Source organism: Pseudomonas sp. P135, assembly GCF_020312125.1.
GTDB classification, from domain to species: domain Bacteria; phylum Pseudomonadota; class Gammaproteobacteria; order Pseudomonadales; family Pseudomonadaceae; genus Aquipseudomonas; species Aquipseudomonas fragariae.
The window spans coordinates 115,094-164,878 of sequence record NZ_JAGPYR010000012.1; the positions used below are offsets into that span (position 1 = coordinate 115,094).

30 protein-coding genes are annotated in these 49,785 nt (G+C 59.4%); 21 read left to right on the forward strand and 9 right to left on the reverse strand.

All coding sequences use genetic code 11. The features are described 5' to 3' along the window. Positions 1-20 precede the first annotated feature (20 nt). The 7 genes from KBY08_RS18145 to KBY08_RS18175 all read left to right on the forward strand — a co-directional run bounded on the left by KBY08_RS18145 (position 21) and on the right by KBY08_RS18175 (position 5,308). Complete coding sequence (locus tag KBY08_RS18145; RefSeq protein ID WP_003343544.1) at positions 21-365, forward strand: DUF4389 domain-containing protein; 345 nt, start codon at positions 21-23, stop codon at positions 363-365. Beyond that, on the forward strand, positions 362-757 hold the full coding sequence (gene sixA / locus KBY08_RS18150) for a phosphohistidine phosphatase SixA (protein ID WP_111522752.1): 396 nt from the start codon (positions 362-364) through the stop codon (positions 755-757). The genes KBY08_RS18145 and sixA overlap by 4 nt, the downstream gene beginning before the upstream one ends. Positions 758-879: 122 nt before the next feature. Further along, entirely contained in the window at positions 880-1,323 is a 444-nt protein-coding gene (locus KBY08_RS18155) for a hotdog fold thioesterase (RefSeq protein ID WP_003406128.1), read from the forward strand. Positions 1,324-1,573: 250 nt separating this feature from the next. After that, a complete protein-coding gene (locus KBY08_RS18160; RefSeq protein WP_011267383.1) occupies positions 1,574-2,383 on the forward strand; it encodes an alpha/beta fold hydrolase in 810 nt (269 codons plus the stop codon). After that, positions 2,380-3,234 (forward strand): alpha/beta hydrolase, encoded by an 855-nt coding sequence (locus tag KBY08_RS18165; protein WP_003406126.1) that lies wholly within the window; start codon positions 2,380-2,382, stop codon positions 3,232-3,234. Before KBY08_RS18160 ends, KBY08_RS18165 begins: the two co-directional genes overlap by 4 nt. A 139-nt stretch (positions 3,235-3,373) precedes the next feature. Beyond that, on the forward strand, positions 3,374-4,192 hold the full coding sequence (locus KBY08_RS18170) for a DUF4892 domain-containing protein (protein WP_024660658.1): 819 nt from the start codon (positions 3,374-3,376) through the stop codon (positions 4,190-4,192). A 69-nt stretch (positions 4,193-4,261) separates the two neighbouring features. Then, positions 4,262-5,308, forward strand: coding sequence for an AI-2E family transporter (locus tag KBY08_RS18175; protein ID WP_003406124.1), 1,047 nt, complete (start codon positions 4,262-4,264; stop codon positions 5,306-5,308). A 45-nt stretch (positions 5,309-5,353) separates the two neighbouring features. On the opposite strand, the gene xopAW is transcribed toward KBY08_RS18175, so the two are convergent. The 3 genes from xopAW to KBY08_RS18190 all read right to left on the reverse strand — a co-directional run bounded on the left by xopAW (position 5,354) and on the right by KBY08_RS18190 (position 8,008). Then, positions 5,354-6,112 (reverse strand): XopAW family type III secretion system calcium-binding effector, encoded by a 759-nt coding sequence (xopAW, locus tag KBY08_RS18180; protein WP_024641345.1) that lies wholly within the window; start codon positions 6,110-6,112, stop codon positions 5,354-5,356. Positions 6,113-6,227: 115 nt separating this feature from the next. Then, entirely contained in the window at positions 6,228-7,262 is a 1,035-nt protein-coding gene (locus KBY08_RS18185; RefSeq protein WP_011267386.1) for a sensor histidine kinase, read from the reverse strand. Then, a complete protein-coding gene (locus KBY08_RS18190) occupies positions 7,259-8,008 on the reverse strand; it encodes a response regulator (RefSeq protein WP_024660656.1) in 750 nt (249 codons plus the stop codon). The genes KBY08_RS18185 and KBY08_RS18190 overlap by 4 nt, the downstream gene beginning before the upstream one ends. A gap of 409 nt (positions 8,009-8,417) precedes the next feature. Here KBY08_RS18190 and KBY08_RS18195 point away from each other — a divergent pair, with 409 nt between their 5' ends. The 3 genes from KBY08_RS18195 to KBY08_RS18205 all read left to right on the forward strand — a co-directional run bounded on the left by KBY08_RS18195 (position 8,418) and on the right by KBY08_RS18205 (position 14,633). Further along, positions 8,418-10,496 (forward strand): hypothetical protein, encoded by a 2,079-nt coding sequence (locus KBY08_RS18195; protein WP_011267388.1) that lies wholly within the window; start codon positions 8,418-8,420, stop codon positions 10,494-10,496. Between the two features lie 296 nt (positions 10,497-10,792). After that, positions 10,793-12,991, forward strand: a complete 2,199-nt coding sequence (locus KBY08_RS18200; RefSeq protein WP_032654015.1) for an autotransporter outer membrane beta-barrel domain-containing protein — start codon at positions 10,793-10,795, stop codon at positions 12,989-12,991. A gap of 103 nt (positions 12,992-13,094) precedes the next feature. Further along, positions 13,095-14,633: a hypothetical protein gene (locus KBY08_RS18205; protein WP_050586808.1), complete on the forward strand. Its 1,539-nt coding sequence runs from the start codon at positions 13,095-13,097 to the stop codon at positions 14,631-14,633. A 41-nt stretch (positions 14,634-14,674) separates the two neighbouring features. Here the strand turns inward: KBY08_RS18205 and KBY08_RS18210 are convergent, their stop codons facing one another. From KBY08_RS18210 to KBY08_RS18230, 5 genes are all read right to left on the reverse strand, one after another. Continuing rightward, positions 14,675-15,790, reverse strand: coding sequence for a fimbrial protein (locus KBY08_RS18210; protein WP_003406113.1), 1,116 nt, complete (start codon positions 15,788-15,790; stop codon positions 14,675-14,677). Between the two features lie 46 nt (positions 15,791-15,836). Continuing rightward, complete coding sequence (locus KBY08_RS18215) at positions 15,837-18,350, reverse strand: fimbria/pilus outer membrane usher protein (RefSeq protein ID WP_225651227.1); 2,514 nt, start codon at positions 18,348-18,350, stop codon at positions 15,837-15,839. Positions 18,351-18,387: 37 nt separating this feature from the next. Beyond that, the gene (locus KBY08_RS18220; protein WP_054092929.1) at positions 18,388-19,134 is read right to left on the reverse strand and encodes a molecular chaperone; all 747 of its coding nucleotides are present in this window, start codon (positions 19,132-19,134) and stop codon (positions 18,388-18,390) included. Between the two features lie 107 nt (positions 19,135-19,241). Continuing rightward, complete coding sequence (locus tag KBY08_RS18225) at positions 19,242-19,802, reverse strand: fimbrial protein (RefSeq protein WP_024640726.1); 561 nt, start codon at positions 19,800-19,802, stop codon at positions 19,242-19,244. A gap of 352 nt (positions 19,803-20,154) precedes the next feature. Further along, the gene (locus KBY08_RS18230) at positions 20,155-25,203 is read right to left on the reverse strand and encodes an RHS repeat-associated core domain-containing protein (RefSeq protein WP_225651228.1); all 5,049 of its coding nucleotides are present in this window, start codon (positions 25,201-25,203) and stop codon (positions 20,155-20,157) included. 282 nt (positions 25,204-25,485) lie between these two features. On the opposite strand from KBY08_RS18230, the gene KBY08_RS18235 reads away from it, so the two are divergent. The 4 genes from KBY08_RS18235 to KBY08_RS18250 all read left to right on the forward strand — a co-directional run bounded on the left by KBY08_RS18235 (position 25,486) and on the right by KBY08_RS18250 (position 40,397). Then, positions 25,486-29,778: a hypothetical protein gene (locus tag KBY08_RS18235; protein WP_080395986.1), complete on the forward strand. Its 4,293-nt coding sequence runs from the start codon at positions 25,486-25,488 to the stop codon at positions 29,776-29,778. 50 nt (positions 29,779-29,828) lie between these two features. Further along, positions 29,829-35,018, forward strand: a complete 5,190-nt coding sequence (locus KBY08_RS18240; RefSeq protein ID WP_225651229.1) for an imidazole glycerol phosphate synthase — start codon at positions 29,829-29,831, stop codon at positions 35,016-35,018. Positions 35,019-35,054: 36 nt separating this feature from the next. Continuing rightward, positions 35,055-35,540 carry a hypothetical protein gene (locus KBY08_RS18245; protein WP_024651635.1) on the forward strand — a complete coding sequence of 162 codons (486 nt, stop codon included), beginning with the start codon at positions 35,055-35,057 and terminating at the stop codon, positions 35,538-35,540. Between the two features lie 93 nt (positions 35,541-35,633). Then, on the forward strand, positions 35,634-40,397 hold the full coding sequence (locus KBY08_RS18250; protein ID WP_225651230.1) for an RHS repeat domain-containing protein: 4,764 nt from the start codon (positions 35,634-35,636) through the stop codon (positions 40,395-40,397). 74 nt (positions 40,398-40,471) lie between these two features. On the opposite strand, the gene KBY08_RS18255 is transcribed toward KBY08_RS18250, so the two are convergent. Then, complete coding sequence (locus tag KBY08_RS18255) at positions 40,472-40,735, reverse strand: LuxR family transcriptional regulator (protein WP_003406091.1); 264 nt, start codon at positions 40,733-40,735, stop codon at positions 40,472-40,474. Positions 40,736-40,977: 242 nt separating this feature from the next. Here KBY08_RS18255 and kdpF point away from each other — a divergent pair, with 242 nt between their 5' ends. From kdpF to KBY08_RS18290, 7 genes are all read left to right on the forward strand, one after another. Continuing rightward, complete coding sequence (gene kdpF, locus KBY08_RS18260; RefSeq protein ID WP_003406089.1) at positions 40,978-41,073, forward strand: K(+)-transporting ATPase subunit F; 96 nt, start codon at positions 40,978-40,980, stop codon at positions 41,071-41,073. 2 nt (positions 41,074-41,075) lie between these two features. After that, positions 41,076-42,770, forward strand: coding sequence for a potassium-transporting ATPase subunit KdpA (kdpA, locus tag KBY08_RS18265; RefSeq protein WP_024660645.1), 1,695 nt, complete (start codon positions 41,076-41,078; stop codon positions 42,768-42,770). Between the two features lie 10 nt (positions 42,771-42,780). Then, positions 42,781-44,859, forward strand: coding sequence for a potassium-transporting ATPase subunit KdpB (gene kdpB, locus KBY08_RS18270; protein WP_024641357.1), 2,079 nt, complete (start codon positions 42,781-42,783; stop codon positions 44,857-44,859). Positions 44,860-44,913: 54 nt separating this feature from the next. Next, complete coding sequence (kdpC, locus tag KBY08_RS18275; RefSeq protein ID WP_225651231.1) at positions 44,914-45,486, forward strand: potassium-transporting ATPase subunit KdpC; 573 nt, start codon at positions 44,914-44,916, stop codon at positions 45,484-45,486. Between the two features lie 67 nt (positions 45,487-45,553). Then, positions 45,554-48,217, forward strand: a complete 2,664-nt coding sequence (locus KBY08_RS18280; RefSeq protein ID WP_225651232.1) for a sensor histidine kinase — start codon at positions 45,554-45,556, stop codon at positions 48,215-48,217. Further along, the gene (locus tag KBY08_RS18285; protein WP_003406067.1) at positions 48,214-48,906 is read left to right on the forward strand and encodes a response regulator; all 693 of its coding nucleotides are present in this window, start codon (positions 48,214-48,216) and stop codon (positions 48,904-48,906) included. Before KBY08_RS18280 ends, KBY08_RS18285 begins: the two co-directional genes overlap by 4 nt. Positions 48,907-49,002: 96 nt before the next feature. Then, a complete protein-coding gene (locus KBY08_RS18290) occupies positions 49,003-49,281 on the forward strand; it encodes a lipoprotein (protein ID WP_003316607.1) in 279 nt (92 codons plus the stop codon). The last annotated feature ends 504 nt before the right edge of the window (positions 49,282-49,785 follow it).

Below are 49,785 nucleotides of genomic sequence, written 5' to 3' on the forward strand. Positions count from 1 at the left end.
AGTCTGATCAGGAGAAGGTCTTGAACGAGTCGAAAATCCAGCACAACGAATCGATCCTGCTGCGCATTCTGTGGATGCTGCTGTTTCTGGGGGTATGGCACGTCGCCCAGATCATCCTGGCGGGCGTGGTGCTGGTGCAATTGGTCTATCGCCTGATTTACGGCGCGCCGAATGGCGGCCTGATGAACTTCGGCGACAGCATCAGCCAGTACCTGGCGCAGATCGGTCGTTTCGGGACGTTTCACAGCGACCACAAACCCTGGCCTTTCGGCGACTGGCCAGCGCCGCGTGCGCCCGAAGGCGAGGTGGCCCATCATGTCCCGCCAGCGGCACAGCCGGTGCGCAATGAGGCGCCAAAGCCATGAAGGTCTGGGTATTGCGTCATGGCGAAGCGCAGTCGCGGGCGCGCAGTGATGCCGAGCGCGAGTTGACTGCACATGGGCGTGAGGAAGTGCTGAAAAGTGCGCTGCACCTGACAGACAAGCCCGTGCAACGGATCATCGCCAGCCCCTACGTGCGTGCACAACAGACTGCCGAGCTGGTGCGTCAGTCGTTGGCATTCGATGGCTCGATCGTCACCGCGCCCTGGCTTACCCCCGACAGCAGCCCGCGTGAGGTGCTGGCGCAACTGGACAAGCTGGGTGTCGATGAAGTACTGCTGGTCAGCCATCAGCCTTTGGTGGGCGAACTGATCGGGGTACTGGCGCATGGCAGTCCGCAACAGGCCGAGCCGATGAGCACGGCCAGTCTTGCCTAACTGGAAGGCGAGTTCGTAGTGGCAGGCGGCATGCGCCTCAACAGCGTCAGGCACGTCTGAACAGCCTGTACGCGCAATCAATGACCGCCGCGAATGCGGCTCTCCCGGGAAAAGGATTCAGCATGAGCATATGGCGTCAGGCTCCCGATATCGAAGCCCTTATGGCGGCTCAAAAAAACACCATCGGCGAAGTGCTGGATATTCGCTTCGAAGCATTCACCGATGATTCTCTGACGGCCAGCATGGTGGTCGATCAACGAACCCATCAGCCTTTCGGGCTGCTGCACGGCGGTGCCTCCGTGGTCCTGGCCGAGTCGCTGGGCTCGATGGCCAGTTACCTGATCGTCGACCCGAGCAAGTATTTCTGCGTCGGGCTGGAGGTCAACGCCAACCATTTGCGTGGTGTGCGTAGCGGGCGTGTCACCGGTGTGGTCAGGCCTGTGCACATAGGCCGGACCACTCATGTATGGGACATCCGCATCAGCAACGACGAAGGCAAGCCAAGCTGCATTTCGCGCCTGACGGTTGCCGTCGTAGCGCACGGCAAAGAGCCTCCAGTCAATTGAGTGTTCTCAGCTATTAATCCCTCTGCTTAAGCCAAGGCTCTCTTCAGGCAGTCTTTTGGTTTTCAGGTCGCCTATATAAAGGCTTGCCTGGACCGGTTCACCCAGGCTTTATAGGCCTTCATGCCGCTCCGACCGCCGTATCGGGTCATCCTGATGGCCGGAGTGACACCTGCGATGGCGGTTCCAGTCATTGCCGATCTGCGAAGCAACTTGGCACAATCGTGACTCGCCCGCTCATGGAAGTATCGGCATGTCGCAACCGGTGTTTTTTGCTCACGCCAATGGCTTCCCTTCGGCGACGTACAGCAAGCTGTTTTGCGCGCTGGCACCGGAGTATTCGGTGACTCATCTTGAGCAGCATGCCCATGACCCGCGTTTTCCGGTGGATGACAATTGGCTGAGTCTGGTCGATGAGCTGATCCACCATCTGCGTGAGCAGCCGGGCCCGGTGTGGGGGGTAGGGCACTCGCTCGGTGGCGTGTTGCACCTGCATGCCGCATTGCGCTGCCCGGAACTCTACCGGGGCGTGGTGATGCTCGATTCGCCGGTGCTGGGGCTGGCTGACCAGTTGTTCATACGCGCCGCCAAGCGGCTGGGCTTTATCGACCGCATCACGCCAGCGGGTCGCACCCTGGGCCGACGTGAGGCGTTTGACGATCTGCCGTCGGCACGCGCCTACTTCGCGGGCAAGACCCTGTTCAGCCGCTTCGATCCCGACTGTCTGACCGCTTACCTGCAACACGGTCTGCGCGAGGAGGGCGGGCAGTGGCGTCTGCGCTTCGACCCGGCGACCGAGATCAGCATCTACCGCAGCATCCCGCACACCAGCCCGGTGCCGTCACGGCAACTCAAGGTGCCGCTGGCCATGGTGCGCGGCAAACACAGCCGGGTGATCATGCCTCATCATGGTTATCTGGCCCGACGCATGCGCGAAGGCGAATACCTGTCCATGCCCGGAGGGCACATGTTTCCCCTTGAACGACCGGATGAAACCGCATGGCTGCTCAAAACGCTGCTGGCTCGCTGGGACGCGCGTAGCGCCTCAAGGTTGACGGCGTGACGTTTAGCGTGGAGGAAGTGCGTTTCAATCTGGGGCATATCGAACTGGCTGCCCATCTTTACGGCCCCGAGGACGGCCGGCCGGTGATTGCCGTGCACGGCTGGCTCGACAATGCCAACAGCTTTGCCCGCCTGGCGCCGCAACTGGATGGCCTGCGCATCGTGGCGCTCGATCTGGCCGGGCATGGTCATTCAGCGCATAGGCCTGCCGGGGCGTCCTATGCGCTGGCCGACTACGTGTTCGACGTGCTGCAGGTCGCCGAGCAATTGGGCTGGCAGCGCTTTGCCCTGATGGGCCATTCACTGGGCGCGATCATTTCGGTATTGCTGGCCGGGTCGTTGCCGGAGCGTGTCACGCGGCTGGCACTGATCGACGGTTTGATTCCCTTGACCGGCGACCCCGAATCCGCCGCCGAGCGGATGGGCTCCGCGCTGCAGGCGCAGCTCAGGCTGTCGGGCAAGAAAAAGCCGGTTTACGAGGATCAGCAACGCGCTGTTCAGGCGCGTATGAAAGGCGTCGTCCCGGTCAGTCGCGAGGCTGCCGAATTACTCGCGCAACGCGGCCTGATGCCGGTACCCGGCGGCTATACCTGGCGCAGCGACAGCCGCCTGACGCTGCCATCTGCGATACGTCTTACACATCAGCAGGCGATGTCTTTCGTCAACGCTATCCGTTGCCCGACGCAACTGCTGGTCGCTACAGGCGGCATGCTGACGAAAAATCAGCTCATGCTGTCCGGGCTGCCTTTCGACGTCGTGCAGCTTGAAGGCGGTCATCATCTGCACCTGGACGACGAGCAGGGCGCGAGCGCTGTTGCACACTGTATCAATCGCTTCTTCGCTGCTTCTTGACTTGAGCCCGGCAACTGCCGACGCTGGGCGGGTTGAAACAGGAGTCAACCGTGATGGATCAATCCGCAGCCTCTGGTGACCGCCTCGCTGGCGATCTTTTATATTTTCGTTCCCTGCTTGCCTGCCAATGAGAGCACTCATGCGTTTATCAAGTGTTCCCGTTGTCGCCTTGTGCCTGTCGATGTTCAGCGCTGTGCTGTGCGCCGCCGATGTAACAGGCAGCCGCGATCTGCAGATTCTGCCGCGTCTGGCCGACACGGAAATCGTCGATTATCGTCCGGCTGCCGAGCTCGAGCGGGTCTACCCGATGGGCTCGATCCGCAAGATCAGCGGCCAGTTGCGTTTCGACGGGCAGGTCAGTGCGCGCGGCAATCTGACGTCTGTCACCTATCAATTACCTGCCGAGCGCACTGCCGACGACGCTTTTACTGCGGCGCGCGAAGCCTTGCAGCAGCAGGGTGCCGAGCTGCTGTTCTGGTGTCAGGCGCGCGACTGCGGAGAGAGCAGCCTGTGGGCCAACGAAGTATTCGGCAACGCCAAGCTGTACGGCGCGGATGACCGCCAGGCTTACCTGTTGCTGCGTCTGGCAGAACCGCGCAATGACACGCTGGTAGCGCTCTACAGCATCACCCGTGGCAACCGCCGTGCCTACCTGCACGTCGAGCAGTTTGAATCCGCTGCGCCACTGGGCGAACTGCTGCCGACCTCGGCCACCTTGCTGCGCCAATTGCGAAGCACCGGCACGCTGGAACTTCCGCGCCTGGGCGGCGAGCCACAGGATGCCTGGGTTACTCTGGTTTCCCGCGCCCTTAACCAGGACAGTGGCCTGCGCGCCACGGTGTCCGGACCCAGTGCCGGCGCCTGGCTTGACGCCCTGATCACCAAAGGCGTTCGCGCTGCCCGGCTCGAGGCTGGCGTCACTGAAGGCAAGGGGCTCAAGATCGAGGTTATCCGCTAGAACAGCGATGGCGGACTGGCAGGTTCGCCATTATGCTCGCTCTCTCCGATCCTTCTTAGTGAATAGCGCATGTTCAACAATGACCGTCTGTTGGTGCAGATTCTGCTGCTGGCGCTGTTTGGTGCCTGCCTCTGGGTGATGGCGCCGTTCTGGTCGGCGCTGGTCTGGGGCGCGGTGCTGGCCTTCGCCAGCTGGCCGCTGATGCGTTTGCTGACCCGCTGGTTCAAGGGCCGCGAGTCGTTGGCCGCGTTGGTGATGTGCTTGTGCTGGATGCTGCTGGTTGCGGCACCGCTGGTGTGGCTGGGCTTCAATCTCGCCGACCATGTGCGTGACGCCACGGGCCTGATCAAGGACATTCAGGTCGACGGCTTGCCCGACCCACCGCAATGGCTGGCGGGTATTCCGCTGGTGGGCGAAAGACTGGTAGCGCTGTGGACCACCATCGATCAGCAAGGCGCGGCATTCATGGCGACGCTCAAGCCGCATCTGGGTCAGGTCGGTAACTGGATTCTGGCACGCAGTGCGCAGATCGGCAGCGGGATTCTGGAGCTGACCCTGAGCATCGTCTTCGCCTTCTTCTTCTACAGGGACGGTCCGCGGCTGGCCGCCTTCGTGCTCAGCCTGCTGGAACGCCTGATCGGGGAGCGCGCCCAGTATTATCTGGATCTGGTCGCCGGCACGGTGCAACGCGTAGTCAACGGGGTCATCGGTACGGCAGCGGCCCAGGCGGTGCTGGCGCTGATCGGCTTCCTGATCGCGGGCATTCCCGGTGCACTGGTGCTGGGGATTCTGACCTTTCTGTTCAGTCTGATTCCGATGGGCCCGCCCTTGGTCTGGCTGCCTGCCACTGCCTGGCTGGTCTGGCAGGGCGAGTACGGCATGGCGATATTTCTGGGCATCTGGGGGATGTTCATCATCAGTGGCGTGGACAACGTGCTCAAGCCATACCTGATCAGCAGGGGCGGCAATCTACCGCTGGTGATTGTCTTGCTGGGTGTGTTCGGAGGCTTACTGGCCTTTGGCTTCATCGGCCTGTTCATCGGCCCGACGCTGCTGGCAGTCGCTTACAGCCTGTTGACCGACTGGGTCGGCAGCGAGCGTGCCCGCAGCCGCTGACGGCGAAAGTTTCCGCCGCGCCCTGACGCGCGGCGGAGCCTCGCCTTACGCAGCGGTGTCCAGGTACTTGCCGACTGGCTTGCTGCTCTGGGTGTCATATTTTTCGCTGAGTGCGGCGATCATCTTGTTCAAGGCCTGAGTGGCGATCTGGTTGGTATTGCCCTGATCAATGGTGCTGTCACTCTGCTTCAATGCGGCAGACAACTCGGAAGCGCTGATACTGTCGTCGCTATTGCTGTCCAGCGTACTGAACAGGCTGGTGCTTTCAGTGGCACTGGAAGTGCTCACCTGCGCAGACGACATACCGGCAGAAGGCTGTTGCGGCTGCATGCCGGCGACCAGCTCTTCAAGGCTGACTGTGCCGTCTTCGTCAGTGTCCAGTGCATCGAACACCTGGTTGCTGTTTGCCGTGCTGCCCGTATTGCTCAGCCCCGTGGTCAGCTCGTCGCTGCTGATTGCGCCGTCGCCATCGCTGTCCAGCGCGCCGAGCAGGTCTTCTGCCTGCTCGTCGACCGACTGCATGGGCGGCGGCGGAGGTGGTGTCATGGCGGCCAGCTCGTCGGCATCCAGGCTGTCATCGTCATTGCTGTCCAGGTCGCTGAACGCCTTGCTCAGGCTCACCGTGACACCATCCTTGCTGTTCGACGACAGGGCCGAGCTCAGCTCGTTCTTGGCAATGCTGCCGTCGCCATCGGTATCCAGCTTGGCCAACAGCTCTTCCTGAAACTTCTTGTTGCTGGTGCTGGAGGTTGCACTGGTCGAACTGGTGTAGCTGGAGAAACTGCTGCTTATTCCACTGATCATTGGTCTCACTCCCCTGAGATGAATGTGCCCGATAACGGTGTACCGGCTTTTGCAGCCTCGGGGCGTCAGTTGTCGAGGGAATGTAAGCTTTGTACGTGGCGTGATACAGAATATGTCAGAGGCGTGGCAGGACCAGTATTGCCGTCAGGCCGCCGCCCGGGGTCTGCGCAAGCGACAGCTCGCCGCCGATACGCCGCGCCGCTTCCCGGGCGATACTCATGCCCATGCCGATTCCGCCGGAGTTGCGATTGCGCGAGCTTTCCAGGCGAAAGAATGGTTCGAATACCGTCTCGTGAAACTCGGGCGCAATCCCTGGTCCGTGATCAACGACGGATATGCGCACGTGATCGGCGCTGTCCTCAATCACAATGCGCGCGCTGCCGGCATAACGCAGAGCGTTGTCGACCAGATTCTGCAGGCACGAGCGCAGTGCCATCGGCTGCGTCTTGAGCGGCTTGCACTGGCCTTCGTATTGCACGTCGTCGCCATTGTCCTGGGCATTCTCGGCCTGCGACTCGATCAGCGCCTGCAGGTCGAACTGCTGCAGGCCTTCGCTGCGCCGGTGCTCATTGAGGTAGGCAAGCGTGGCGTCGAGCATGCTGATCATGTCATTGAGGTCCTGAGTCATCTGGCCGTGCAGCCTGGGCTCCTCGATCTGTTCGACACGCAGCTTGAGCCGCGAAAGGGGCGTGCGCAGATCATGGGAGACCGCAGCCAGCATGCGCCCGCGCTGCTGCATCTGTTCGCGGATCTTGCGCTGCATCAGATTGAACGTCTGCGCAGCCTGTCGGGCTTCCTGCGGGCCGCTGATTTCCAGTGGCGGGCTGTCGAGGTCTTCACTCAGGCGTTCGGCGGCTTCGCTCAGGCTCCGCACGGGACGGCTGAGGGCCTTGGCGCCATACCACGCGGCAATGATCAGGGTGATGAACTGGAAGAACAGCAATATGAGCGGGCCACCGAGGATCGGCGGTCTGTGCATGGGCCGCTGATCGAATTGCCCATGCTCGGCGTTGAACTCGTTGGGCGTTGGCGGCGGGGGGCGCATGCCGTACTGGGTGAACCAGATGAAAGCCAGCAGGTGCGCCAGCAGGATAGCCAACAGAGCGCCACCAAACAGTCGCGCGAACAGCGTATCGAATCTGCGGATCAACCCAGCTCCCTGGCATCGAACAGATAGCCTTCACCGCGCACGGTCTTGATCAGTTGCGGATTCTTCGGGTCATCGCCGAGCTTCTGGCGCAGACGCGAGACCAGCAAATCGATACTGCGGTCAAACGCCTCGATCGAGCGGCCTCGGGCTGCATCGAGCAACTGTTCACGGCTCAGCACCCGGTGTGGCCGTTCGAGAAACACGCGTAACAAACGAAACTCGGCGTTGGACAGCGGCACCACCAGACCATCGGCCGCGGTCAACTGACGCAGGACGCTGTTCAGGCGCCAGGCGTCAAAACGAATGGTGGTGCGCTGATCGCTGCGCTCGTCACGGACCCGGCGCAGAATAGTCTGGATGCGCGCGACCAGTTCGCGCGGCTCGAACGGTTTGGCCATGTAATCGTCGGCACCCAGTTCCAGGCCGATGATCCGGTCAGTCGGTTCGCAGCGGGCGGTCAGCATCAGGATCGGGATGTCCGACGTACTGCGCAGCCAGCGGCACAGTGACAGGCCGTCTTCACCGGGCAGCATCAGGTCCAGCACCACCACGTCGAAGGTTTCGTCGGTCAGTGCCTGACGCATCTGCGTGCCGTCGGTGACGCCACGGGCGTTGATATTGAAGCGCGTCAGGTAGTCGCAGAGCAGTTCGCGAATGGCCACATCGTCATCGACGATCAGCGCACGAACGCTCCAGCGCTGATCGGTCGATGCGGCATCCAGGGTAGTGTCGGGAAGTGCTTGCATAATGCGTCTGTCGCCTGCTTGTGCCGCCATGGACTGGCTGCTGTTGAAGATCAACGCTGCCCCTCATGCTACTTCGCCGGGAGGCTCGGCGGTAGGGTGGCGCGACCGAATGTCGGGGGCATGTCATAAATGTATCTAGATTGATACGAGACGCCTGTCGAGCGTGCCCTGCGAAGCGCGCCCCTGGTAGTTCTGACAGTATCCAGTGTCACGCAACTACCGTTTAATCGAACGGGCTACTGGCCTGGACGGCTGGTTCTGGCAGACAAACTTTTGTCGAGAAGGCCAGGGTCTGTTGCCGTTTCATCGCGGCTCGGGATGAAATGGCAGCAGGCCCTGGGCGCATTATCAATCCGCCCGCACGTTTTCTACATAAACAGGGCGGCAATCGGATAGCAAGGGAGTGCTGATGATGGTCGATTCAAAAACAACAGCAACGTTGGATGACAAAAAAAAAGCGCGTATCGCCTACCGGCTGGCGCGCACTCAACGCGGTTCAGGGATCGACGCAGACCTTGCCCTGGCACAGGTGGCGGGTATTGTGGACCCTGCCGATGGAACGCTGAACAAGGATGTCCTGCTCGGCGAGTTTCTTGAGGTTACCCTGCCCGAGTGGGCAGGACTGGTCACTGACCAGGGCGACTCCGATACTTTTTTCATCGAGTGGGCCATCGGCGCGGCGGCGGACAACGACGCGTTTAAAGAGGTGTTTAGCGGTATCGTTACCGCACCGGTGGCCCCTGGTACCTTTCCCAAGAAGATCGAGATTCCGTTGAGCAGTTTTCTGCCCGGCTTCGACAAGCCTGCAGACGGTGCTTACAGTCTGCGCTACCGGATCAGACAGCCGAATGATCAAGAGACCGTCAGCCCGTCGATCAACCTGATCGTCGATACCACGCCGCCGGGCGAGCATCTTGAGCCTGAGCAGATGAGTCTGGAAACAGATCAGTTGACCCAGGCGTTTCTGGACGTACATCCCGAAGGTCTGGTCGGCACGCTGCCAGACTATGACGACTGGAAACCCGGCGACAAGGTAGCCTTCTATTGGGTTGGCACGCCGTTGCCCGACAATGCCGCAGACCTGCCAGCTCCGGTGGATTTCGTTGAAGTGGAACGCCCGACGAATAATACGGTGACATTCCCCGTTTCGGCCATAGACGCGTCCCGGGACGAGCCCTACTACGCCGTTTACATTCTGGTCGACAAAGCCACCAATCGCAGTCCGCTTTCCAGCCCAAAACGCATCGACGTGGCGCTGGGGCTGTTGGCCGACAACTTGAAAGACCCCGTCGTGCCATTGGCAGAGCCTCCAGAAAAGTTGATCAACCTGCCTGATGCGAGACTCGGGGTCGAAGTGTTGATCGAGTCGTTCGATAACTGGAAGCCGGCCGACCGTATCGAAGTCACCTGGGGCACTGAACCGCTACGATCCGAGGAAGTCGGCAGCTCTCCAGATTTTCCGATTTCGATCAAGATTCCTGATCCGGTTCTGCGTGCTCAATACAATCAAGTGACTGGCGGCGTCCAGGCCACCGATGTGAGTTATCGAATCCTGCGTGGCGTCGTTCCGTCCGAAGTGAAAAGCACCAGCGTCAATGTCAATTTCGCCACTATCGGACCCGACCCGATCACCGATCCTGAGTGGCCGGATCCGGTCAACGACGCATTACTGCCGGTCGAAGTCCGTGGCCAGACGTCCAATTTAGTGAACGTCCTGACAGCAGCGGACAACAACCAGGCTGCCAAGGTCACTTTCAAACTGTATGAAAAGCTTCAACCGGGAGAAATTATCGATTTCTACTGGGGCACGAGCCATGTAGCAGAGGCGCAATACACCGTGGCTGTTTCTGACACGGCAGGCTCCGAGCGTGAGGTTGAAATACCCTGGAGTTATATCGATTATGAAGGCAATCGCGCTGACTTGCCGGTTCATTACCGCATCCATGCGCCCGATTCAGAAAACACGACACACTCGCCGGACACGCTGGTCAACGTAAGTGCCATTGTCATCACCCCGGACGCACCGCTCTTTGAGGGCACCAGTTCAAACGGCTGGTTGAACTGCGACTCACTCTTTGCCGATGGCATCGGGAATCCTGGCCCGGATGAACCGGGTATACGGGTTCGCGTTCCAGATCTTTCGAAATATCTGTCGGACGGTGAAACTGTCACTTTGCACTGGTATGGCTCCGGGGGACCTACAGGCGACGCTCCTATTGCCGGTACCGAAAAAGACGAGGTTATCCAGCTGGGAGTCAGCCGTCCTGTCACCGGTTTCATCTGGCTGGTCACCCCCTACGATAAACACATTCTGCCCATCTACGATCCTTCAGGCAGCAGCCCGAACGGGAGCGCGAGGATCAAGTACTCCTTCAGCATGGGAGGCGAAACCATTACCTCGCTGGAAACCACCGCCCGGGTAGGGATGTACGACGCAACCGGGCCTTGTCCTATCGTGCTCAAAACAGGTCAACCAACGAAAAACTAAGGAGGGTCACCGGCAGAGGGTGCCTGCGGCCTGCCGCAGTCACCCTGCCGGGTATAAGCAGACTCAGGTTGCTCCCAAACGGTTTAGGAATGTCAGTGCTTACCAGGTCATGTCACCTACGCTTATCGGTATTTCCCTGGGCGATCATCTTCTGTCAGAACCTCCCTACGTTTGCCTAGGAAAGGTCCTACAGAGCATTCAGCTGGATCCCCGTAGTCTTTCGGCCTTCCTCCCTAGGCCGCTTTCGGGCTGTCGTCACGGGGTTCAATCTGATCACCTTAAGGTAATGCATCGTCATGAATGCTCCATTCGTGCTGCGTCCGCTTTCATGGACATTGAAAACCGTTATTTTTCTCTCTCCCTTGCTGCCTGGCAGTCATGCCTTTGCGCAAATACTTGTCAATGCGCCGCAGACCATCGATGCAACAGGCCCGCTGGACAGTTATCGGGTTGTCAGCACCGGAAATCTGACAGCCAACGGCGCGACTACCCTGCAAATATCCACGATCACCGGCGCGAAGCTGACGCTCACTGGCAGTCAGGTCAGTGCGGGCACCAGCTCTTCAGCCGTATCGTTGACAGGGGCAGATGCGTTGATTGTCGGTAGCGTGCTGACAGGTGGCGCGGATGGCCTGGGGATGGGCAATGAAAGTGCACGACTGGTCGGTTCCACGGCCACCGTCATCGGCAGCACGATCACGGCCACGAATCGCGGGATAAACGCCGGCTCGCTCAGCAACCTGACCCTGGAAGGTACTTCAGTAACGGCCACTGGCGCCAATGGCAGAGGCATGGAGATGTGGGACTCCACGGTGAAGGCGTCCGGCAGCACCATTACCGGGCAGCAATATGGCGTGCGCTTGCGCGCTGACCCGGCAGTACCCTCAAGCAATCTGTTGGTCCTGGACGGAACCCGGGTCGAAGGCATCACGGGGTCGGCGCTGACCGTCGGAACGCCCACCGGCGCGCCCGCGACTGCCGATATCCGGGTCAACAATGGTTCTACGCTGACCGGCGGCAATGGCAAGATACTGGAGTTGATCAACGGTTCAACGGCGCACATGACCGTGGACAACAGCCATCTGCTGGGCGATGTATCGGCGGATGCGGGCAGTACCGCCAGCCTGTCACTGCAAAATAACGCGACCCTGACCGGGCGCCTGGAAAACGTCTCCAGCCTGTCGCTCAGTAGTCAGGGCCAGTGGGTGATGGTCGAGAACGGTCAGGTGAATGCATTGGCCATGGACGGTGGGTCGGTCAGGTTTGGCGACGCGGCCTCGTTTTACACGTTGTCACTCGCAAGCCTGTCAGGGAGCGGTACGTTCATGATGGACGTGGATTTCGCTGGCAAGGCCAATGACTTTCTTGACATCACGGGCAGCGCGACCGGCAGTCATACCTTGCTTGTCGGTAGCACGGGTGTCGATCCGCTCAGCGATACCAGCCTGCACATCGTGCATGCGGCAGCCGGCGATGCCAGCTTCTCGCTCGCAGGCGGCGCAGTGGATCTGGGCGCCTGGTCCTATGACCTGATCAAGCAGGGCGACAATGACTGGTATCTGGATACCGCCACCCGAACCATCAGCCCCGGCGCACAGACTGTCATGGCGTTGTTCAACACTGCGCCGACTGTCTGGTATGGGGAGTTGAGTACGTTACGTTCGCGCATGGGCGAGTTGCGCATGGATGAGGCCCGTTCTGGCGGCTGGATACGTACCTACGGCAACAAATTCAATGTGGCCGACGCCTCAGGCTTCGGATATCAGCAGGTTCAGAGTGGTGTCGCGCTCGGCGCAGATGGCAAGCTGCCTGTGGGGGCGGGGCAATGGCTGGCGGGCGTGATGATCGGGCAGAGCACCTCTGACCTCAGTCTGGATCACGGTGCCAGTGGCAAGGTCGACAGCTATTCGCTGGGCGCTTACAGCACCTGGCTGAACAGCGAGAGCGGCTACTACATCGATGGCGTGATCAAACTCAATCAGTTCAAAAACAAGGCCAGAGTCAATCTCAGCGATGGTTCCCGCACGCGCGGCAACTACGACAATCTGGGGGTTGGCGCATCGCTGGAGCTGGGGCGGCACATCAAACTGGACAACGGTTATTTTCTCGAACCCTACACCCAGCTGGCGGGCCTGGTCGTTCAGGGCAAGGACTACGCACTGGACAACGGTATGCGTGCTGAAGGTGACCGCAGCCGATCGCTGCTCGGCAAGGTCGGTACGACGGCGGGGCGCAGTTTCGACCTGGGCAAAGGACGTACGCTGCAACCTTATGTGCGGGTTGCCGTGGCTCACGAATTCGTCAACAGGAACGAGGTCAAGGTCAATGACAACGTGTTCAACAACGACCTCTCCGGTTCCCGTGGCGAATTGGGGACGGGCGTTTCGGTGTCGCTGTCTGACAACCTGCAGTTGCATGCTGATTTCGATTACAGCAATGGCGATGCCATCGAACAGCCGTGGGGCGCCAGTGCAGGCTTGCGTTACAGCTGGTAGCGACAGCGAAGCGGGGCGGATGATGTCTGATCGCTGGACGCTGATGCGCCAACGGTCCTATCACTTGTGCCAGTATCCGCAGAAAAAAGCAGGGTGTTAACTGATGGGCATGGCGGTCGGCAAACGGGTCGGCCACCGCTTCCTCATGCTGGAGGCCCGGCTCATGTCTGTTATTTCAAAGTGGATCGAACGGATCAGAATCCTGTTCTGGCCGGTTTCAAGGCGCAAGAGCATGTTGCTTGCGCCGCCGATGGTCGCCGAACTTCTTCCTGACATACCTGGCGGTGAGCCTAATTTGCTCCCCAGCAGCGCCTGGCTCGTGCCGTTGCGGGTCGATTTTCCCATGTGGCAAAACTCCGAGCCTACCCCGGGCAATCCCGAGTATCTGCGCGTGTACTGGAACGACGTGCTGCTGGAGGAGAAGACCTGGACCGGACCTGTACAGCCTGTCGATCTGTTCATCATGATCGCGCAGCAATACCTGATCGAAGGCCGGCATCGACTCCGTTATCGCGTCGAGACCTCCAATCAGGTGCAGACCGAATCCGAAACACTGGTCTTTGTCATTGATAAAACGGCACCGGTATTCGAAGACGAAGGGGCGCTGATTTTTCCGGAAGAAATCATCAGGGATGGTCTCACGGCGGCCTGGCTGGATACTCATGGCGATACCGTGCTGGCCGAGGTGCCCGCGTATTTTTCGCCGGGCGCCGGGGACCTCATTATCTGGTACTGGAGCAGCATGCCGACGGGGTCGGAGCACACCGGAACCCTGACGCTTGAAGCGTCCGATATCGGTGGCGCGATCAACATCGGCTTTGACCGGCAAGTGGTTCTCGAGAGCGGCGATGGCATTCGTTATGTGTCCTACAGGCTGAAGGATCGCTCGGGGAATGCCGGGCCTCGTGCGCTGGCTGTTGCGCTGCTGGTGTGCGCTCAGCCAGTGCCGCGTGTGTTGCCACCCCCTCGTGTTCAGAAGGCTTCAGGCTCGGCAAGTGCCAGCAGGCTTGATCCGGTCGATGCCTTTCAGGGCGCAGTGGTATCGATACCGGAGGATGCCGTGATTCTTCCCGGTGAAACCGTCCGCGTCCAATGGGCCGAGCCAGGCAGTGTGGGCTCTTTTCTTACGGAAATCGCAGACTCGAGACTGTTCAGCGTTCCTTCCACAAAAATTGCCCCGCATTTCAGCAAGTCCATCCCGGTGTACTACGAGGTGTTCGAAAAAAGCGTCGACTCACCCCATCTTTCGGACCGGCATACGTTGAGTATCCTGGGAATGACAGGCTTTCCGGTCGTGCAGTGTGACAAGGTATCCGGAGGGCGTCTGAGCCTGCAGAGCATTGCCGAGGGAGACTACGCGCGGTTCACGCTCGACAGTTGGTCTTTCATGGGCACTGACCAGTTTGTCAGCGTCGAGGTGCACGGCGTCGGCAGTGCTGATAATGAGTCGTTAGTGGTTAGCGTGCTGGACGAGTACCCGGTACCGCTGGTGGGCGATAACATCGACGCCGGTCGTATCAGCAAAACGGATTTGACTAGATTTCTGATCGGCACTCAGCTGGATGTGCGGGTGCGTGTGAGTTTCGACCAGGCACTCTCGTGGCAGCCTTTCCCTTCACTGAGACCAACGTTGTATGCCTGAGGAAATCATGGACCGCCAGGTTGGCAGTCCATGGTGCATTGCTACTTGTAGGTCATCGTGAAGCTGAGCGCCCCTTTGGCCTTGCCCGGCCGGATCGCGCTGCTGTCCTGAGTCTGATAGAAGCGGGCGTAGAAGTTCAGCACAACGTTGCCGGGTGTGATCGCGATCAGTGGCACTTCGGTCTGCAACTCCATGGGCGTGACGCCATCACCCTTGAGGACCTGAATCCCCATGCCCTTGGCGTCCGAGTCGCTGGTCAGGCTGAAAACCCCGCTGCCGACGGGGCCCTCGGGAACCGAGCCTTCGACACCATCGAGCTGGATATGCGCCGTGGCCACGAAGCCTGCGCCCGTGTAGGTCTCGCAGTTACTCAACGCAATACTGAATGGCACCGCAGGTGTGGTGAAGCCGGGACCGGTGAAGTCAGCGCTGTCCCACTCACCCAGCTGCACCGGGTCGGCACTGACCGGATCTGCACCGACGCTGCACTGTGCCTGAAGTATCGTGCCGGTTAGCCCGAACTTCATGATCCTGCCAAGCGTTGTCACGCTTGCGGAGAACAGTTCACTGCCATTGAGCACATTGGGTCCGGAGGGAATCGGTCCGGTCTTGACCAGCGTGACGTAGTTGTTCAAATGAAGGAAAGGCAGGCTTGTGAGCATTTTCTGGTGGTCGTTGAGGCCGATGAACGGAACGGAGGCGCTGCCACCTACAGGTGTGAAGCAATTGGGGCAGTGCCTGTCATACGGATACTCCAGTCTTACCCGCACCCCGACGCCCGGAATATTGGTTTGCAGTATCTTGCCGGTGAGGTCTTCCCCGTTTATAGGCTCCACCGTGCCGGAAAAGATCGGAGCCGTTGCCGTTGCGTTGAATTCCAGAAGAGCCGTGCCGTCATTTCTGCAGGCCGCCTCCAGGCCTGCCTGATCTGGTGTGGCGTGAAGCATATCTATGCTGCCGATAAAGGTGCCCACTGCAGCGTCTTTCGGGACGTAGAGCGTGCCGATGTCGCGTCGGTAGTCCTTTATTCCCGGAGAGGAAACCCAGTAGCAATCGTTGCTCGGTGTGTCATCCGGTACGTCGGAATAAGCCGCAGCACTATGGCTGGCTCCCAACAGGATCAGACTGGGGAGCAGGGCATTCAATGCAGTGTTCATGGGTGATTCCTGAAATAACAATGTCGCGGATGGCTCAGACCTGATGTCACTGGGTACACGTCATGTCCTGCATTCGGTAGCCCTGGGCCAAAGGCATGCCAGCGGGGTCTATGTGCAGACGACACTGAGGGTCGCTTTTCTCTCCCCAGTGGACATCGAGGGTTTGTGCCTGCATGTCGGTGGACAGCAAAATCTGCCCGCCCTGGCCTGCGATGCCCAGGATGTTGCCCTGCGCGTCGCTGACCCGGGCGCCGAATGGCAGCGGCTTGCCACTGGGAGTGGTTGCATTGATGACCAGGCGTGTCACCGTGCGTGCAGCGAAGGTGGTCTTGATCACGGCACCCCTGGCAGGCACCACTTGAGCACTGGCGTTATCGATTTCCACCTCGGGGCCAAGCCGGTCGGTCTGCAAGGCGATCGGGTTATAGCGGTAGGGGCGCAGATAGGGCATCAATGCGTAGCCACGACTATTGGTCCTGACACCGGTCGCGTTCTGTATGCCCACGCCTGGTGTATCGGGCACTTCGACCAGGGCGATGGTGTCACCCAGATTCGGGCCGAACTCGATGCCGTCGGCATGCAGCAACAAGGCGCCACTGGCATTGACTGATGTACTTCGATAATCATTGCCCTGAGTTACACCGGCGCCGAGGCTGGCGAAGGGCGCCTGATAGCCCGCCGCAAGGCTGGCACTTTGCTGCTTGCCGTCATCGTTGCTCAGGCTGGCGTGATAATTGACCCGGTTTTCGTAGAGGCTGCCGCTCAGGCTGCCCCGTTGACTGTGGCGATTGGCGCTGCTCTGCAGGTCGAGTGTGGCATTGCTCGAATGGCCGGTGTCGAGGGGCATCGAGATGCTCAGGCCGAACTGCCGGTCGTTGCCGCGGTTACTGGCTACGCTCAGCGACTGTGAGGCGTAGAAGTTATAGGTTATCCCGGCACGATGGGTGTTGAAGTTGAACTGAAATTGTCGTTGCTCGATATCGCTCCCCCAGTAATTCTGTTGCGACAGCGTAAGACCGACGCTGCTGCGTGCGCCGATTCTCTGATGAATCGAAGCCTCCAGTCGGCTTCGGCGGCTACCCCTGAACGCATCGTCGTTGCTGCGCTGACTGACGGCTTCGTCGAAATCCCTATAGCCTGCGGTGGAGTAGCGATAACCTGCGAAGCGCAGATTGGTATGGGTAGTGAACGCCTTGCCGTACTTGATGGCGTAACTCATGCCCTGCACGCTGGACTGACCGGGCTGATCGATGCCGGCGCGTGACCGTGTCACATCGAACGCCATCGCTCCCAGCATACCCATGTCCCGTGACACGCCCAGCGCTGCGGCATGGTAGAAGTCGCTGGTCATCAGTCCGCCATAAAGTGTCGAGTTCCAGCCTGTGCCAACGGCCAGCGTGCCTTGCCATAGCCAGGGATGCTCGGTGGCGTAGGCACCGTTGAAGCGGCCCAGGGCTGCGCTGTATTTCCAGACGCCTTCGCGCAACAGGTTACTCATGGTCGAGTAAGGTTGGGTAAAGCGCCGCACCTGACCATCGGCCTCGGTCAGCACGATCTCCAGTTCGCCGCTGCCCGCCGTGTTCAGGTCATCTATTTCATAGGGGCCGGCACTGACATACGTGGAGTAGATCGGGTATCCGTTCTGCAGGACTTCCAGTTTGGCCCTGCTTTGCGCAACGCCACGGATCACCGGTGCGTAACCCTGCAGGGAATCGGGGAGCATCTCCTGATCGGTTTTGATCAACCCGCCCTTGATCGGCAGGCTCCGGAAGACATCGCCGCCGGTGTAGGTTTCACCGAGGGTCAGGTTAGCGTGGGTGCCGGGCAGGTCGCGCTGTGCATAAGCGTAGGCTCTGGTCCACTCGCGATGTCCCTGTGCATCCTGACGCACGCTTTGATTGCTGCGCAATCGCCATGACCCCAGGTTGATACCGGTGTTTAGGTACAGGTCTGCGCTGCTGCTGGTGCCTGTTTCCCTATGGGTCGTCTGTTGCGCCGAGGTCTGGTAATTGATGAAGGCGGCGTTGATGCCGTAATCCCAAAGCGCCGGGTCCACTCGCCCGTTGGCGTCGCGGCGCATGGCGATCTGCGGTATCGAGATCGACAGTTGCAGTCTGCCGCCGTCCAGTACGACCTTGGCGTCCGGAATCAATTGCCCCAGCGCGACACAAGCGACTTGCAACAAGGCCGGGTCGGCCAGACTGTCGAGGCGTACGCCGATCTGCTCCAGCAGTTCCCGCGACAGGCAGGGCAGCAGGCCGTTGCCTTGTGGGTCGGCATCGAAACGGATCTGCCGTTGGCCGAAATGGCGCATATTGACGTGGATTTCTACCCAGTGATCGCCTGGCCCGAGGTTTTCGACAACTGACAACTGGTTCAGCACGCTGGCCGCGGCCTCACTGTCATAGTCCTGGCCCTGACGCAGGAAGCCGGACTGGAACTTGACAGGGGTTGCCGCCTTGGTCGGTTCCAGCGGTACGGTAACGCTGCCGCACACAATCAGCACCTGCATAAAGCGCAGGCGCACTGGTATGAACCCGGAATCGGGTAATAGGGTCATGTTCAATGTCCTGGGGATGAAACGGGCCAGCGCTGTTTCAGTCAGTCAGCGTGGCTGTAGCTGTCAGCGGCGTGCTGTAGCCGCCGTAATCGTTGATCGCGGAAAACACCACCTGCAGGCCCGGTACCGCTTTCGTTTCACTGAGCTCGTAGTGGCGAGAGCTGAACGGGCCAAGCATGGCGACTTCCCTGACCTTTTCAGTTCTGCCACCGCCGGAGACGTCGAGGCGAATGAACGACACGTGAAAGGGTGTCGGATTCATCGCGGTCAGTTCTGCCTTGCCCGCAATCTGCCTGACCGACCATTGCAGGTCCTTGAGGCGGGCAATGGGGTTATCAGTCAGCAGCACCGGGCGATAAAACAGTTTGATACGGGTACGCAGGGCGATATTCAGTACATTGCCCTGCGAAGGGTCGGCTTGAGGTATTTCCTGCACGTTGAAGTAGAACAATGATTCACGATCAGAGGGCAGTTCGTGGGGCAGGCCATTGATCTGTACCTGTTGTTCCTTGCCCGGATTAAGACGGAAAAGTGGCGGCGAAGGTGCGAACGGAACGACGGTGACAGTGTCGTCTGCCTCCGTATTTACCCAGGTCTGTACCGCGAACGGGCGATCACTTGGATTGGATACGACCACCGACGTACTGCGCTTGTCGCCGTCGAACACGATGCGAGTTGCGTTGACCGTCAGTGCTGCCTGAGTGGCTGGTATATAAGCTGCGCACATGAATAACAGCATGCACCCCGCGAGGGCAGGTCTTTTGAAAGCCTGTTGGCAAATCATGGAAAGTTACCTTGTACGTTCAGATCCGAAACGGACCTGAACGTATTGAAGATGCTTCACGTGAAAAGACTATTGATTCTTACACTGTGAGCGAATGGGTCGATGTATCAGTTGATTGCGACAACAAACTGTACATCCGCCGAAGCAGCACCGGCTTGAACGGTAGCCGCTGTCGAACGGTAGTAGGCGTTGAACACCATGTCGGTGGCACCGCCCTCAATCAGTGCATAAGGTGCCGATTGGCTGCCTGGTTTGATGGACGTCAAGGTCTGGTCCTTGATGACAATCGCGACGCCCTTTGCCCCGTCGGCAGTAGGGGTGACAGCGAAGTAGTCGCCGCTGCTGTCAGCGTTACCGATGAAGGTGACTTTGGCCGAATTCGGGTCGCCAGCCGTAAGGCCGCAACTGCCGTCGTCATTGACGCGCAGGGCAAAGCTCTTGCCAGAGAGTTCCTGACCGATGCCGGTAAAGCGGTTGGCCTCGATAGAGCCCATGTTCACCACGTTGCCGATAGAGCCATCGCCCGGATTGACTACTTCGATAGGGCAGGTGGTAGCGGTGATCTTGCCTTCGAAACGAATCGTGCCGGGGCCGGGGTTGGCGGATACGACAGTGCCGGTGAGTGTAGTCGCCAGAGCAAGGCCCAGTACGGATAGCATTTTGTTCACGATGAAAACCCTATTAAAGTTATAGAAGTAAAAATGTAACTATTTATGGTGTCTTGATAGACGGTTTGTGTTGTGTGTCATGACGGGGCGGGAGTTTACAGCAGGTGAGTTAGTTGCAAAGTCTCTGGAGGGCTTTGGTTAATGGCGGGCGGTGTAGGATATTTCCTAAACTAACGTGATACGTCTGGAGCCTTGAGTTTTAATGTTGTTTCGGGTTTTTACTGGGCGGTGCGTTGTTTATTCAGGCAGAGAATCCAAAAAGGGAAAATGTAAAGGTTGGAGCAGTAAAAACGTCGATCAAAATGCCGCCGACAGCGATGAGCCTTTGTCGGCGGCGGAAAGTCCAGCCTTATCACCGGCGAGGCATGTATTTAAGCACGAAGACGTTTTCCCCGAGTTTGCGAAGCCGTACTAAAAAACCCGTTCTGCCCGCAAGCCGTAACGGACCGCTGGACGGTGCTGCTGCAGGGTCATCTGTCGGTGTCCGCGCGCGCCTGGCGAAAGGGCCGCTCTCCGGCCGAGGGTTCGGTGTAGGTGGTTCAGGCCTGTTCACCCGCACTCTTGGAATCCTCACACCCCCAACAGGCCCGGGTGCGTCCATACTCGCTGGAGCAGATCCACGCCGCGTACCCGTTACAGAATCGACCGGTGAATCGTCAATCGTCCCGACTGAAACTCTACTCGCTGTCTCGGAAACTCGCCGGCTGGAAGCCTTGGACGCAGCCTTGATCGCGCTTTTAACCGCACTTCTGAATACCCCCCCAGCGATGTCTAAAGGTATCGCGGCATAGGCCAGGTATTCCCCTAACCGAAAGGCTGTCTCGTTTCCCTTCACCGCACCATAAGTAGTGGCAGCCGTTGATGCAGCCCCCAGAACGGTCCCTGCCGCCAGCAACCCTGTTGCGACGTAGGCCGCCGTCTGTGCGGTCATCGTCATACCCAGGACCGTTACAGGAACCGAGCCGGGCGCGGCCAATCCAAACGATGCAACTGTCGCGTAGGCACCCACTGCCGTGAACACTACGCCAACCGCGAGCATGATCCAGGTCTGTATTCCCATGCCCCCCGGCATCTCTGCAGGTATCGCATCCTCATCGGGCCTTCGCAGCCGGCCGCTCTGGGAGCTGGCGTCATGCCCGGTGGGGTCGCGCCAGGCAATGGGATTGCCCAGGCAATAAGTGTAGGGGTTGACCCCGCCTGCACCAAAGGGGCTCAAGGAATCAGGGCTGTGAAAACGCATCATGCCGGGGTTGTAGGCTCTGTAGCCATTGCCCAGCAGATACCAGCCCGTGTCTTTTTCGCATATTTCGCCGTTGAACCCTGCGACGCTGAGCAGCGCGTCGTCGCTGTGACGTTCTCCGTAGGCGCTGTAGACCGCTGTTCGCAGCTTGTCCTGCTGGAACTCAGCGAGCACGCTCTGGTTCGCATCCGTCAGCAACAGCAGGGTTTCTGCCGGTTCTCCGATGGTCTGCTGGCCGACGGGTTGCTCGTCTATGTACAGAAACTGAGTACGTCGGTCGTCCTGCACCGTGCTGCTCAACTGCTGGTCCTGATAAAAACGCAGTATTTCGCTGTCACTGCCATTGCGGGTGGTGGCCAGATGATCATGGCCGTCGTAAGCGTATGTGCTGATCGGCTCACCCGCCGGTTTCTCCACCCGTAAAAGGCGGCTCTGGCTGTCGTAGTACAACCGGTTGCCATGTTCGTCATCGAGCTGGTTGCCGTTGGCGTCATAGCGGAACGTCGGGTCCGGTGTGCCCCGTGGAGGCCTGTAGGTGATGCCGAGCAACTGGCATCGGTCCCTGGAGAGGGGATCGGGGTCATCCTCTTTGCCATAGTGGAAAAAGGCCATCTCAGTGCTGGCGTCGGCAAATTCGGTAGTGGTCTGGATCATGTTGTCCAGCGAGTCGAAGATGAACGTCTGCTTGAGTATCGCCCTGCCGGATGCGTGCACTGGCAATGTGCTGCCTGAATAGATGACGCCGGTCAGACGACCTCGAGCGTCATACTTGAATGTTTCCAGCAGCAGCGTGTTGCCTGCTTCCTGCAAGTGACGGCTTTGCATGAGCCCGTCGGTTTGCCATTGCTGTTCCAGCGTACGTACCGGGTGATTGCCTGCAATCTGCGTCCTGAGAATTTCCTGTCCCTGGTCGTCATACTTCATGCGGTTTACCAGGCGGGTTCCGGCGGCCTGGTCACAGGTTGTCATCTCACTGGGCTGACCCAGGGTGTCATACAGGATTGTCACCTCCACGTTGCCCTGCACAACGTTTTCTAGTCGGCCGAAATCGTCGTACCGGTAAATCGTTTCCACGCCTTTGACGCCACCTTTGATGCGGCCCTTGACTACGCCTTTAACCGAGTTTTTGACGTCTTTTTGTTCGACGTCGGTGCGATACATCGCACGGCCCTGCAAGGATGTCCGATGCACGGTTTTCCAGGTCCGGCCTTGTAGATCTTTCCAGGTCTCTTTGGTCAACTGGTTGTGCGCGTCATAAGCATAAACGCGCTTGCCCTGCTGATTGGTGGCAGAGGTCAGGCGGGCGCTGACGTTGTCATAGCCAAAACCGACGGTGTCATCCGGTGCAGTACTGGAGACGATCTGGTCGGTGAGTGCCAGGTTGTAGGTGTAGCTGATGTCATCGCCCTTGGCCGTTTTGCGGGTTTTGACCTGCCTGTGACCGTCCTCATACTCGTACTGCTCGATACGTTGCCCTGCCTGCGACAGTGTCAGACGACCCAGCCCGTCGAACGCCTGTTTGCCTGCCAGAGTGTTGGTAATGCCGTCCGAATGCATCATTTTCAGGCCGATCGGCAGCTCGGTGTTGCTGTGCGGTGCATAATCACGGTGCGCCTCGCTTCCATCCGGCAAGCGTGTTGTGACCATGCGCGACCAGGCGTCATAACTGAACAGGGTTGTGTGGTTTGACGCGTCGGTCTGCTCCGTGCAGCGCCCCAGTCCGTCGTAGAGGAAGGTTTGTGAACCCTGATCTTTTTCTCCATCTGCGTTCTGGGTCTTGATCTTGATCTTGATCTTGTCCGGCTTGCCGAACATGTTCAGCCAGGTCTCGCTGCGACCACTGATCAGCGGTTCTGCGTCACTGCTTTGCACCCAGGTCTTCTGAACAGGGCCTTTATGTTCTTCATTGCCGATGGGGTCGTAGTACTGGTGGGTCTGTACGCCGTGATCCGAGGTAATGACAGACTGGACGTTCCAGTCGTCATAGGCGTAGGTGTTTCGCGTGGCGAACCGTTGCTGGTTGGCGAACCAGTCATAATCCGTTTCGTGTTGCACATTGTTCCAAGCGTTGTATTGCGCGGTATGGATTATGCGCATCGCTTGCAGATCGTTGCTGTCGATGTGGTCCCGCTCCTCGAGTATTGCCCGGCCCAGGCCGTCCAGAACAGAGCGGGTCTTGACCTTGCGGGCGTCGACCAGCACTTGTTCTGCCTGCTGCCCCGCAGCGGAACACAGGGTGTACAGATACTCGCGACTGGCTTCATCACTTGAGTCCGGTGCGATCGTTTCTTTGGTCAGCCGGTTCAGCACGTCATAGACATAGCGGATCTCCACGCCTTCTTCCAGGGTCAGCAGCACCTGACCGGTCAACAACGACTGTTGTTGCTGCTTGCTTATGCGGGCGTTGTCGAAGCCGATCGTGGTGATGTCTATGAGTTGTACCGGGACCTCCAGTTGCCTGCTCTTGCTCTTGCTGTACTCGTAGACGGTAACGGTGTCGTTTCCATTCAGGGACTCGATATTTTTCCCGGTTCGACCATGCAGGAATGGCGCATCCGGCTGGTTGATGTACTCCAGCAGGACCTTCTGCAACTCTACACAGGTTCCATCGCTTTCAAGCTGCAGCAGCGTTTCGCTTTCCGGCACGATCCAGTCGGGTAACTCGCTGTCGGCCAGTGCAGGCAATGTCTGGTAGCGATAACGTGTGGCCAGGGTCGGGGCCCCGAGCTGCGACGATGGAGCGGGCTTGACCACTTTTTCTTTCAGTCGGGAGACAAACCCTTCCGCATCGGCCGGGCAACCGTCGCCACCGGCGGCCGGGTACCAGCTGCTGACTTCTTCGATCCCGTCGGCGCGGGTATGCACCAGCAGGTTGCCGTAACTGTCATAGGTATCGGTGACGGTCTCTGTGCGGGTCCGCTCAGGCGCGTCCAGCCGTTGCCAGCGGGTGGTGATTTCGCTGGGTAGCTGACAATCGTTGGGCTGTCTGGAGTAATGCTCGCCCTGCAGGATGTTGTAGGCGGTCGTGACCGTCAGCTGGTTTTTGTTCTGGGTGGTGACTTCAAGGGTCTGCAAGTGGAAGCGGTTGAAGGTCCGCTCTATGCTGCGCACGGCCTTGTTGTCGACCCACAGGCTTTCGGTACAGACATAGTTGTAGTCCTGCAAATATTTATAGAGATTGTCCAGGCCGTTGTCCTCCCAGGCGATGGGCAACCCTGCACCGAGAAAGTTTCGTGAGCGTTGCTGGCCGTCCTTGTAGGTATATCGCACATCGATCTTTGCCTGATTCAGGCCGGGATCGATGACGTGTTTTGTCACCCTGGGCACGGGCATGCGACCGGCGCTGGATGGAAACGCATGGCCCTCGTCCTGGTAGTAAACGTTTTCGCTGCTTCCAGCAGGTGTCTCCACATGCCTGACGCATAATTGATTGCCGTTCTCCAGGCCATATTCGAAGCGCCACGACGCTTTGTTTTCGGTGGGCAGGGTGATGCGCGATACGCGTTTGTCGCTGCCTGCGAGGGTCATTAGAAAGCGCGCCAGCGGAGTATCGCCGGTGCCTTCGTCCGGATGCAGATCCAGCTCGACGGAGGTGGTGCTGCGGGCAATTTTCAGCAGCGTCTGACCCAGGTCATCAGTGATTGAAGCAAGCCTGTAGGTGCTGCTGTTGAACACCGTGTGCTTGAGCGCAATGCTGTGCCCCGACGGCGCGATGATTTTCACCGGCCAGGCCATTCTCTTATTGCCGCTGCTGTGCAGCTCGAGGATTTCCACCAGACCTGATTTGTGCGCCACCCGGTAAGACTCATCGTCCAGTTTGTAGAAGTGGAAGGTGTCGAGCTTCTTTTCCGTCATCGTCAGTTGGCCGTTGCTGCTGGTGCCGTCGACCCGGAAGGTCTCGCCTGTGCTGAGGGACAGGATCTGAGTGGCAGGGTCGTACTGCGACAACTGCATGTTCCAGCCCAGGCCATAGCCGCTGTCCAGCGTATTGAGCTGGCTGTAGGACAGGTCGAGTCGGAACCCTGGCCCGCGCAGGTCATTGCTTTGCAGATCGGGCAAGCTGATCGATATGTTGTATAGCCCGGTGCGTGGGTCAACGCCGCTTTTCAGACAACTCATGAAATTGAGCGCGTTGGAGTGCACGGAAGTAGAAGCAGCCATGGAGCGGACCTCGCTGATTGATGCGTGACAAGCGCAGCGGTGCCTGACGATTGTGCAGTCCTTGCGCTCTGGTCATTGACGACCCCCAAGCCTGAACGCCCGAAGACGTTCGTGTGGCTGGAGGTCTTGCCTAACCCTAACAGTCCGTACCCGGGCAACAACCTAGCAGTAGTGCTAGTGGGCAACTGATGTGCATCGGCGTAAAAAAATCCTATCCGCATTCTCAGGGGCAACCCTTGCGATATACCCATTTCAGGCGGAAACGAGAAAGGAGTCTCACTCATGGCGCTGGATCTTCCCGCCCCCAAGGTGCCCGACCTGCAGCAGCCCGGGAACTACCTCGATCTTGATCAGTTGGGCGGTGCCGACCTGACCACCTGGATCGACTATCCAGGTATCAAGAACGGCGATCGGTTCATGCCCAACTGGCGAGGTTGCGGTGCCCTGGGCGCAGTGGAGGACTATGTCGGCGATGTTATCGAGGTCGTCGGGTTGCAGCCCGAAGGCATGCCCCTGTTGATCAATAATCCGTTGCTGATGAGGCTTGATAAGGGGTGGGTGTTTTACTCGTACATCGTCGAAGGTCGCCCTGATGAATCCCTGCGCCTGTTCTTCTATGTCGGTAAGCCACCGTCAACGGCCGCCGGGCTGGGGGTGCTGCAATGCAAGGAGTCTCACGATCTGAAGCTTGATCCTGACCTGCTGTGGCAAATCAGTGAAGTGTTGTTCGTGGCGCCGCCGTATCAGGCGATGCGCGTGGGCGACAGGGTGACCCTCACACTGGATCTTTATTTCGATGAAAGCACTTTCTGGTACTCGTTGGTCCGGTCCCGGGAATTGACGGTGAAAGAGGTGGGCCAGCCTCTGCAGTGGCCGATAGGGTCCAACGAACTTGCGCCAATCAGAGATGGCTTCGCTCTGATGAGCTACCGCATCGAGTATGCCGATTCCACATTGACAACGGTTTCGGCCACTCAGTCGCTGGCTTTCGTCGCACCGTCAACGGCGTTATTGCCCGCCTTGACCATCAAGGATTTCAACGGTGGCTCACTGGATCCGGAAGCCTTTCCTGACGGCGTCACCCTGCTGGTCGATCCTTTCGGCATGCAGATCGATGACGATGTCGTGGTTTATGTCTCCAGCGGCAATCGGCTGGTGCAGACCCTGCGGGCCGACCTCTCCAATCTCGACAGTGGCGTACTGCAGTTCTCGCTGGCTCAGGCCTGGCTTTCTGCCAATAACGGCAAGGAAATCGAGCTGGTGTATCAGTACGCGCGACCGGGCAACGCAGCCAGCTCGTTACCGCGCAAGGTCATTCTGAGTCGACCGCTCGATCTACCTGCGCCCGTTATCGAAGACGCCATCATTGACGGCTCCGGTGAAGGGACCGTCACGGGCTATATCTTTGCCTCGCAGCTGCAGAGCGGGGTGACGATTCGCATACCGAAAGAAGCGTTTATCGGCGACGATTACACGGTACAGATGCATTGGGAGGGGTACACAAGCACGGGCAGCTTTATCGCTGATCCGTCGCCGGGCGATCCGCGCCTGTTCGTCATCCCGCCCACAGCGGTCCCGGCCAATATGGGCAAGTGGGTCGCCGTGTACTACAAGGTCGTCTCAGCGTCGCAATCAGGCACTTCGCAAGTATTCAATCTGGAAGTCAGAGCCCTGGGCTCCGTCTGGCCGTACATCCAGATCATGCGACCACGCGTTACCGATGCCCTGCTTGACCTCACCAGGGTCCCGCCAGAAGGTGCAGGTCTGGACCTGGAATCCTGGGCCTACATGGCTCCCAGGCAACGGGTACGCATCAAGGCCACTGGCTTGCTGTCGTCGGGCCTGGAGCAAACGGTCGGGCTACGTACCGGCGCTGCAGAACCGGTCAGCGAGGCGGAACACCAGGCCAGGCAGCTGTCGGTAATCATCCCGAGGGGGTTTCTGGAAAGTCTGCAAAGAAACAGACCGACCAACACCGTGACGGTTGAAGTCAGCTTTGATGAAGGGGCGAATTACACACAGTTTCCGTCTATCGATTTCACGGTGCTGGACGATGTTTTTTCACGGGCCGGCGGGCTGGCGCAGGACGCAACGGTCACCGGCATGACCCCACACTTACACGGACGTAATCCTATGGCTACTAACACGCTGAACAACCTGACCGAGTGGATGAAAGACCCCGCCAATAATGTGATGTGGGGCTGGGATTCCATCGCGGCAATGGCCCGAGGCAAGGTGAATAACCTGTTGCTTCAGGAGTACATCGCGCGTTTTTCGTCGAACGCCTATCTGCAGCCTGTGAGCGGAGAGGTGGCACTGAGCGACGGGTTTAAAGAAAATATTCACAATTTCATTCTGGATGCGCCCAGGCTGGCGTTCACGAACGATAACCTCGGTCAGTCGCATGCGACATTGACCTGTTCGGTTCTGGGCGGAACCCAATTGACGATGAAGAATAACGTCGACAATTGGGAAGCCTACAGAATTATCCATATCGATGCGCTGCAAGGTCCGAAACTGACACTGGATCTCGCGCTGGAAAGGGTCCCGGGTGATGTCCAGAGCGATGGCCGGGTGCGGCTCGACCTCAAGGACAGTGATAATTTCATTCTGACCTTCGCGGTTGACAGGGCTGACCGGGCACTTGGCGGGGATTTCTTCAAAGCCCTGTTCAGTGCGTTGCCGGACGAACAGCGCGTATGGACGCTGGGCGTGATCAAGCATGGCAGCAATAATCTGATGCACCCCCAGTCGTTCAAACTGCGCACCCAGACCAATCCTGCCGCGCCTCTCGACCCGCAGGCCGCCAACTACGGCGACGGGGCCGTGCTGGTGTTCATTCGCCTGGCGGGCAGTCAGGAAGGTGGCGACATCCCGGTAGAGTACCAATACCTGATACCGGATGATGCCGGGAAAGATTATTCGGCCACGGTGTTGTTCAGTGCGGAGCGTACGTTCAAGGCGGCACTGTTCATTGGCGAAGTGACCAAGACCATTGCTTCGATTATTGAAAACGGGGTGTTCAACAGTGTTCATGACGGCTCCGGCCGCTTGATCAAGGCGACGGCCACGTCGGGCAGGCTGACGACGTCCGAAGCGAGCAGCCAGGACGTCAAGGTTGACATCAATGGCGTGGCGGTCTTCGCAAATGTCTACAAAGCCGGGACCTGGCTTGATGTGTCAGGGAGCACGCCTTTGTCTGTGGAGCTCATTGGCGATGGCACGGTGGCACTGACCTGGAAGTCCAAAGCCACCCCCAGCGTTGTGCTTACGTTGCCAGGCCATGGGACGCTACTGGTCATGAGCAAGGTCGTCACGGTCGATGTACGGTGCATTTATACCTTTGCCGAAGAAAACAACGACCTCGTTCTGATCCCCGGTCTCACGATAAACACCACCATCGATGACCTGACTTCCGTGGAGAACCCTCCACCCGCAAACAGCTTTTCATTACTGTTGTTAATAACGTCGGTAAAAAGCAATTTCGAGAAGCTGAACAAGGATCCGTTCGAGTCCGACATCAAAGCCGTACTGGCACGCAAACTCGCTACTCGTGTGCCGATCAGCGCGTTCATCCGGGACAGTATCGATCTCAATTTCAACGAAGCCATTGTGCCTGACGTACTTCGTGCACCCAGAGATATAGCCGCCTTCGGCCGCATCAACAGTTCCGGGGCAGACTTTGTCGTCAGCCCGGCGGAGCACCTGATGGTCGTCGACAGTTCCACCACCTTCTCCATTCAACCGCCGGGTGCGAATGTGACGTGGAGTGTCGAACGTCTGCAAGGTGATGCGCAGAACTTCGGTGCCGTCAACGGCACCGGCCGGTATTACGCGCCGGAATCCTCTTTGACCGAGCTTGCGTTCACGCGTGTTCGGGTAACAGCCACTGACCTGAAATCGAACGATCGAAGTTCGGCCCTGGTCACGATCGTCACCAACCCGATCACCCTCAATCCATTGATTCAGGTGTGTGACGCCGGGCAGACCGTGGAACTGCAGGCAGGTTCGCTAGGCACCGAAGAAATGGACTGGTCGCTCAAGGATCCGGTGGCTGGCGAAAGCGGTGTTCTGGAGCCCAGCGCACTGGCCGATGGTGATCATCGTTACGTCGCGGCGCCAAAGGTGACCGGTAAAACCTATGTTCTGGATCAGATCGTCGTGACCAGCCAGCAGGCGAGTGTTTCGTCGTGGGTACTGGTAAAGCACCAAGTCCCACTGTTAACCGTAAAAGTCGTAAAAACCGTGGAGGTTTCTGAAGTTCTGGACGTTGAGAAAGTCGGGGAGCACGTGGACGTTGTGAACATTCGTGCCGATCAGGTTCAACTGCAAGCGTTTGCCAATGGCCTTACGCCGCCCGGCGTCAAATGGAGAGTGGGCGCCGGGCGCGGGCGCATCGACGACGGCCTGTACACCCCCGACGTAGCGTCAACTGACCGGTTTGTGCTGATTTTTGCCGAGGCCCCGAATGCAATCCTTGGCGTCATAGAAGGGCATATCGTCTTGCCACTACCACTGGACCGGTTTGCCACGGATCTGGAATTGATGAAAGGCAAAAAAGCACAGGCGTTCTAAGCGGACGTGCGCGACGTCTTATCTATATCAACATCACAGGAGGTGATGTCATGGCTGGTTATTCAGCGGAAAGTCTGCTGGCATGGATGAAAAATACCACGCGTCTCAGAGGCTGGGACGCGATCATTGCTCTGGATGGCGACAAGGTCAACGAGCTGCTGGAACATGTTTACCAACAGGGTGTGGCTCAGGGGCTGTCGCGTCCGGTGCCGGACGGAAGTATCACGATTCCCGATACGCATGATGCTCATTTTTTCTCGGGTTGTGTTCTCGGGGCGCCGACCTTGTCGTTCAAGGACAGTGTTCTGGGACATTCCCTGCTGGCCTGGCGCCTGCCAGTTATCGCCGGCATGCATACCGTGGTAGAGAGCGCTCAGGGACAGCACAATGTTCACAGAATCGCTGCCTACGATCCGCTGAACGCGCCGGACCTGGATTTCGATCTGGAACTGAATAGTCAAAGCGCGGATCTGGTGGTAGAGCTTGGCCTGGCTAAAAACCTTTCGCTGGATTTTCCGGGCGGTTCTACTGAACGCAGCAAGATCGGCGAGTTTTTTCAAGGTTGGTTGAGCAACCCTGAAAATCAGGAGCAGAGGTTAAGGCTGGGTATTTTCAATGAGCAGAGCAACGAATTGCTCAACGTGCGCAGAATTGATGTGCGGTCACAGCTGGAAAGCCCCGATGCTGTATCGGTCCATAAAAAAGGCGCCTTGTTGCTGTTCACGACCCTGGAGTACGGGGTGACGGGCGGGATTCCGGATGGCGATTCTGACTTTCGTTACCTGATTCCCAACGATGCTCAGCATTCGTACTCGGTGACCGCCGTGTTTTCCTCCCACGCGCTGCACCGCGCTGCCTTTGGTGGTGCGGTGATACAAATGCTGCAAGCGCCCGACTTCAGCTTCATCGTTCCGGAGGATAAACCGCTGCAGCGAATGGTCGCTCAGGCCGGTACTTTTGCAGTACCGGCCGGAGACTACCGGAGCGCAGAATTTGTCTTCGAATCCGAACCTTTCAGTGTCCAGGCCTTCAACGCCCAGCATCCCCTGACCATTGATTTCGAGTACGCCCAGACTACGCAGACCTGGGAATTCCCCTGCACGCTGGGTTTTCGCTACAGGGCGCTGGACAGCGATCAATGGCAATCGCACAACGCCACCTTCAACATCAGCCTCAAGCACGAGTTTCATCTGATTGAAAGTGAGTCAGATGATCAGGCAGTGGAAGGGCATCTTTATGCACCTTACCTCTTCGACCATGAAGTCAGCGCCGCTCCAGGAACGCTGGACAACCTGAGTGCCAGAGAACTTGAGCAGATCAACGGCTTCGTGGCCTATACCGTCAAACACGCCTTGCTTCAAGGGTTGAGCAAAACCCTGGATGCCACCGGCGCCGAGCGCTTTCTGGCCGGCTGGTCATTGCCTGACGAGCAAGTGCTGCAACCCGTACTCAAACGTCTGCCTTATGACCTCGCGTTGTTCGGTCGTATCGATCCCGCTGCGTCCACGTTCAGTATCGTCGAGCAACAGGCACTGATCAGTACAGGCGAAACGCTGCAATTGACCACCCGGCCTGCGCGCCCGGGCATCGTCTGGTCGCTGGCAAATCCATTGGATGGCGGTACTGACGGTCTGGGGGAAATTGATGCGCAGGGTCGGTATGTGGCTCCCGCAGCACTGCCCGTGAGGCAGGGTTTTCAGCGTGTACTGATCAAGGCGATGGACCCCGTGTCGGGGCATGGCAGTACCGCAGTGTTGACGGTGCTCACCAGCAGCGTCAGCGTCAGCCCGTTGATTCAGGTGTGTAATTACGGTCAACGGATAGCGCTTTCAGCACGCAGTTCGCGCGCAGGCAACCTGAAATGGACGGTGGTCGATCCGGTGCCCGGACAAAGCGGGACGCTTGAGGATGGCGTCGATGCGCCGCATGAAAAATTTTACGTCGCCGGTGCAGGGGGGGCAGGGAATACCTATGTCCTTGACACAATAACGGTCAGCGATGACCAGCACACCGAATCAATCCAGGTACTGGTTCTTCGCCACTCACCGATGCTGCCCATCACGCTTGCCAGCGTCAATGACCAGCGTGCCGAGCTGACAGTCGTCGTCAATGGCCACAAGCTTCCAGTCACCTGGCGTCTGAGCGGGCCGGGCTCCATAGACGCCGCGGGTGTGTACAGCAGCGATTCCAACGCACCCGAACGCTTCGTTGTCGTGTTCGCAGAAATTATGGACGAGTACCTTGGCACGATGGCCGGACACCTGATTCTGCCGCTGCCATTGAGTGGCTCCTCCGGTGTATTGCAGGCACTGACCGGCCCCGCGCTGGGCACGGCGGGTAATACAATGCCCCGTTCACTGAGCGCTATTGTGCAGCAAGCCGGTGCAGGTACCTTGACCCAGGGCTGGGGAGCCGTCGCGGCGGTCAGTCGCAGCGATCTCAACCGGCATATCGAGCAGCAATACATCGAGCGCTATCGGGAGCTGGCCTTCTTGCCGTTGTTCACCGGTGAAATTGTGGTGGATGAGCGACAAGGCGACACTGTTCGTCTGAAGCAGGTCGTACTGGGTGTGCCGGTTCTGTCGTTTGTGGCTGACTCGGCGGGCTCCAGCAGTGTTCTTGTCACGATGAACATCGTGTCGGGCCGTTACAGCGGCTTGCATCAGCCGCAGGGCAGCGCAACCACCGTGTCCGGCAGCTTCATCATCAGCGAGCCCATGGGCTTCAGGCTGGCGATGACGGTCGATCTCTTCGTGGGAGAGGAGGGGCATGTGCTGCTCGATCTGGCTGACGGGGCTGGCGTTGCCTGTAATCTGGGCGGCGTCGATGATGCGATCAATCAGGCACTGGCAGATTTCTTTGCCCGGGAGTTCAAGCAGATTGCGCTTCATTGCCGGGTTTTCTCAGTCCTGCAGGCACAGCTCAATCGTTATCATGTTCAGACGCCAACCCGCTTGCGGCTCCTTACCCGCGCCGCGCCGCGTTCAAGCGACGCGCGCATGGACAACGCGGGTGATGGCGCGCTTATGCTGTTCATGCAAGCGCAGGATAGCGAAGCTGAAGGCTTGTTTCCGTCGGCAGATAATTTCGTTTATCCGATACCTGATGATCGCGGGGCAGACAGTCAGCCAGCATACGGCACGGTGTTGATGCTCTCGCAAGAGACTCAGTCGATGATCGAGCGTGAACGCTTGCAGGTGCTGGACAGCCTGAAGTTCAGCGGTGGACGAGTATTTGAACCGCTTGAGCGACACTGCCCGCACGACCTGTTGTTGTTTGGCAGCCTTCGTTCAACACAGGCCAGCATTACACCGCTGTTCTCGACTGTAACGGCCGGGCAGACCCAGCGCTTTGTCCTGCACAACCCGCAAGGCGAAGAAATACCGGCCACCAGCTGGAGTGCATTAAGCATTCAAAGCCACGTGGCTGCCGGAAGCGGCAGCATCTCTTCCAGCGGCGTTTACACGGCGGCGGGCCTTGAGGCTATCGGCCATGACGCGCTGCGCGTCGTGATCACTGCCGTCTATCAAGAGTCAGGCGCTGTCGTCAAGGTCTCGGCGCTGGTGAGTGTGGTATCGCGGAGCCTGGAGTTGGCGCCACGTGTAACGGTGGTGCCAGGGGGGACTGCGCTGCAACCGGTCTCGCTGGCGGCTTCGACGCATGACGGCAGCCCGGTGAGCTGGGCGCTGCTGGGGGCGGAGCTTGGCAGGTTGAGTGAGGTCGGCAAGGGCGCGCTCTTCAGTCCGGATGCCAGGTCCGGTAAAAGAGCGCTGGCCGTGCAACAGATAGAGGCGTCGGGCAATGACCTTGGCATCGCTACGGTGCTTGTCGCCAACGGGCAGCAAATGCTGCACATCGAGCCGGCTTTTGTACCCAGAGCACGACCAAAGGTAGCGGTGCAGTTACAGGATGACCGCTCACTGCTGCCCGGGCTTGAGCGACGCTGGAAGGTGGTGGGTGGGGCCGGCACTGTTGATCGGCAGGGGCTTTTCATGCCGCCCGACCAGGCGCTTGTCGCCAGTAGCGTGGTGAGCTGTGAAGTGGTGAACAACGGGGTGGTTCTGGCGTGTGGCTATAGCGTCATCGAATTGTCCGAAGTCATCGATGAAGGTACTTGGACCGAACTGTCGATGTTTACCATCACGGTCCCCGGCTCGCCATCGACTGAAAATAATACGGGTATTCTGTACCCCAATGGCTATCAGCAACTCAGGCTGCAGATCAAGACCCAGGTGATGCCGGTCGACGGTGTCGATTACGAGCTGAGCCCCGCCGAAAGGCTCACCATGCGCCTGGTAGACGATGGCACCCAGCAAGAAATCGAGACAGTAGCCCTCCATCTCGATGGCATGTCTGAAGATGATGAGCAGACGTGGCGCGTGCGTAGTCAACATAACCGCTTCGAGTTGTCCGGGGCCGGCGTTTTCGCTGCTGAGCCGGGCCTGGATGCGTCACGGCCAGTCGTGCAGGACTTCTATCTGCACAGTCGACAGGAATCGGGTTCAGTCAGCGTCTTCTACGCGAGATTTCAGGATGCCAACGACAATTGGTGGAACTCTGTGCGGTATGAAGAAGTGAACAGCACGGTCGAAATCACCCCGCGACGCTTGCCCTCGTTCGATAACCAGAATTACAACTTCATTCCGCGGCGTGCCGAGGGGTCAGGCGGAGATCCTTCGGCTGAGCGGCCTGAGGAAGGGGATAAGGATGACCCTTTCGACTTCAATCTCAACACCATCGATTACTGGAAGCTGAGTGTCGTCAACCCCGATACCCAGCAATGGGTAGGTTTCGAGAGGCTGAAGTTTATGCCCTCCAAGCCTGGCAGTGACGTGATCAATACCTCGATCATTCTCTGGGAGAGCGAACAGGTAGAAGAAAAAATGTTCAGTTGGACGGGTTTTATCTTCGACGACCCGGAAGTTATCGGCGATGTGAGCAAGGTGCACTTTGACGAAGCGCTCAAAGACGTGATGGGGGCCGATCACTCGTTGGACATCGACGTCAATATGGATCTATTCGAGACCGGCAAACTGATCATCAGCCTGCACCGCCTCCGGGGTCTTAAATTCATCCCGAAAGGTCATCCTGCACGCGACAAGTTGACGGGAACATTAGCCGTCCTGTTGATCGATAAGCAGGGCAATGCCCATAAACGGCGAATCAGTTTTCTGGCCGAGGGCCCCGGCAGGCGCAACCGTCTCATGCATACCTTCTATTCGGCAACTCGGTCCGAATGAGGCATTGATGCAACAAACTGACAGGGAGTCATTATCATGAATGCGCTAAGTAAAACCTTTGCCTGCATGGCGCTTGCAGGTTTGACAGGCTGTACGTTCGCCCCGTTCCAAAGGGCGGAGGCTGCGCCCCCGGCACAGGCGATCCGACTCATCATGCTCGCACAAAATGACGATGGCGGAGGCAAGAACTGCACCTTTACCGCCCAGGACGACGTGGTTTATCTCAACAGGGGCGATCATGCGTGCACGAACGATCAGATGAGTTATTTCAAGCTGGATAACGTGCGCTCCGCAGTAAAAATCCGCCTGGAGTCCAGAGATTGTGATGAAGAGGGAGGCTGGGTATTTGAACTCGAGACCTACATTGACCCCATTACAACACCCTGGATCTCCATCGACCAGCTCAGAGGCAAACCGATCGACACCATCATCAGTCGCGGCATTATTGTGACCCAGGCATATAGCGGTGATGAAAACATAAAAGGCAAGTTGTCCTGCGTCCGTGTCGATGTATCGGATTAGTCCTCGGTAACACTGGACCTGTCAAGCCTGCTTGACCGTCACCCGCACGGGGTGACGGTTATCCCACTCTATAAAGTTCGAGGTTCATGGATCATGACAGCATCGACTTCCGTACACTCCAACGCGTTCAACTTCCTGAGTTATGTACAGAGCGGCGTTGACCCCCGTACCGGGCAATACACGGTGGCGATCACCCTGCCCGATGTCAAGACCAACGGATTGCGTGGCCCGGGTATGCCACTGGCACTTAACTACAACCCTCTCAACCGCCAGGACAGCGGCTTTGGTCTGGGCTGGAACCTGCAGTTGTCGCAGTACGATCCGGGTAACCAGATCGTGTCGCTGAGCAGCGGCGAGACATTCAAGGTCGATGGCACCAGCGACGACCAGATGCTGATGTCGGAAAAGAAAATCGACAGTTTTCACTTGTACAAGGAGGACGAGACCCATTTCAGGGTGATGCACAAGTCCGGTCTGGTGGAGCTGCTCGAACTGCGTGGCAGCGGGGCCAACAGGGTCGCACTGCCGGTGCGCGTATTCGCCCCGGAAGGTCACAGTGTCACGCTGGATTACGCCTCTTTCGGCGGGTATCAGATGCTCAGCGAAGTAACGGATGACTCGGGTCAGCTTCTGCTCGGCATCAGCCGCGAAGACACGGCGGTGACGCTGCGCATGACCACTGGCGAAGGCCCGGATGCGACATTCAAGATGGTGCTGGGCGGATCGGATCACCGTGTCAACCGTATCGAGCTGCCGACCGACAATGCTGCCTCGTGGCGTTTTGTATACAGCCTGATCCGTGAGCATCTATGCATGACGTCGGTAGAAACACCCGTTGGCGGTCGGGAAGAGATCTTTTATACCGACGGCGGCCATCAGTTTCCTGCGAGGGCGGCACGTCCCCCTCTGCCCAGAGTCACGCGCCATCGCACGACGCCGGGCTTGGGGCAGGCGCAAATGGACGTTTTTTACAGTTACCAGGACAGCGCCGGGCGCGAGCGCAACTTCCTGGGCGCGGGGCTGGATATCGCCTGGGAAGACAATGGTCTGGACAATCTGTATCGCTATCTCGGGGCGGAGCTGTACGAATATTCGTCGACCGAGACATTGCGTGTCCAGGTCGCGGGCAAGCCTGATGCCGAGCGCAGTATCGAACGGACCTTCAACCAGTTTCACCTGCTCACTCGGGAAACCACGCGCAAGAACCTTACCGTCATGCAGGTGGACACTCGGTACTACATCGTGCCGGGACAACCCTTTTTTACTCAGCCTGCCTACTGTCAATTACCCAAGGAGGTCCAGACCACCTGGCGGCTGTCGTCAGACGGCAGTGTGCCGCGCAGTGAAATGGTCAGCAGCACCTATGACAAAGACGGCAATCTGCTCACTCAGACTCAGGCCAACGGTATGGTCGAGGTCAGTGAGTGGTATCCGGCCGCCGGCGAGGATGGCTGCCCGCCAGACCCTGAAGGCTTCGTCCGCTGGATGAAAAGCAGCAAGATCATCCCGGCGGCGTCCGACTACGGTAATGCCCCGGTCCTGATCACCCGCTATCGCTACACGGCGTTGCCTGCTGTGGATGGCGGTCAGCTGCAGCAATGGCTTGCACCGCAAAGCGAAACGTTACTGATGCAGGCCCCTGAAGATGAGTACGAGCAGCGCCTCACGACCTATGAATATTTCGATGAGCCGAACAACGCACTTCTGCACGGTCGGCTCAAACTGCAACGGGTGATCATGGGCGAGAATGCAACCAGCACAGAGTATGCCTACAGCACCCCTGACAGCGAGATTTATGGCAAGACTGTGCTGCAAACCGTACAGACCGTGACCGGCTTCGATGGCGCGAAGAAGGTCATTACCCTGGAGGATTCTCTGCTCAACGGCGAACCCTTGCTCAATCGCGACGACAACAACGTGGAAATCCGTTATGTCTACGACAGCCTGCGGCGTGTACTGAGTGAAACGGTGGCGCCCAATGATGATATCTACCAGGCGACCAGAAGTTATGAGTATCAGCTCTGTGCCAAGGCCACCGATCAGGCCACGCAGACGCTCATCGACGTCAAGGGGGTCAAAACCTGCAGTCACTTTGATGGCCTCAACCGAGTCATCCATGAGGAGCGGGATGACGCAGATAAACCTGCGCGCGTCGACAAACCTCGACAGACCTACGCTGCCGTTTACGACGCATGGGGGCTCATGGTCAACGAGACCGAGTTTGACTGGCTTGGTCAGCAGGATCTGGCGCTGAAGAGCGTCTACGAATATGACGATTGGGGCGAACAGCGCTGCGTCACCGGCCCGGATAATATCAAGACGTTCGAAGAGACCGACCCCATTGGTACGGCGCAATCGCAAGGCCCTGTTCAGCGTAGCTGGATCGAAGGCACCGATGGCAAAGGGAAAAGCGAGTTCACCGAGACCTGGATGAACCTGTTCGAACAGCCGACCCGTAGCGAGCGACAGGATAAGGCCGGCACCTCGGTCAGTCTGAGCCAGTACCATTACGATGGCCTTGGCCGCCGTGTCGAGGAAATTGTCGGGGTGGTAAACAGAAGGCGGCGCACTACCTATGTCTACGACGTCTTTGATCGGGTGATCGAGTCCACATTGCCAAGCGAGGCCATCGTGCGTCGCAGCTATGCAAGCCACAGCAGCGAAGACTTGCCCATCAGTATCGGCATCGAGCACAACGGCAAAAGCATTGTGTTGGGAGAGCAGTCGTTCGACGGGCTGGATCGTCTGGTCAGTTCTGTCACCGGCGGGCGTAAACGTACGCTTGTTTACGACGTCGGTCTGCTGCAACCCAGAACGGTAACCCTGCCCAGCAAGCGGAAAATCGATTACGAATACAAGCCCCAGGTAGGCGACGAGCCGTGGCGCCGGGTGCAGTCCGAAGCTGAGCCCGAACCTGACACCACCCGCGAAGTTGATCCGCTGAAAGAATCCGGGCCTGGGGCAGCGCCTGCCCGGACCGCGGAGCCGGGTGTGGCTGCCGATTACACGTACGATAAGCAGAATGCTCGTCTGATTCATTCCGAGGAGCAGGGTGAGATACTGGATCGCGAGTATTACAGTACCGGCTCGCTGAAAAGCGAGAAGCGCACCTCAGCAGGCAAAACCTACGACATGTTCTACAGCTACAGCCGACAGGGCCTGCTGCTGTCTTACACCGATGTACTGGGACAGGAACAGGTCAATCGCTATGACACCTGCGGTCGTCTCGAGGAAACCCGGCTGGGTGAGGTTTATTCAACGTTTGCCTATGACGTTGTGTTTGGTCGTCTCGCGAAAATCACCACCACCGACCAAACCGACAGCAGCCGCGAAAGAACCGTCGCGATCAGCCTTGAATATGATGATCTGGGGCGAGAAGTAAAGCGTACATTTGACCTCGATGGTGTCGAGCAGCAGATGGTTCAGGTCTATGACGATGTGGATGACATGGTCCAGCGCACCCTTAGCGAAGGCACGGAAATACTCCGTGACGAACACTACAACTACGATACGTCCGGTCGCCTGACTCAATACCAGTGCACAGGGACTCAACGGCCGGTGGACCCTTATGGCAGGACCCTCCTCGGGCAGAACTTCATTTTCGATGGCGCTAACAACCTGACGTTCGTCACCACCCGCTTCGATGGCGGCAGCAACAATGCCAGGTATTTTTACGAGGGTGACGATCCCGTGCAGTTGAGCCGGGTAACGAACACCAACCACGCGTACTACCCGCCTGAAATCAACCTCCGCTATGACCCGGACGGCAATCTGGACATCGACGAGGCCGGGCGCACGCTCAAATACGATCCCCTCGGCCGCCTGATCGAAGTAGGCACGCCCTCAGCCGGCATTCATTACCAGTACGACCCCCAGGACCAACTGACCGGGGAGACCCGTGGCGGCGACAGGGACCTGCGCTTCTATCGCGACGGAGAGCTGGCCAATCAACTCGGCAGCCAGGGGCAGAGCACCTTCATGCGTGGCGACGACTACCTGCTGGCCGAGCAGCAGGGTGACCGGACGCTGCTGCTTGCCACCAGCGCCAGCGATAGCGTGCTGGGCGAGGTGGCTGCCGACGGGGTCAACCGGAGGTGGTATACGGCCTACGGCCACGCCAGCGGTGAAGATCCACCGCACAGCAGACTGGGGTTCAACGGCGAACTGAGCGAGGCGGATACCGGCTGGCAAATGCTGGGCAATGGCTATCGGGCCTACAGCCCGGTGTTGATGCGCTTCAACAGTCCTGATAGCTGGAGTCCGTTTGGCGAGGGCGGGGTGAATGGGTATGCGTATGTCGAGGGGAATCCGGTGGGTAGGCGGGATCCGACGGGGCATACTCCTTGGGGGTTTTTTCTAAGACTTGCAACTGCGCCCCTCAGTTCGAATGTCAAGAATGTTCCCAAGGCTCTTATCCGTACTTTCGATGGCGCACCAGAACATCTGAGAAGGATTAGGCGCAAAGATGTTGTGAGGTTAGAAGCGCATGTGCAGAGGCATAAGGAAAGCGCGGATAAAGCGTACAATAACCTTATTACGAGTAAGAGCGCTTTGGATGACGCTGTTGATAGCGGGATTGATAGCTCTGCGCTTCGCAGCACGTACGATACCGCAAAGAAAAACTACGACTGGTATGACGATCTAGAAAAATCTCTTAAATTTGCTCGGGAAAACCCTAAGGCACGGGCAATAACCCCGTACGCTAGATCCACTTTCAAAAAATCGGAAGAGCATGTGCGCGTTAACAAAAAACTCTATGCTGACAATCAGAACATCAACCTCAGGAACAATAATAAGATAAATAGAGTTCAAAGGCCGGCAGGTGAAATTAGAGGTTATCTGGGAGAAGGCATGTAGCGAGAATGTGCAGTGGTCTTGCAAAAACCGGGTAACGATCTAGTTATCTTATCGTCGCCCGGTCTTGATTTTAATCACTCCACCAAAATAACCCCCTGCCTGATCGCCATCACCAGCGCCGCCTTCAGCGACGTCACCCCGAACTTGCGGCGGATATTGCTGGTATGAAAGTGCACGGTCGCTTCCGAACACCCTTGTATCCGTGATATTTCCCAGGCGGATTTGCCGAGCGCCACCCATTCCAGGACTTGTCGTTCCTTGGCAGTCAGCTGGACAGTGGCGGGTGTGGTCTGGGAGGGCGGCGTGGTGCCGGGCGGTTTTCCATTGTCGCGAAGCATGGTGAAGTCCTTTCCCTGAAGATCGCCGCACCACGATACCCCTGCATCCCCTAACGCGAACCTGACATAAATGACAGCGCCGCAGGACCGTGAAGGCCTTGCGCCGTCAAGGCTGTAGCGCTTTTTTACAGCTTCTTTACGCCCCGGCCAGCCTGTCGATCTCGCGCCTTTACACCCTGCCTGCGGACAATCACCCCACGCGGCCTTCGCCGTACCGGTGTTGCCTGATGGGGGAAATTTCAATGAGCGTTATGGATGGTATCTCTCTGTTGATGGGAGTCGGGCTGTTCATCTATCTGCTGGTGGCGCTGTTGCGCGCCGACCAGAGCCAGGAGTGATCATGCACAGTTACGATTATCTGTTGATCCTGGCCTTTCTGGTCCTGCTGCTGGCGCCCGCGCCGTGGCTGGGACGTTTCTATTACCGGGTCATGGAAGGCGAGCGCACCTGGCTGAGCCCGTTGCTGGGGCCGGTCGAGCGCGCCTGCTACCGGATCTCCGGCGTCGACCCGAAAACCGAGCAATCCTGGCAGCAATACGCCTGGGCCTTGCTGGCGTTCAACCTGGCGGGCTTTGTCGTGCTGTTCGCCATCCTCATGCTGCAAGGCGTGCTGCCGCTCAACCCGCAGCAACTGCCGGGCATGGAATGGTCACTGGCCTTCAACACCACCATGAGCTTTGTCGCCAACACCAACTGGCAGGCCTACAGCGGCGAAGCGTCGCTCAGCTACCTGAGCCAGATGGTCGGCCTGACCGTGCAGAACTTCGTCAGCGCCGCGACCGGCCTGGCAGTACTGGTGGCACTGTGTCGCGGCATCAGTCGTCGCTCATCGCAGAGCCTGGGTAACTTCTGGGCCGACATGACCCGCGCCACGCTCTACGGCCTGTTGCCGATCAGTATCGTGCTGGCGGTGTTTCTGGTCTGGCAGGGCGTGCCACAGAACTTCGGCCACTACATCGACGCGCTGACCCTGCAGGGTGCTGATCAGAGCCTGCCCATGGGCCCTGCGGCCAGTCAGATTTCCATCAAGCAACTGGGCACCAATGGTGGCGGCTTCTTCGGCGTCAACTCGGCGCATCCATTCGAGAACCCGACCGCCTGGAGCAACCTGTTCGAACTGGTGTCGATCCTGCTGATCCCGGCTGCACTGGTGTTCACCTTCGGCCATTACGTCAAGGACATGCGCCAGAGCCGCGCGATCCTCGGCTGCATGCTGGCATTGCTGCTGATCGGCGGTGCGGTCTCGCTGTGGGCCGAGTACCAGCCTAACCCGGCGCTGAACATCGCCGGTGTCGAGCAGACCGCACCGCTGGAAGGCAAGGAAACCCGCTTCGGCACCACCGGCACGGTGCTCTGGTCAGTCGCTACCACGGCCGCCTCGAACGGCTCGGTCAACGGCATGCATGACAGCCTCAACCCGCTGACCGGCATGGTCGCGCTGGTCAACATGATGGTCGGCGAAGTGATCTTCGGCGGCGTCGGTGTCGGCCTCAACGGCATGCTGCTCAACGTGCTGATCGCCGTGTTCCTCGCGGGCCTGATGATTGGCCGCACCCCGGAATACCTGGGCAAGAAGCTGCAGGCGCAGGAAGTCCGGCTGCTGGTCGCGACCTTGCTGGTGATGCCGGTCGGCGTGCTGGTGCTGGGCGCGATTGCCGCGAGCCTGCCCGGCCCGGCCGGTGCCGTCAGCAACCCCGGCCCGCATGGCTTCAGTCAGTTGCTGTACGCCTACACCTCGGCCACGGCCAACAACGGTTCGGCGTTCGGCGGTTTCAGTGCCAACACCGTGTTCCACAACCTGATGCTCAGCCTGGCGATTTTCATCGGCCGCTTCGGCTACATCCTGCCGGTGCTGGCCCTGGCCGGTAGCCTGGCCATGAAGAAGGCCGCGCCGCAGGGCCAGAACAGCTTCCCGACCCATGGCCTGCTGTTCGTCACCCTGCTGACCGTCACGATTCTGCTGGTGGGTGGCTTGACCTTCCTGCCGACCCTGGCACTGGGGCCGATTGCCGAACACCTGAGCCTGGGTTTCTGAGGAACCGATCATGAACTTACCTATTAATCCTGCAAAAAATGCTGCTGCGAAATCTACTGAATCGCAGGCCACCGAGTCGGCAAAAACCGGCATCGCCGCCCTGTGGCGTCCGGCGCTGGTGCAGGCGTTCGTCAAGCTCGACCCGCGTCAGCTCAAGCGTTCGCCGGTCATGCTGGTGGTGGAACTGACCGCCATTCTGACCACCGTGTTGTGCGTGATCCCCAACCCGCAGGTGCCGACTTCGGTTTGCGTGCAGATCGCCCTGTGGCTGTGGTTCACCGTGCTGTTCGCCAACTTCGCCGAAGCGCTGGCCGAGGGCCGTGGCAAGGCCCGCGCCGACAGCCTCAAGGCGGGCAGCGAAGGGCTCAAGGCACGTATCAGGGACGACAACGGCAACCTGCGCATCATCAATGCCAGCGAGTTGCGCAAGGGTGATGTGGTGCGCGTCGAGATCGGCGAAATGATTCCCGGTGATGGCGAAGTCATCGAGGGCATCGCGGCGGTCAACGAGGCTGCGATTACCGGCGAATCCGCGCCAGTGATCCGCGAATCCGGTGGTGACCGCTCGGCCGTGACCGGTAACACCCGGCTGGTCTCCGACTGGCTGCTGATCCGCATCAGCGCCAACCCCGGCGAGTCGACACTGGACCGCATGATCGCGCTGGTCGAAGGCGCCAAGCGGCAAAAGACCCCCAATGAGGTCGCGCTGGATATTCTGCTGATCGGCCTGACCCTGATCTTTCTGCTGGTGGTCATCACCTTGCAGCCGTTCGCCCACTTTGCCGGTGGCAGCCTGCCGCTGGTGTTTCTGGTGGCGTTGCTGGTCACGCTGATCCCGACCACCATTGGCGGTCTGCTGTCGGCCATCGGCATTGCCGGCATGGACCGCCTGGTGCGCCTCAATGTGATTGCCAAGTCCGGTCGCGCCGTGGAAGCCGCGGGCGATGTGCATGTGCTGCTGCTGGACAAGACCGGCACCATCACCTTCGGCAACCGTCGCTGCGCCGCGGTCTACGCTGCACCGGGCGTGACCGCCAAGGAACTGGGTGAGGGTGCCTTGCTGGCCTCGCTGGCCGACGACACGGCAGAAGGCAAATCCATCGTCGAGTTCCTGCGCAACCTGCACCCGATGAACGAGCCGACCCTGAGCTCGGTGACGGCTGTGCCGTTCAGCGCTGATACGCGTCTGTCCGGCGTTGATTATCAGGGCCACGTGTACCGCAAGGGTGCAGTGGATTCGCTGTTGGCCTTCATCGACATGCAGCGCAGCGAGCTGCCGCCTGTACTGGCCCGTGAAGTCGACAAGATTGCCAAGACCGGCGGCACGCCGCTGCTGGTCTGCGCCAACGGTCGGTTGCTGGGCGCGATCCATCTCAAGGACGTGGTCAAGCCGGGTATTCGCGAACGCTTCGAAGAGCTGCGCAAACTGGGTATCCGTACCGTGATGGTCACCGGCGATAACCCGTTGACTGCCGCAGCGATTGCCGCCGAGGCCGGTGTCGACGACGTTCTGGCTGAAGCCACACCGGAGAAAAAACTGGAGCGGATTCGCCAGGAGCAGGGCGAAGGGCGGCTGGTGGCGATGTGCGGCGACGGTGCCAACGATGCGCCCGCACTGGCCCAGGCCGATGTCGGCATGGCGATGAACGACGGCACTCAGGCGGCACGCGAAGCGGCGAACATGGTTGACCTCGACAGCGACCCGACCAAGTTGCTGGACGTGGTGCAGATCGGCAAGGAGTTGCTGGTCACCCGCGGTGCGCTGACCACCTTTTCGATTGCCAACGATGTGGCCAAGTACTTCGCGGTACTGCCTGCGCTGTTTGCCTCGATCTACCCGCAACTGGGTGTGCTCAACGTCATGAAGCTGGCCAGCCCGCAGAGCGCGATTGTCTCGGCGATCGTCTTCAACGCGCTGATCATCGTCGTGCTGATCCCGCTGGCCCTGCGCGGCGTGCGTGTACAGGCGGCCAGCGCGGCTCACTTGTTGCGTCGCAACCTGCTGATCTACGGCCTGGGCGGCATCGTTGTGCCGTTTATCGGCATCAAGCTGATCGACATGCTGCTGGTCGCACTCGGCCTTGTTTGAAGCCTGTGCTGCATGCCGGTCGGCGTGCAGCCTCACCTGATTGAGGATGTGCAGATGTCCAATGTATTGCGTCCGGCCTTGAGCCTGATCGTGTTGATGAGCCTGATTACCGGTGTGGCGTATCCGCTGGTGGTCACCGGAGTGGCACAAGTGGCGTTTCCGGCCCAGGCCAATGGCAGCCTGGTGTATGACACGTCGGGCAAGGTGCGCGGCTCGGCGCTGATCGCCCAGTCATTCACCGGCGATGAGTGGTTTCAGTCGCGTCCTTCGGCTGGCGCATTCGCGACCGTGGCCAGTGGCGCAAGCAACTTCGCACCGAGCAACCCGGCGCTGGCGACACGCGTGAAAGAGGATGCCGCGAAACTGGCCAACGCCTCGCAGGAACCGATACCAATGGCCTTGCTGACCACCTCCGGCAGCGGCCTTGACCCGCACCTCTCGCCTGAAGCGGTGGCCTGGCAGGCCGGTCGCGTTGCCGCGACCCGGCAGTTGCCGCTGGACAAAGTGCAGGCGCTGATCGACGCCAATACCCAGCGTCCGCTGATCGGCCCACCCGTGGTTAACGTATTGGCCTTGAATATGAGCCTGAATCAGTTACCGTCTGCACCGCGCAATGCGCAGCTGTAACAAAGTGCGCCGTGTACGCAGCAGATTCACTAAGCTGTAGCTGATCAGAAAGAGGGTGGTAACCAACGTGAGTGATTCCGGTCGAGCTGACGCACTGCTGGCCCAGCTGCCCCGCGAGGGGCGCGGGCGGCTGAAGGTTTTTCTCGGCGCCGCGCCAGGGGTGGGCAAGACTTACGCCATGCTCCAGGCGGCTCATGCGCAGCTGCGCCAAGGCGTAAAGGTGCTGGCGGGCGTGGTCGAAACCCATGGCCGCGCAGAAACCGAGGCGCTGCTCAGCGGCCTGCCGCAACAGCCCTTGCTGCGCACTGATTATCGCGGCATGACCCTCGAAGAAATGGACCTCGACGCGCTGCTCAAGGCTGCGCCGAGCCTGGTGCTGGTCGACGAACTGGCGCACACCAATGCACCCGGCAGTCGACACGCCAAACGCTGGCAGGACATTCAGGAACTGCTCGCCGCCGGTATCGACGTCTACACCACGGTCAACGTCCAGCATCTTGAAAGCCTTAATGACCATGTCCGCGGCATCACCGGCGTGCAGGTGCGTGAAACCCTGCCGGACTGGGTGCTGCAGGAAGCCTTTGAACTGGTGCTGATCGACCTGCCGCCCCGCGAACTGCTGGAGCGCCTGCGCGACGGCAAGGTCTACGTGCCGGAGCAGGCGCGCGCGGCCATCGATGCCTTTTTTACCCAGACCAACCTCACCGCGTTGCGCGAAATGGCCATGCAGACAGCGGCGGCGCAGGTCGATAACGATCTGGCGCAGGGCTACCGGCAATTGGGCCAGTCGGCCCCGGCGGTTCGCGGGCGGATGCTGGTGGGCATCGATGGCGATATCCATGCCGAGCGCCTGGTGCGTCATGCCAGTCGGGTTGCCCAGCGTCGCCATCTGCCATGGAGCGCCGTGCATGTGGACGATGGGCAAACCCTCGACGAGCAGTCACGCGCGCGCCTGCAAAGCGCTCAGCAACTGGCCGAGCGGCTGGGCGGCGAGGCGGTTTCATTGCGTGCCGGGGAGGTTGCCAGAACGCTGGTTCAGCATGCCATCGAACGACGTGCCAGCGTGGTGCTGGTCGGCCAGTCGCGTCGGCATTGGCGTCGCCGCGTGTTTGGTGGCGGCGTCGCGGCGCGCTTGTTGCGTGAAGGGCATGGGCTGGAAATCTCGGTGCTCGACGACAGCGAGGAACTGCCCGATCAGCCGCCGCGTGCGCGCCCGGCCCGCGAAGTCGTGTGGTTCGATTACGGTCTGGCCTTCGCGGCCACGTTGATCGCCAGTCTGGTCGCCTGGGGCGTTGCAGGCGTGCTGGCGCTGCCGAACATTTCCCTGATCTTTCTTGCTGCGGTATTGCTGGTCGCCGTGCGCAGCAGCATGGGCCCGGCGCTGGCCTGTGCCGGGTTATCGTTCCTGGCCTATGATTTTCTGTTCATTCCGCCGAGCTTTTCCCTGAACATCCAGCGCGAAGAAGACGTGCTGACGCTGTTGTTCTTCCTGCTGATGTCGGCCCTGACCGGCAAGCTCGCAGCACGCCAGCGCAGGCAGTTGCAGGCATTGCGCGATACCCAGGAACAGACCAGCGAACTGCTCGACCTGTCGCGCAAGATGACCGCCGCCACCGACCGCAAGGCGGTATTCAGCGCCGCCGAGCAGCATTTTTCCGGCTGGAAGGAACTGCACTTGTGCCTGGTCGGCCGCGACGGAGAGGGCGGCAGGGTGGTCGAAACCGGTGGGCCGCTGACCTTCTCGGAAGCCGAGCGTGCTGCCGCCGACTGGGCCTGGAAGCACGATCAACCTGCGGGCAGTGGCACTGGCACCTTGCCGTCCGGACGCTGGTGGTGGTGGCCGATCACCGCAGAAGAAGGGCCGCTGGCTCTACTTGGGGTCTGCGCGCGGGAAGGCCAGTCGTTCACCGCGCAGCATCGACGTCTGCTGGCGGCACTGACCCAGCCACTGGCGCAGGCGCTGGCCCGTGCGCAACTGGCGCAAGAGCTTGAGGCGGCGCGCCTGCACGGTGAAACCGAGCAACTGCGCAGTGCCTTGCTGGCCTCGGTGTCCCACGACCTGCGTACCCCGCTGACCTCGATGCGCGGCAGCATCGACAGCCTGCTGGCCCTGGGTGAAGCCATTCCACTGGAGGATCGCCGCGAGCTGCTGGAAGGCACCCGCGATGAAGCCGAGCGCCTGGACCGCTATATCCAGAACCTGCTGGACATGACGCGTCTGGGGCACGGTGCGCTGAAGCTGGCCCGCGACTGGGTGTCGCCCGCCGATATCGTCGGTAGCGCGCTCAACCGGTTGCGTGCCGTACTGGCGCCCTTGCAGGTCAGCACCCAGGTGACTGGCGAGCTGCCGCTGCTGTACGTGCACGCGGCGCTGATCGAGCAGGCGCTGGTCAATGTGCTTGAGAACGCTGCGCGCTTTTCACCCGTCGATGGACGCTTGCAGGTAGCGGCCGGTGTGGTCGACAGTGAACTGTTTTTCTCGGTCAGTGACGAAGGCCCCGGTATTCCCGAAGAGGAACGAGCGAAGATTTTCGACATGTTCTACACCGCTGCCCGTGGCGATCGCGGCGGGCAGGGTACCGGGCTGGGGCTGGCGATCTGTCAGGGCATGATCGGCGCGCATGGCGGACGGCTTTCGGTCGAGGAGGGTATTGATGGGCTGGGTACGCGCATCACGCTGTTTCTGCCGCTGCAGGCGCAGCCGGATGTGGAACTGGAGGAGTCCGCTTGAGCCAGGCGACCACCATTCTGGTCATCGACGACGAGCCGCAGATTCGCAAGTTCCTGCGCATCAGTCTGGCGTCGCAGGGTTACAAGGTGCTGGAAGCTGCCTCGGGCGCCGAGGGTCTGACTCAGGCTGCCTTGAATAAACCGGATTTGCTGGTGCTCGACCTTGGACTGCCGGACATGGACGGTCAACAGGTGCTGAGCGAGTTTCGCGAGTGGTCGGCGGTGCCGGTGCTGGTGCTTTCGGTGCGCGCCAGTGAGGCACAGAAAGTCCAGGCGCTGGACGCCGGCGCCAACGACTACGTGACCAAGCCGTTTGGCATTCAGGAGTTTCTGGCCCGGGTCAGGGCGCTGCTCAGGCAGGCGTCGGGCAGCGATAAGCCCGAATCTGCGCTTGAGTTCGGGCCGCTCACCGTCGACCTGGCCTATCGGCGCGTGCTGCTCGACGGTCTCGAAGTGGCGCTGACCCGCAAGGAATATGCGGTGCTGGCGCAGTTGGCGCGGCATCCCGGGCGGGTCATCACCCAGCAGCAACTGCTCAAGGATATCTGGGGGCCTACGCACACTGAAGACAGTCACTATCTGCGTATCGTGGTGGGGCATTTGCGGCAGAAGCTGGCGGACGATCCGACCGCTCCGCGGTTCATCCTCACCGAGCCTGGAATAGGGTATCGTCTGCTCGCTGATCACTAGATGAAAAAAGCGAGCAGAGCCCCGTGCTGCGGCACTTTTACTGCCGCGCACCGTCAAAGCCGCACACTCCCTGTTCTCTCTTGAGGTAACACCCGCATGAAAGCCCTTATCTGTCTGCCATTGCTTGTTTTGGTTCTTGCAGGTTGTGCTGGCAAGACCGGATATCGCGACAGCTGTGCCACTCAGCTCGACGCGGCCTGGCATGAGCTGGATCTGGCCAAGGCTGAAGGCTTCGCCGGAACGGTCAGTTACTCCAAGGCCTTGTCGTTGCTGACGGGGGCCAAGACTCAGCAGCAGTTCGAGGCGTTTGAAGGCTGCACCGAGAAGTCCGAAAAGGCCCGCTTCTACATCCGTGAGTCCCGCGCTGGCCGTTGATAGCTGACGATACACAGGTCTGCTCCTGATTCTGGCCGAAGGCCGTGGCAGCGAGCTTGCTCGCGAAGAGGCCAGTAAAGCCCCTGAAAATGGGGCGTCTGGACAATGACTATCGTGCTAATGCGTTGGCATGCAGTTCGTGACGCTCTGCGTCACACGGCTGTTCTGCGATGTCAGCTGGATTGACGTTCGGCTCAGTTCACCTTTTCGCCCCTCGGCGACCTACTTTGATGGGGCCAAAGTAGGCAAACCCCCTTGCTCCTGTTTCCGGCCCGACTTCGTCGGGTTCCTTCGTCCTGACACTGATCCGGGCCTCAGCCGTCACTTACGTCGCACTCTGCGTCGTCAGTGCCATCGCGGTTGAAAAGCGCTTCAGAGCAATTTGGCTAAAGGCACGGCCCGGAAACTGATGACTATCGTTCCTCACGCTCTGGTGTGACCCCCGAAGGTTGGATGCAACCTTTGGAGGCGTCATGGGTAAATATACAGAGCAGGCAAAACTCG

Coding starts and splice junctions, on each gene's coding strand:
- sixA (WP_111522752.1), top strand. CDS start 362: ATGAAGGTCTGGGTATTGCGTCATGGCGAAGCGCAGTCGCGGGCGCGC.
- KBY08_RS18155 (WP_003406128.1), top strand. CDS start 880: ATGAGCATATGGCGTCAGGCTCCCGATATCGAAGCCCTTATGGCGGCT.
- KBY08_RS18160 (WP_011267383.1), top strand. CDS start 1,574: ATGTCGCAACCGGTGTTTTTTGCTCACGCCAATGGCTTCCCTTCGGCG.
- KBY08_RS18170 (WP_024660658.1), top strand. CDS start 3,374: ATGCGTTTATCAAGTGTTCCCGTTGTCGCCTTGTGCCTGTCGATGTTC.
- KBY08_RS18175 (WP_003406124.1), top strand. CDS start 4,262: ATGTTCAACAATGACCGTCTGTTGGTGCAGATTCTGCTGCTGGCGCTG.
- xopAW (WP_024641345.1), bottom strand. CDS start 6,112: ATGATCAGTGGAATAAGCAGCAGTTTCTCCAGCTACACCAGTTCGACC.
- KBY08_RS18190 (WP_024660656.1), bottom strand. CDS start 8,008: ATGCAAGCACTTCCCGACACTACCCTGGATGCCGCATCGACCGATCAG.
- KBY08_RS18195 (WP_011267388.1), top strand. CDS start 8,418: ATGATGGTCGATTCAAAAACAACAGCAACGTTGGATGACAAAAAAAAA.
- KBY08_RS18200 (WP_032654015.1), top strand. CDS start 10,793: ATGAATGCTCCATTCGTGCTGCGTCCGCTTTCATGGACATTGAAAACC.
- KBY08_RS18205 (WP_050586808.1), top strand. CDS start 13,095: ATGGGCATGGCGGTCGGCAAACGGGTCGGCCACCGCTTCCTCATGCTG.
- KBY08_RS18210 (WP_003406113.1), bottom strand. CDS start 15,790: ATGAACACTGCATTGAATGCCCTGCTCCCCAGTCTGATCCTGTTGGGA.
- KBY08_RS18215 (WP_225651227.1), bottom strand. CDS start 18,350: ATGACCCTATTACCCGATTCCGGGTTCATACCAGTGCGCCTGCGCTTT.
- KBY08_RS18220 (WP_054092929.1), bottom strand. CDS start 19,134: ATGATTTGCCAACAGGCTTTCAAAAGACCTGCCCTCGCGGGGTGCATG.
- KBY08_RS18230 (WP_225651228.1), bottom strand. CDS start 25,203: ATGGCTGCTTCTACTTCCGTGCACTCCAACGCGCTCAATTTCATGAGT.
- KBY08_RS18235 (WP_080395986.1), top strand. CDS start 25,486: ATGGCGCTGGATCTTCCCGCCCCCAAGGTGCCCGACCTGCAGCAGCCC.
- KBY08_RS18240 (WP_225651229.1), top strand. CDS start 29,829: ATGGCTGGTTATTCAGCGGAAAGTCTGCTGGCATGGATGAAAAATACC.
- KBY08_RS18245 (WP_024651635.1), top strand. CDS start 35,055: ATGAATGCGCTAAGTAAAACCTTTGCCTGCATGGCGCTTGCAGGTTTG.
- KBY08_RS18250 (WP_225651230.1), top strand. CDS start 35,634: ATGACAGCATCGACTTCCGTACACTCCAACGCGTTCAACTTCCTGAGT.
- KBY08_RS18255 (WP_003406091.1), bottom strand. CDS start 40,735: ATGCTTCGCGACAATGGAAAACCGCCCGGCACCACGCCGCCCTCCCAG.
- kdpF (WP_003406089.1), top strand. CDS start 40,978: ATGAGCGTTATGGATGGTATCTCTCTGTTGATGGGAGTCGGGCTGTTC.
- kdpA (WP_024660645.1), top strand. CDS start 41,076: ATGCACAGTTACGATTATCTGTTGATCCTGGCCTTTCTGGTCCTGCTG.
- kdpB (WP_024641357.1), top strand. CDS start 42,781: ATGAACTTACCTATTAATCCTGCAAAAAATGCTGCTGCGAAATCTACT.
- kdpC (WP_225651231.1), top strand. CDS start 44,914: ATGTCCAATGTATTGCGTCCGGCCTTGAGCCTGATCGTGTTGATGAGC.
- KBY08_RS18290 (WP_003316607.1), top strand. CDS start 49,003: ATGAAAGCCCTTATCTGTCTGCCATTGCTTGTTTTGGTTCTTGCAGGT.